This is a genomic window from Sphingobacterium sp. MYb388 (assembly GCF_037479535.1).
Lineage (GTDB): Bacteria > Bacteroidota > Bacteroidia > Sphingobacteriales > Sphingobacteriaceae > Sphingobacterium > Sphingobacterium anhuiense.
This window is the reverse complement of the sequence record NZ_JBBGYV010000001.1, coordinates 288,356-346,026: the sequence shown is the minus strand read 5'-3', so window position 1 is coordinate 346,026 and position 57,671 is coordinate 288,356. Positions and strand designations below refer to the sequence as shown.

Here is a 57,671-nt window from a genome sequence, read left to right as displayed (position 1 = left end):
TTAAATATTAATATTGCTGAAGCAAATATTGAAAAATCCAAAATAATTCCTGACCCAGAATTTACCGCTGGTGTATTTAATAACGACCAGCATAAAATGAAGATGGGGTACGGATACAATATCGGATTGGATTGGACCTTCGAACTTGGCGGAAAACGGAAAGCACGCGTTGATCTGGCAAAAAGTGAATCTGAACTTAGCAAATATATATTGCAGGATTACTTCAGGAATCTCAGAGCCGATGCTACTGTACAATATTTAACCGCAATCCATCATGAGCAACTGATGAAATTACAATTCAATTCCTATGAAACGATGGATGAACTTGCAAAATCGGACAGTTTACGCGCCAAATTAGGTACAATTACTGCTATTGATGCCAAACAAAGTAAACTTGAGGCTAAATCCATATGGAATGAAGCAATTCAGTCCATCGGAAATTGGAAAGGATCGTTGAGTAGCCTCAATTTACTGATGGGGAGTAAACATGCTGAACTTACACAAATGGCATTGGTAAATTTTTCTACATTTGACCGGTCTTTTTATCTCGATGACCTTATAGTCCATGCACTATCAAACCGTGCAGATCTACTGTATGCATTACAAAATAAAGATGTGTCAGAAAAAATGATCCGTCTTACAAAAGTAAATCGGGTATTAGATTTAGGAATAACGACAGGTGTTACGCGCAATGCAGAAGCCCGCAATGATTTAGCTCCCAGTCCAGCTTTCACATCAGCAAATTTTGGAATAAGTATTCCTTTGAAATTTTCAAATCATCGGAAAGGAGAACTTAAGGAGGCATTTTATACTGCCCAACAAGCTGGATTACAACATCAAGAGATTGAACTACAGGTGCAAACAGAAGTTAAGCAAGCATTTTATAACTATGAAGCGACTCAAAAGCAACTCCAGCAATTCAACAGTGGCATTCTTGACGATGCTAAAGCTATCTTAACGGGGAAACTCTACAGCTACAAACGAGGTGATTCTAGTTTACTTGAAGTACTCCATGCACAGAGAACCTATATTGAAGTTCAACAAAATTATTATGAAATACTGTTTAATAATGCCCATGCTCTCGTTATATTGGAACAATCCGCAGGTATTTGGGATATACTTTTTTAGAAAAAAAACAATTTTATGTGTGTTTAAAAAATATTAATATGGATAATCAGAAGCATATTTTAATGAAATATGCTCCCAGAAAGCAACAAAAATCCTAGATAAAAAAAATATTCTCCCTCAAAATAAAGGATTTAAGGAATATTCGCAAGATATACTTGGCATATCTCAGGGATTTTTCTACCTTTGCATCACTCCAAACAACGAAGGAAACTTCAAAAAAAGAGTAAGATTCCGTAGCTCAGCTGGTAGAGCAATACACTTTTAATGTATGGGTCCTGGGTTCGAATCCCAGCGGGATCACAAAAAGCTTCACAGAAATGTGAAGCTTTTTTTATTTCGGCTAGATTCGAAAGAAGCCTCGATCGGGTTCGATCTAGTGGAGGCTCAAGCTAGTGTGCGGGGTGGAACTGAGCCAACTTTCTATCTCAGGGTAGAGTTTGTGGTAGCAGAGTTAATAAAACCATCGATAAAGTAATTTTAATATATGACTGAATATCAAGTAATGGTTATAGAACAAAAATACAATCTAAGAAAGTGAACGTACGTTCACTTTCTTAGATTGTATTACCTTTTAATATTAATTATAATTTCGCTCCTATTTCAAGAAAACCTTCCGGATTGCTTTATTGTCCGGATCCAAGATATAAATATTACCATTCTTGTCTACCGCCATATCGGCCAAAGCTCCAAAGCGTGACTCTACTAAAGATCCATCTATATATCCACGGTTGTTCGCCTTGAAAATAGTGGATACCTTTCGAGTTGCTACATCAATTTCTCGTAATGCATAATTAAAGTTATCCGTAGCGTACATGGTATTACCTCCAAAAAGGACAATACTACTAATCCCCTGAAAGCGTGCAGCACTTCCAATACCATCCGCATAGCCTGCCTCTGAAAAACCGATCCATGCATTCATCGTTATACCATCAGCTCCCCTACGCATCAAACCATTCCCACTGATGGCATTTTGATCTGGGTAGTAGTAATTTCCTAAAGCATCCACCACGGTGCGGGTTGTCACCCAACCTGTGCCATTAAGTTTACTATAATTTCCTGTTGGATTGACCTTATTGACTCCTGCAGCAAATCCATTGATATTGACATACAGATTTCCAGCATCGTCAATACTCATATGCCCGGGTGCAAATCCCGAAGTGTGGACCGAACGTTGACCAGCTGATGTAATCTTGATCACCTGATTGGTTCCCTGATCACTCACATACATGGTATTCTGCTTATCGATGACGATGCCATAAGGTTTGACAAAAACCGCATCGGCTCCATTGACCTGCAAAATTGAAACAGCTCCCGAAGGCGTTATTTTTTTCACCTGTTTATTATTTGTATCGGTTACATAGATATTGCCCTGCTGGTCGGTAGCAATGGCAGACATATATCCTGCAAAAGTATTACTGTTAGGTCCACCCGCCAAAGTCATCACACCTGCTCGTTTAAACAATTGCGGAGCGAGGGCTTCCTGCCCGCCAACAACCACTTTCACATTTCCAGTGCTTAATCCTAGAGGTGCTTCAAGTACTAAACTATTCTCCGTCGCTGTTTTTACCAGCGCTGATACGCCATTGAAATACACTTTATTTTCAGATGCTGTTGTGCTAAAACCTGTGCCTCTAATCGTCACACTGGTACCAGTCAATCCGTTGTCTGGTGTCATCGCAGTAATCCCCAGATTTTGATCTTTAAACTGTGGACCATTACTCACCTGATCGTTCACCACAACACGGATAACGCCTGACCCAGTACCTCCTGGAACGGTTAGTTTCAGTTCCGTTTCATTAGCTGAGGTCAACGGTATCAATATATTGTTGATATATACTTGGTTTTCATCCAACTCTTTACTAAATAAAGATCCACTAATCGTCATTTGTGCCCCCTTTGGACCACTTAGCGGTGTTACAGTTTGAATAACAGGTTTATCCACAACGGTAAAAGATGGACCTATTGTTTTTTGGTTATTGATATTAACCGATAAAGGACCTGTTGTTACTCCATCTGGAACCTTTACGACCAAACGCTCTGGGGTAGATTCAACGACAAGAGCTTTCTTACCATTAAATTCAACAATATTATTGGTAGTCAGTTGCTCAAAACCTTCTCCTGAGATCACTACACGTGTATCTTTCCCTCCTGTCAAAGGTTTGATACCCTTTATTGCCTGATAAGTGAAGGTTTGCCCTTTTGCATTCATCCCATCCACCTTAACAACTACAGATCCAGAACCAGCCTCATTGGGCACTTCTGCTACGATCAGCGTATCACTAATGCTGACGACCAAAGCTTTTTTTTCATTAATAAAGACTTCCGCCGGATTACTGACACTTCCAAATCCAGTACCTCCAATGCGTATTTGAGAACCAGCAGGACCATTTGCAGGAAATACTTGCCGAACACTTAAATCTTGATAGGTATATGTACCTACATCCATGATCTGGTTATTATAGCTCAACACCAATTTACCTGTATTCCCACCTGTGGGCATACGAACCACTATAGCTGTTGCAGTCGCACTGATCACAGTGGCATCTTTACCATTTACTGTTGCTTTATACGCTTCAAGTGTTGTACCAAATCCCTCTCCTGCGATGGTGACAAGCGTCCCCTCTTTTCCTGAATTTGGATAATACTGCGTTATTTTCACTGCTGTCTCAGGAAGTATACCTTCCTTCTTTTCACAACCTGCAAAACCTGCAAGTATCAAAATAAAAAGGATGATACCGAGGCTATATTTTGTCCATATTTTCATGACTTTCATTTTTTATTTAATCATATGGAATATCCATATACTATCTTTTTTCATTATTATCCTCCTCACCGTTCAGGTCATTACCGTCATTAGGAGTTAAAATCCCATAAACTGCAAGAACCTAAAATGTATACCGAACCCCTAATTGAATCTGTGCTCTTGAATTGAAATAATCAATACTATAGGTTTGTCCAGGTTCATTGAACGTAAATACGGGCCAGTTTCCATTATTTTGCTGTGGTGGAAACAAGGTCGGTGTCAAACCCACGCTACTTGTCGAATTGAATGTATTAGGAGAAAAATACTGTACTCCCCACTTTTTGTACAGCAGGTTTGTCACATTGACCACATCGGCAGAAATCGTAATAAACTGTCCTTTTTTAGTGCTCACAGGCAAATCATGCGCAATGCGGAGATCCGCTTGCACATTCCAAGGTGTACGTCCCCTATTACGTTCCGTAAAATCTCCTCTTCTGCTGCTGAGATAAGCATTGCCATCGATGTACTTGTTAAATGCTTCAGCTTGTTGTACCGCCGTGTTTCCACTAGGAATATCTTTAAAATAACGGATTGCTTCCTCCGGATTTGGTACATAGACTAAACTCACCTGTTGTGGTAATCCTTGAATACTGTTGTTTACTATGCCATAAGTAAAGGGAGAGCCCGATTGTGCACTGATAAACAAGGTGATGTTTGTTTTTCCAGCCGTTCGCCAATAATGATCGTAACTGATACTGGAAACGATGCGGTGGCGGATATCAAAATTACTATAGGCTAACTTTGGATTGTTTGGTATAAGCGATTGGTTCAGTTGCCAATTTGATTCCATAGAATTACGCACCCCGTTGCTCAAATCCTTTGATTCTCCGTACGTATAACTCGCTGTTCCATTAAAATTCTTCATTCGCTTGCTGATTGTCCCCGTGATGTTATAACGGTAGCCCTGATCGGTATTGCTCAATACATAAATATTCGAGAAACGATCATCAACCGCACCCTGATACACCGGTTGCTGTTGATGAATATCATAACCATAATAAAGTGGATTATCATGGACATTCAACTGTTGAAAGAGCACATCGCTGATATTTTTGGTATACAAACCTTCGACTGTAAACTTCCAGTTGTTCGCTGTTTCATAGTCAATACCCAGACTACCACGCAGTACCTGAGGCATTGTAAAGCCATTATCAACCAGATCAACCTGCGTTTTACCACTCTTCGGATCATTTACTACAGCTCCATTTGCGGCAATAAAATCGGCCAATCCATTGCGGCTGGGTTTAATCGCATCACTTCCCGGAGCAAAAGGTTTCTGATCTGCACGCTGATCAAAAGCACCATAGCTGTCCCCTGTATTATAATAAGCATATGCCAACCATGCAAAGGGAATACGTCCTGTAAAAAGTCCTGCTCCACCGCGTAATACTAAACTTTGATCTTCCAGCACTTCCCAACGGAATCCCACACGGGGTGAAAGCTGTACGCGATTAAGAAAATCATTTGAAATCCGAGACAAAGGCGTATAATTATAAGTTGTACCAAAGTACGGATCGGACTGTATATTACGAACCTTATCACTAAGCACAGGCATATCGGGCAACTGCGTAAAATCGGCACGTAAACCCGGTGTAACACGAAAATGATCACTTACTCTGATCTCATCCTGTACATAAAGACTGTACATATTGATTCCAAAATCTGCGGCAGGATTACCTAGAATATAATCCCGCGTATTGTTCTTGTAGTTGTAACTACCACGTACGCGATAAGGATTATTATTTAAAAAATCGTCAATACTATTATAGTCTACACGTCCATTCCAAGCATTCACAAAACCATAGCGAATACGGTAAAGCTCGTTATGCGTACCAAAAAGGAGTTTATGCCGGCCAAGGTTCCAGTTCAGATTTGCCGTTAGTTCCCATGTCCGCTGTTGCATATCAAAAATACTGGCTTCACGGTCAGTTCCCAGGTAAATTGTCGTACCTGGAGTACGTCCCTGAATCTGAACCTGTGGAAGAGTAGGGTCGCTCAACGGATCCCGTCTATCGTTTACTACGGTAAACCCCAGTACTGCATTAGCAGAAAGATTATTGCTAAAGCGGCTTTTCAATTCAGCTACTGTACTGCTTTGATTATTCGTTTGCTTAAACGCCATACTCGAAAAGCGGAAATCCTGTTGATCCCGGTCCATGTGAGTGGCACTGCTAAAAATCGTGTTATTACGAATGGCTAATTGATGTCTATCATTGATATTCCAGTCGATACGGTTAAAAAACTTAGTGGATTTTGACCAGTTTGTGTACTTACCGGCTGTACCTGCATCAAATACATCTCCATAGCGGCTACCCACTGCTGTAGCAATCGATTTGACATCATCCTCACTCAGAATATGGGCTGTCTCGGTAGTACCTGCATACAGTTGTGTAGGATCTTGACGACGGGTGATCTCTTCATTACTAAAGAAGAAAAGTTTATCTTTTATAATTGGAAAACCAATTCTAAATCCGGACTGGTAGTCATAAAAATCATGATCCATTTTACCGAGACTTCCCACACGGTCTTTACCCGTTAAAGCAGCATTGCGTCCATATCCATAGACTGAGCCTTCGATTTTATTGGTACCGCTTCGAGTTACGGCATTGACCGAACCTCCCGTAAAATTTCCGATTTTAACATCGTAGGGTGCCAGATAGACCTGCATGTCCTGTATGGCATCCATGGAGATCGGGTTGGTACGCGTACTGCTTCCAGCCATTCCTGAAGTCCCCGTCTGTCCACCCAAAGAGGGTGAAAAACCGATCGCATCGTTATTGACGGCCCCATCTACAGTGACGTTATTATACCTGAAATTAGTTCCTCCGAAACTATTGTCTCGACTTCCTTGTGGTGTCAGGCGGGTCACATCTGTAATCGAACGACTCACCGTAGGCATATTGCGCACTTGCTCAGCACTGATATTGCGCCCTGCGCCATACGTATCCACACGTTGTCTCTGCGAACGTCCAGTTACAGCAACTTCGGCCAAAGCTTGACTACCTTCCCGCACTTGTAAATTGAGTTCCTGTGCCGCACCAAGACGGATTTGAATATCCGTACGTGTATCACTTTGCATACCGACCATACTCACGGTCACCGTATAGGGTCCACCAATACGCAGATTGTTTAAGGTATAGCGCCCATCTTTATCGGTAGCGAGCGAATAGCGTGTCCCCGATGGGGTATGTACAGCCAGAATTGAAGCGCCTGCAACAGCATGCCCATCGACATGTTGCACACGCCCTGTTAAAGCACCAGATGTTTCCTGTGCAAAACCAGAGGTGCTCATAAAAAAGACGAGACACCATAAGGCAACTTGTATGTGTATCCTCCAAAGCATATCTTTCCCTGAAAATAGACCTGATCTGGGCTTCCTATTGATATAAATATTCATTTTAATTTCTTTTAGCTAATCCTAGTTTGATTATTGGGTAATCCGTAAACCGCCATCGATCACATGTAATACCCCATTTCCACTTAACATATCTTGTTTCAGTAATTTAATCTCTGAAGTATTCCCTATTCCACGTAAGCTGATCCCTTGAAAAGAATTAGGAGCATTTGGATTTGATACCAGTGAGATGGTGATGCTATTACCGTCCATCATGCCCTGTTGCGCCTTATTTGAAGCACCCGTACTCAGAATATAGTCGTATACAAAACGTCTATCCTTCACAATATGGTAGAGCAAAAAACTTCGGAGTTTGACCGGATCTGCCAACAGAATCTGCTGTACCGTACTATACCCTAAAGCTTGCATCGCTGCATTATTAGGAGCAAATACGGTATATGGACCCGCATCACTTATGGTCTGTAGAACTCCCGAAGTCTTTAAGGCTTGTGCAAACAAGGTGATACTGGGGTCAGCAGCAATAGCATTTCCAATCAAATCGTGCACATAGGGCGTCAGCACCCGATCTAAGACCTGAATCAGTCCATTGGATGCGGCGATGTTTTGAGCCAGTACACGTGAGCCGTTGAGCGTCAATACCGTATCCCCTCCCTTTAACCAATGGGTCGCATACATTTTTCCTCCGCGCGTGCGTAATTCCTGATTAAACAAAAAAGGAAGTTTATTTAACTCATATTTACCATCCAACATATGATAATGAGCAATTCTGCTGATCACTTTCGTATTTCCCGCCAAAACTGATACCGCATCGCCATAACCTGCTGCTGAAAAAGCCGCATCGGAAGGTGCCAATAAGGTATAGGGCCCTTCTCCATCCTGTAAAACTTTATCCATGCCGCTTTTACGTAAAACAGCACTAAAACTAGACAGATTAAAGTTGTCGGCTATGACCAAATTGACCCTATTATTGTCATGACTATTCAGTACCTCGTCCTTTTTACATGAGGTAACCATGAAAGTTGCAAAAAGCAATATCCCCAATTGCTTATAATATCTTAGCTGTAGTTTCATCTATCGTTTATTAATCATGAGCTTACCAGCTCGTTTTGTTATTCAGCGTTCACCTGAAATCGTATCGATATCTTGTTATTTTTCAGTTTCCATACGATTTAAGCGTCTACTTTAATTTAAATCCCTTAGGCAACAGCAGATTGTCAGCAACATGTATCGGTCCATTGAGGGTATTGATATCTGTTTCGATGATCTGTACAGGTGTACCGCCACTTTCTTTTATGGTCATGGATAGCTTTCCATTGGATGCTGTAAAAGCGAAAGGATTTTTATAGGCATACTGCACCTGCGCATTTCCACCGATATTGACGTAATAATCCTGTAAGAAGTCTTCAGTCAGATCATTACTAAAAAATACCGTACTATTGGGATAGGCTAACCCATAACTAGGATCCTGGATCGCAAAAAAACGTCCCCAATCCCGATGATAGTTAACGATACTATCCAAAGGATAGCCACCAGTCGGTTGAAACGTTCCTTCATCAAAAAACACATGACCACGAGTCTCATTGAATTGAAGCATTTCTGCTACAGAATTAAATCCAGCATGCTTAAAGGCGGCATCTGTCGGAGCAAACCAAGTCGAAATGGTGATGTTGGGATCAGCATAATCGGGATTAGGTGTTGGTCCAATTAGCCATTTTTTTGTATAAGGCTCCCGCGCATCAGGAAAATTCTGCCAATATTCTTCAGGTGACATTTTATAGCCAAATAAAGGCTCCATTTGAGTCACCATCACTTCCACGAAAGCATCATCAGAAAGGCGTTGCAATTCGAGAAACATGGTAAAACGCCCATCCTGCTCCAAGGCTTCCAAAACAGTTTTTGTCGGTTTGGTAACGGTTTGCTCCAAAAAATAAAGTGCACCATTACGTGCCGGTTGATACTTCATTTTACCGGTTTTCTTTCCATTGATCAGCAATTGTTCATCGCGTATAGCCAGATAATGTTTGTAATAGTAGGGATCATATCGTTGGCCAAGACCTGATCCCACTCCACCTTCATAAAAAGGAACTCGTAAACCCGGATTCATCAGCATACTTTTTACAGGTAAACTATTATCTCGAAGTTCATCATGGGATATCATACCCAAAACCGTATAAAATAACAGGAGGCTGTCTACATCTGCCCGTGGCATTTGTGCAATCTTTGCTTCGGTCAGTCCCGATGCGATCATCGCCGCATTGTTGGGAACCAACAAGGTATAGGTTGTATTCCCTCCTTTTTCCTTGATTTTCTCCTCCATGCTGCTCTTTTTCCAAGCCGTATAAAATAATGTCGCATCCGGATTTTTACCTAATATTTCGGTAACACTCTCGGTCGCATCAGGTTTATACGGGACCTGCTCGCCTTCCGCTGCAGGCATAAACTCTGTTTTTTTACAGGCGGCAAATAACAGCGTCATGAGCAAGCCCATAAAGGCCAGCCTATATATTGTATTGATTTGTTGCATTTTCATCAGCATAATTTGTGATATTATTTAATAGCCTGTTCAGGTCTTACCAATCCTTGATTAAGATCATGTATCACACCATTACGACACAGATAGTCCATCTTTGCCCTGATTCCATACGATACTTGAGCAATTATGGGTGCTGTGACGGTACGGTCTGCACGTAATCTGAGGTAGTAACTTAATATAAAACTGGGGTACTCCTCTCCGGCAGCAAAACTCATCTCATGCAGATTGTTCTTTAACTGATAGGTATAGCCCCCAGTAGTCGCAATGATCCCCATGACTTTAGCATCGGATACAAAAAAGTGTTTGTCATAGATGAGGTAAGATCCAAACAGCACATCAGCACGATATTTTTCTGGGCTTAATGTCTGTAATGTTTCTTCGGTAATACCCACTTCTTCCAATGCTTCATTGGTCGGCGCAAAGATGGTGAAGGGCCCATTCGTTGCCAGTTGATCCCATAAACCAAATTTCTTCAACCCACTTACAAAAACACGGTAGGTAGGACGTGCTGCCAACCAAGCCTGAATAGAGGTATCAAATTGTGGTTTCATCATTTTATCCAAAACATACAAAACGCCATTGGCTAAAATCACATCTTTTCTAGACGCCTTTGCTCCACTGAAAAAAAGCTCATTTGTAGGCGTACCACCATTTGGTCCCACCGAACCTAGCGAAGCATATAACTCCGAACCGGCTAGCGTGGCATAGCGCACATCTACCCCATTTGATGGGATATCCCGCAAGAGCATACGGCGAGGAAGAATATGGTATTGGATCACTTTTTTTAAACTGTCCAGATTCATCTTATCAAAATCTGAAGGTCTAAATATGCCTAATTCATTAAATGCGGCATCTGTAGGCACCAAAACGGTATAAGGTCCCTTTTCATTTAATGTTGATGCCAATCCCACTTTTTCCAGCGCAGCACTGAATAAGGTCATTTCATAATTATTTTTGATAAAATCCGATGCTGGACGTAAGTTCTCGTTGGGTACGACCACCGTTAAATCGGGATGTTCACAAGAGAAAAGGAAAAACGAAAGCATAAATAATACGTACTGCCTTACTGGATACCATCTCTTATCGATTATCTTATAGTTCATATTTAAAATCTCCTAGCTAACTGTTAATAAACTGGTGGTGCATATTTGCGTTGAATGGTGGTCAGGTAAATCCGGCCATTGACCACTTCTAATGTGTTGACTGTTGCAAAAGTTTGTGGATTATGGGTGCCGGAATGCACATTGACCAAGAGGTTCGGCAACTGCGTTCCATTATCAGATCCTTCTAATGATACTTTGCCATTCTTCAGGCAGTTCACGGATGCCCAATTGCCTCCGGTAGCGATATCACCGGAGAAAAAAGGATTATTGGTAATATCCATACCTGGGATAAAGAAATCAAACCGTTGCCAGATATCAGTCTGGATACCGTTACTTTTACTACTTGCCCACAGCGGAAAACTCACATAAGGACTGACCGCAGCGTTGGTATTATTACGGGTCAATCGCGTTAAAAATTTACCTTTATAACCAGGTACTGTCTGTGCTTGAACAAAAGGTTTTTCTTGACTTTCATACAGCGAAAGAAAGATATTCATCTCGTCTTTGATCCCATTTTTAAAACTCCGCAATAAGTAATCATCATCTTTCAAAGTCAGATCGGCCTCTAAGAAGCCTGTTGCACTCATGTTGTAAAAATTGACATAGACCAAGGAATCAGAAAGTGGCAGTTTATGAAAATTCTCCTGACGCAAGAGCAATCCATGCGTTTTGGTCACAAAATCTTTTTGCAGCAGATGCAGGGTATACACCTCTTTACTTGCTAGATGGATCACCGTATCGATTAAAACATCTGTCTTCAGGTGACTTTCTAATTCCAAAAAAGGAATGCTGTTCTTTGGTCGATAGGCGAAAATAATGCGCAGGTCTCCCGACGGAACTTGAGCCCAGCTGCTTAAATCAAATCCGTTTAAGATAGGGCCTACCAGTACATTTTCTTTACCTGGATATTCTGGATTATCCACTGTGGTACTATTTCCGATATGTGAGGGATAAGGGGGTGCATAAGCTGCCCTTTTATCCAGAAAGTCACCTACAATCTCGGCTCCTGTTATTGCTCCTCCTGCACCAAAGGTAGGATTGATCAACATACAGAAATAGGGCACTTTATCATCTTTACTGCCTAAGGTCTGAACATAATTGAGGTTGTTGAACACCCGTAGATAGGCAGGTTCGGCGATGGCTGTATATTCCACCTTATTACAACTTGTAAATAGGGAAACACAGAGCAGCCATAGTGCTAAGTAAATCGTTAATCGTTGATTTTTCATATCAATATTTTTTTAAATCATGGTCAGACAAGAATACTTATGCCTTCCATTATCGGGTATGTTTAACTAAAATCATTCTTGCTTTATCGGTCGCAGTAGCATCTTTTGCACTCTTGCCAATAAGAGCAACCGTATATACGCCTGCTTCCTGTATGGGTTCGGGGCGTCCTGATTTCTCGTAAAGTTTTTTATTGGCGATAAAAGCTTCGTGTGTCAACACGCTGATATCGCTTGCCCAAATACCCGGAACGACATCAGGTGTAGAACGATAGACCATAAATTCAAAAGGATTATAGAGTGTTCGATATCCGATATATGGTCTTTCCATCTTCGGAATTCCAGGTTGTAGATTTTCTACCGCGTCCCGATTATCGAAAGACGTGGCAGGAGACTGTCCATTGCCCACGGTAAACGTCACATATGGATTTCCAATGGATAAGTTTAAAAAGCGTTTTGGGAAATAAAACTGATATTGTAAACGGGCAAAACTGGCATCATCCTGAGCTCCTGTATAGACCGAACCACTTAAGTCATTGGCTACTAATAGCAGTTGAGGTTTACCATCTTGTTGGGGATAAAGCCAAATGGTATAATTTTGTGCCGGTTGCATCGCCTGCTCCAAAGAAGCCAATACTTTGCCTGATGCATCCAATGCTTCTATCCTATGTGTTCCCTGAATCATATTGAGATAATTACTGGCCTGACCAAAAGCCAAAGCATCGGCTAGTGGTTTACCATCAACCCGAAAATTGACCGGTTGACCTGCTCGCGCATTAGCTGCTTGAATACGGGAATAGGTCCGGTTGGCAGGAGCTGCTACATCGGTCAATACCTGAAAAGCATTCTGATAATAGGAAGAGGTATTTCCGATTTCATCGACGTAGTAATTAAATTCTCCGGGAGCAACCAACAAGGTATACACGCCACCGGGTTGATAGGTCGTGACGGGAGCGTAATGCAAATTGCTATTGCTCGAATGATCGATAGCGATCGTGGATGTCGACGGATGAAGGACAGTGTATGCGTAAGTATCTGCTCCCAAAGCTGGAATCTGCCTTCCGTCTTGGAGCAATAACCTAAACTGATAGGTACCATAAGGCAGTTCAATATAATCAGAAGCTACTGCATTTGTCTGTATATTATTGGTTTGTGTACTGACCAATGTACCATCGGCATACGCTAGAGATACGGCCCCCGTAATATCTTCCTGCATACCCAAAAGGCCCATGGTCTGATGTTTGATAGGACCACCCAGATTGACGACTCGGATTTTAAAATGATCCGGTTTTGAAGGAGCGGAAACCGCACGTGGCACCGCTACTATATCCGGTTGTCCATCCATAAATAACGTAGGCATCAAGAAATAATCCATCGGTTTACGGTAATCGTTGGCAGCCTGAAAAGTAATGTCCCGATCTAAAGCCCCCTGATAATGACGTATCCCCAACGTAAGCTTTACTTGATCCTGTTGGTTAAAGAGATCCTGTGGAATTACCCAGCTTTTACCCAATCGTCCGTCTACAGGAAAATAGGATGTACCCGGATAGCGATCAGTATCTGGAGCGTCTGGACGACGTACGATAAAATTGGTTAAACTATCTTTACCTGAAATAACCTGATTAAATCCAGCCATATTTATAATCCGCACATTTGATCGTTCACGGTTTTCCGTTACCGCCCGATTGTCAACACCCATATCCATTTTTTCTTTCTGACAGGCCGTGAACACGAATGTGAAAAATAAAATGGCCACATACATGAGGTGGTTATCCACTAGGCGAAACCAATAAGCTTGTTGCGTATGATCGCGTTTGTACTGTTTAAAGTCTAATTTTTGATATCGCATGACTACAATAAATTATATGTAAAGCCTACCATGATTTCTGCACCGCGTTTATAACTACGGTTGATGTACTCGTTGCCGTACCATTTTCCTCCAGTTTGCGGATTAGCATACACCGTTTTAATCGCTGGATTCATGATATTTTTGGCAAATCCCTTAAATTGAATTCTTTTATTGATCCGTTGACTAAATACAAAGTCCAAATAAGGAACTGGCTGTGTATATAGATCTGGCTCACCCGTTAGATTGATCTGGACCAAGCGTTCGCCGACCATATTAAAGGTCATCGTTAGATCTGTTCCTGATTGATCATTATCATAATTTAACCAGGCGTTGATCGAATAGGGAGCTTGTTCAAACAGGGGGCTATTTTTTGGTGAATGTCGATCCAACGAGCGATTGGCTTCATAGCGCGCCGCTGATTTTTGGATCTCACTTTGAGCAAGCATGAGGTTGGAGCCTAAGAAGAAATTGCGTAAAGGATCGATCAAAGTTCCCAAGTTTTTAACCACTTCAAACTCTACTCCCCATACTTTACCTATATTAACATCATTCTGGAATTGTATGGTCGGAAATTCTGGGTAAGTAGCTGCCAATCCCTGAGTTTCCAGATTAAATACCTTGACCAACTGGTTTTCGATACGCTTACCAAAAGCCGAAACGGCAATAACCTCGCCTTTTGCCGGAAACCATTCCCATCTAAAATCTGCATTTTGTGTATATTGATTTTTTAGATTTGGATTTCCAACGACTAATCCCATTTGAAAAGCGTCAAATTCAAATACATTGGTAATTTCCCGAAGCTCCGGCCTTGCCAAAGTCGTATTCACAGCGCCCCTGAAATTCATATTATCGTTTAGGGTAAAGGTTGCATTCAACGAGTAAAAAGGCTTATAACCAGTTTTATAGACCGAGTTTGGATCAATCGGGTTAAGCGGTATTGGAGCTTCTCCATTGGCGCCTGTTGTCAATGAAGGATCCAAAAACACGCCAGCTGTATCGACTGTAGAGCCAATATTGGTCATTTCAAATCGAACACCCCCTGCCATACGGAAACGGTCGGTCAATTTTAGATCAAGCATACCGTATAGGGCATTGGTTTCAAAATAACCGGTATAATTGTTCGGTGATTTCTGACTGTTATATAAAAATCCGCCGATAGGCATCATTCCTTCACCCTGACCAGCTGCTGGTATTTTCACTCCAATGATTTCATTACTGACCAGACGATTCAGATTACCTTCAACGTCATAGAGCGGTAATGCTTTATTTCTGGTAAAATTCGATCCTGGTAAGAACAACTGGTTTTCTGTAAAATCCCGATCCCGAAACAAATAGTTTACCCCTGTTTTGAACTCTTGCTTCTGACCTAATAAACGGAACGGAATACTGATATCAGCTTTGTAATTGTAATTCTGTTCTGTCAGATTTCGCCATCTCCGGCCATTCGGCTCCGCCTGCATAATACCATAGGTGCCAAATCCATTGACATAACCTGAAGTCAGCGCGTACAAATGTTTACTATAAACCTCTTCTGTTGCACCATTATTTGCACCAACGACCGGTCTTCTATAATAGCCCCCATCGCGTGGTATATAATCAGCTAAACTTGCGAAACGAAAATCGGGATCATTCTGTTTAGATTTTGAGCTCGCCACATTGTAACTTAAACGAGGAGAGAGATCTCCTTTTAAGAACTTATGCTCGCCTTGTAAATTGAAGGTATTCAAGTTTCTGAAAGTCTGTTTTAGTGAATAAGTTGTACTTTTCACTTCTCCAGGTAAACCCGTATACTCATATCTGCCAGCAAGATGGGTTGATTTGGTTTCACCACCCCAACTTCCGAGATATTGCATACTAATTTCATGCTGTGGATTGAATCGGTAAGTTAACCCCGCCAGAGTTCCATAATTCAGAGTCTCAGTACCAGTATTCTCCTTATAAGACTGATATTTACCCATATACAAACTATTAGGTGTAATATAATTTGGGATATTACGAACACTGTACACGTCCGGATTACCGGTCACCACCCCTTGATAGATACTATATTGCGTCAAGTCACCCCCACTGATATCGGTTGTTCTTCTGTAATAATTACCACCTAATATAACTCCCAGCTTATGTCTCTTATTAAACAAATCATAACTGTTTCCAAATGTGGCCGAATACAGCTGGTTCAATGGCGCTTTTTTATAGCTACTGGTCATCACAGGATCAAAGCCCTGCATAATACCATTAATTCTTCCAACCTCCTGATAAGCATCGTTGCTATAATTACTGTTGGCGATCATATTATGGATCGATGATAAACCGGCAGGGTATTCTTTCGCTAGATTTAAGAAATCAGTCGACAGATTTTTATTATTGATCTTTGTGCCCAAAAATCCCATATCACTATTCCATAGACTATTGTACTTCCCTCCCATTCCAATATTTGAATTTAATCCGGTCTGTGCAATCACTTCAAAAGTCATCCGGTCAGGTACAGACTTTGTTTTCAGTTCTACAATCCCCGAAGCCGCATCTGCCGGTTTATCAGGTGTCACCGTTTTATAAATGGTGATATTATCCAATAAGGAAGCAGGTACCAAATCTAAAGGGATAGAACTACGGTCAGGATCCGATGATGCCAAACGTACCCCATTCAGCTGTCCAATAACCGATCGGTCACCAAGACCGCGTACCGCAACATATTTATCGTCTGTAACTGTTACTCCGGTCACCCGTTGCAAAGCTTGAGTAGTTGTAATACTTCCAGTACGCTGTATCAATTCAGCTGAAATAGCATCTTGCACAATGGACGCGCGTTTACGTTCTTCCAAAACAGCAACTTCGGTATTTGCTTTACGTCGCGCCTGTACCCTCACTTCAACTTCATCTAATGCTGTTGAGGCAGAACGCAGTTGGATCATGATATTACGTTCGGCGGCATTAATAGATACTTCTCGGGCTTGGTATCCCAATAAAGTGAATACAAACACCTGTACACTTTTCGGAACTACAATAGTAAAATTACCTGAAGCATCGGTGGTCGCTCCCAATGGCAGACCCTTGACCCGAATGGTTACACCTGCAAGAGCGGCTTTATTATGCACATCTTGCACCCGTCCGGTAATCGTAAATTGCTGTTGCTCCGGTTTGGATTTACTTCCCCCATCGTCAGGAGCGTCGGTCACAACCACTAACTTATTTTTAATCACATATCGAAAAGGTAGATCGGAAAAACAAGCCATTAATGCCTGTTCAATGGAAGCATCCTTCAGGTTAATATGGATCGGTTTGGTATTTTTAAATAATTCAGTATCATAAAAAAAGTCGTACTGACTTTGTTTTCTGAATTCCTGTAATATGGATGGTATGTTGCTATTTTGTTTATTCAGTGTAATGCGTTGTCCAAAAGTAGACGCACTGACCTGAACCAACAAGCAAGTCATTAACATCATGGTGATTTTCATAACACGCATGCATTGATAAAAATTCATATGTATTTATTGTCCTTTAACAAGACTATATAGCAGATTCATGACGGGTGTTTACCCAATGCAAATGAATATTTTATATATTTGTTGTCGTTAATATTAATTGATGATTTTGTTCGCACAACGTTATCGATCAGCTTAACATACATGCCAGAGGTGTTACGAGCACCTTTGGCCTTTTTTTGTTCAAGCCGATCAAGTATTATAATGGTATTAGTCGGTCACAATAATCCTCCTTTCTGTCAATTTCAATTTTGCTTTCCCTGTTATTTCAACCATATCCATAATGGCGGTTAAAGGTTGAGAACGGGATACAATTCCATCAAATTTGAGTTTTCCTAAATGTGGTGGACATACGATATCGACATCGTACCAACGCGAAACTTTACGCAGTATACTTGCTAGCGACTCACTTTTAAACACAAAATCTCCAGCTGTCCACGATACCTGTTGCTCGACATCTGCCGTACTTACGACTAGATGTTTATCTAAGAATGACTGCTGTCCAGGCCGCAATAGAATCGATTCACCATTTAAAGAAGAAGTTACGCGCACACTTCCCTCAAGCAGTGTGGTAACTATTCCAGGTTCATCGAGATATGAATTCACGTTAAAATGCGTACCCAAAACGTGTATCTCCTGGTGTGCTGTTTCAACATAAAAAGGGATGCGCTCTATTCGGCCATGCTGACGCTTTTCCATCTTGGCAATTTCAAAATACACCTCACCGGTCATTTTTACTCTCCGCTCATTATTTTCAAAATGTATTGGATAATGTAAAGACGATGAAGCATTCAACCATGCCTTAGAACCATCGGGCAATGTGAGCCGGTATTGCCCTCCTTTAGGAGTTGCAATCGTATTTGATGCACTCTTGTTATTGGATTCCGATTCGGAAACACTGTAAATAAGCTGACCACTTTTTGTTTTCTCTACACGGACTCCGCCTTCTAGGGCTAATGTTCCTACGGCAACTTCATCTAATGAAATCGTAGAACCATCTGCTAGAGTCAATAAAGCTTTATCTTCTCCCGGTATCACTAAACTTTGCGTATTGTTATCAGGTTTAGACAGGAAAGATTGACGAAAAACCAAGTAAGAGATGGAACAGATTAGCAGTAGTGAAGCTGCGATCTTTAGCCATGAGGAAATTCGAAAACCCGGATCCAGTTTCTTATTTTTTTTAGCGATCCGCTCCTTGAGTCGAAGATAATTATCTTCAGCAGTCGTAACGGTAGCATGATAAGCCAGCGCCTGTACGATACGCTTCTGTTCTTCAACTTCTTTACGATACTGCGGACGATCCTGAAGCCAATTCTCCCATTTGGCAACATCATGAGCAGGGTATCCTTTACAATAGTTAATGAAGCTCTCATCTGCTAATAATGCTTTCAGATTCAGTTCTTCCATGTTTTATTTTTCTTCATTTGATCAATAGAGCATGGAGTAAGCTTTTTTCACTACTGATTTTCTAAAAAAAATAAAAAAAATGTTGAAAGGGCGCCAATGGCTATTTTAAGGAAGGTTTCTTGTTCGGCAGTCAATAGATTTCGTAATTTATCGACAGACTTATAGATGGTGTTGTAGACTGTATTGATCGAAATACCATTTGCAACAGCAATCTCATGATAGGATAATCCAAGGTAAAATTTCTGATAAATCAACAAGCGTTGCTTTTCGCCAAGCTCATCTACTTTTTCTTTTACAAAGCGACCTACCTCATCTTCCGTATAACGCTGTATAAATCCTTCTTCAACAGAAGGTACCTCACAGTTTTCTAATAAAGTAGCCATGGTAGGTATCATTTCGTATTTTTTTGCGTCGCCACGGAATAGCTGGCGCAAAAATATGGTAATAATGTAATTATGCTGGTTCTTTATTGCACTGCTTTTTATCCTATTTTCCCATAAATAAAGAAACACATCGTTAATGGTATCTTGGATAACATCAATAGCAAAACCACGTTTGGTGCCGACATAGCTTAGGTAATGGTGATAGTATTCGTAAATCTGATAAAACGCTTCTTCACATTCTTCGATAACAAATTTATTCCAGTGTTCTTTCAGGTCGTGGCGTTTTATAAGAGGCATAAATTCAAAATAATACGGTTAACTATTCCTTACAAAGAAATAGAACGCATATTAACAGAGCATTAATTATAAATAACCAAATCATGTCATCTCTAAGAGCAGCATAAAGACAAGCTAGCAACAAACATCACATACCTTGCTGGTCTTGCCCCATCAACAATATTTGCTCCCCTTACTTAAAACAATAGATCATTTGAATTAAGATGCATTTTTTTAATAATATTGAGTTTGTACCAGATTTATTTCTTCAATTTTTATAATTACACTAAATGCAACTTAATTGCATTTAGTGTAATTATTTCCTATATTTGCTTTTGTATAACAATTCAGAAAACAGATTATATATGATACCTCAAACATTTGAACAATGGAAAACCTGTTTGGTAAATGATTGCAAGATCAGTCTTACGAAAGAATTTGCAACTAGGAGGCTTGCTGTTTACCATGATTTGGATAAGCCCGAAACGAAAAAATTCATCCGCTTATATGGTTTTCAACATTATCAAAATATCATTGGCTGGTTTACAAAAATAGTTGAAGGCTCGATTTAGGCTAAAATTAACAAGGCAATACAACTGAATACTTCTACTCATATTGATAGTGCTTAATATAAAACTCTAAAGAATTAACTACATGCAGACAGAAACATCTTTATCAAATCCTGCTTTGAGCATCGGCAAGAAACTTCCGGTCACCGTATTAAGCGGTTTCCTTGGTGCTGGAAAAACAACCTTACTTAACCATATTTTGCAGAACAAAGAGGGCTTAAAAGTTGCAGTAATTGTCAACGATATGAGCGAAGTGAATGTCGATGCACGATTGGTTGAAAATCAAAACACACTATCACGTACGGAAGAAAAATTAGTAGAAATGAGCAACGGTTGCATTTGCTGTACACTCCGTGAAGATCTCATGGTTGAAGTTGAAAAACTTGCGAATGAAGGACGATTTGATTATTTATTGATTGAAAGTACGGGTATCAGTGAACCTATTCCGGTAGCGCAAACTTTTTCCTATGTTGACGAAGAACATGGGATAGACTTGTCTCGCTTCAGTTACATTGATACCATGGTTACGGTAGTGGACTGCTTTAATTTTTTCAAGGACTTTGGAACAAATGAACTGCTACAGGATCGCAATCTAACGGATATGGAGGGGGACGACCGAACCATTGTCAACCTGCTTACCGATCAGATCGAATTTGCCAATGTCATCATCCTGAATAAAACAGATTTGGTGGATGCTGGAACAGTTGGTATTTTAAAGGCTGCGATACACAAATTAAATCCAGGAGCAAATATTATCAGTTCTGTTTTTGGAAAGGTAAGTCCAAAAGCAATATTAAACACCAACCTGTTTGATTTTGATGAAGCCCAGACTTCGGCGGGATGGCAAAAGGAGTTGGAGTCGGAGCATCATGTTCCTGAAACTGAAGAATACGGGATTAGTTCGTTCGTATTCAGAAATCAAAGACCTTTTCATCCTGAACGGTTTTGGCATTACTTAAACCATAACTATCCCGCAGGTATTATACGTGCCAAAGGTCTTTTTTGGCTAGCTTCTCGTCGGGATGAAGCTTTAAATTTTTCTCAGGCAGGCGGATCTTCACGCCTAGAAACAGCTGGCGTGTGGTGGAGCAGCATGTCTTACTTTGAACGCATACAGTTTGAAAGTTATGTAGCCAACAAAGACTATATTGAAAGTCGCTGGAGTAAACAATGGGGCGACAGGATAAATGAACTTGTCTTTATCGGACAAGACATAAACGAAAAAAAAGTAATGCTGGATCTGGAAAAATGCTTACTCCAAGAAGATGAGTTTTATCTGTTTGATAAAAACATCCTATTCGAAGATCCTTTTCCAACAAATATATAAAGTGGAGAAGATCAGTGAAAAAATAAAATAGCATGGTAGCATAAGTATGCTCCATGCAATTTTATTATCATCGGACTTCAACATGCAGATACCCCCTTCATCATAAAATTGACCTGATAGCAGGTTTTATTTTAAAAAGCTCACATCCTGAACGGATCAAAATAATGAAATAACCATTCAAGTATATCCATAAGCTTTAAATAAATTATCAAAAAAAATGGCACGATAACACAGCATATTGTCATTGATGATCCTGTTACGATCGAGTACCTTTGTCCTAATCAATATGCAAATTACGTTGAGACATGGATAAGAAAAATATTGCCATTTTGATATTACCAGATGTACAATTATTGGATGTAGCAGGACCTACTGATGTCTTTCATACGGCCAATGAGATTTTAAAAAAAGTAGGTTATGGCGCACCCTATCAGCTTCATTACCTGTCGGCATTAAAATCTGAAACTGTCACATCAAATTCAGGTATCAAGCTCCAATGCGATGCAAGTATTTTCAATATAACAACACCTATAGATACCTTGATCATTGCGGGCACGCACCCAAATTTATTTGAAAATCTTGATGAAACGGCCTATACATGGCTCAAGCAAATATACCCGCAGGTAAATCGCCTAGCTTCGATCTGCGTCGGCACATTTCTAATGGCCAAAAGCGGCCTGCTGAAAAATAAAACAGTGACCACACACTGGAAATATGCAGGTCTGCTTAAAAGTATGTATCCTGAAATTCATGTTGACGCCCGATCTATTTTTTTAAAGGATGGCAATATCTATAGCTCTGGCGGGATCACTTCTGGAATCAACTTGGCATTACATTTAGTTGAAGAAGATGTGGGGCGGGACATAACCATACAGGTGGCCAAACATCTGGTATTTGGAGCACATAGACTCTCGGATCAATCACTTTTTTCTGAAGAATTACCTGCTGTTGAAAATATGAGTGAACTTGTTCAAAAAGTTTATCACTATGCTAATGCACGTATTGAAGAAACATTAAATCTTGAACAACTAGCATCCGCAGTAAACATGAGTCCCCGTAATTTTTCACGGGTCTTTAAAAAAGAAACTTCTTTTCCGCCTGGACAATTTATCGAAAAAATACGTTTAGAAAAAGCAAAACAACTACTTGCTTACACTGCTGACACCTTAACGATTATCAGTGTTCAATGCGGCTATGATCAGGTCAGCTCCTTAAACAAGCTGTTTTATAAATACTATAAAATTAGTGCAATACAGTATCGAAAAACATTTCAACATTAATTCATAAATACCTTTTCAAAAATGGAGATCAACAAAGATAAAACTATCAAAAACATTGCATTTTTTGTTTTTGACCAAGTAGAAGTATTAGATCTAAACGGACCTTTAGATGTATTTGTAAAAGCAAATATAATAATACCAAACAGCTTTAATTGTTATACTGTTGCCTTGGATACTACGCCTATATTTGCAGAATCCAATACCATGCAAATTATTCCTAATTATACAATTGATAATTGTCCACAAGCAGATCTGATTATCGTACCTGGAGCATTTCCTGAAACAATTATCAAATTATTCAAAGACGAGCATTTTGAATCCCGATTCACAGCATGGGTTACAGCTCAGGCACAACGTGATACTGTAATTGCCAGTATTTGTACAGGTGCGCTATTACTTTCGAATACTAAGCTTTTAGATGGAAAATCTATTACCAGTCATTTTATGATGACAGATCTGTTACAAGAACTAAATCCGGACAGTCAAGTTGTAACAGGGCCTCGATATATTGATCAGGGTGACTTATTAACTACTGCAGGCATCACAGCGGGTATAGATGCAGCCTTATATATGGTGACAGATATCCTTGGTCAGGATGTGGCTCAACAGATTATTGAAATTTTTGAGTATAAAGCAGAATTGCAAATTCATTAAGCTCACCTACCTGGATAATCGTATCGTATAAGATTGAAAAACAGTCTTTACATGATCACTTCACCTATCCATTCTTTCTTACATCAAGTAAAATAACATCAATTAAAGGATTGCTCAATTCCTTTAAACGCATACCCTGTGGATTTTACTTTCAGTTTTTGAAGAGCTAGTTAGGTTATTTTAAAAATCACTTCATGTCGCATGAAGTGATTTTGCCCATTACTAACTTTTTTGATCGTGCTTTAAACCATTGATCAGCGTTGTATGCAATTCCTTTATCGATCAAAAAACACCTTCCATCGGCTGATTCCACCTTTTCATCGGTAGAAATTTCATCGAATGCTGCATTCACATATTTTTAAGAAAAATTAAAAGATATGTCACTATTCACACCGCTTATTTGGATCTCTTTGATGCTACCGTTAATGGCTATTGCTTTTGCCAAAACGAAAAAAGTAAATACAAAATTTTTAATCCTTTTTATCGTCTATTTTTTAACGGATTGTTATATCCAACATTTTAGCAGACAATATTTTAGCCTTGATTCGATCGGTCTTAAATTTTCATGGATCGGTAAAATATTGAGTTTATTGTTATCGCTGACCATCATTTTCTCGGTAAGCAAAACTCATCGTGAGCAGATCGGATTCACCTCGAAAAGTAATGCAAAGAAACAGGTGAAATTCGGTATATCCATATTCCTTGGATTCTTACTTTTTGATTTGATTTTCAAATTTATCTTATTCTCTAAAGGAGGTCATTTTGATCTTGAGACATTCGCTTTCCAGGCTACAATGCCAGGTTTAACCGAAGAATTAGTTTTTAGAGGCATTTGCTTTTGGCTTCTTGATCAAGCTTTTACTCCCCAATGGAATATCAAAGGCATCTCATTTGGCTGGGAATTTATTATCGTGACCCTGCTATTCAGTGTTGCACATGGTCTTGTGTTAACGGAAGATCATCAACTCAAATTTGATATCATAACCATCATCTACCTCACGCTGATATCTTCGTTAAGTCTTGGCTTGCTAAGGAAATTTACAGGTAATCTGATTTATCCCATAATAGGCCACAACATGGTCAATGTATTGAATGCACTGATACGAATATTATAGTGGAACATATGCTGAAATAGGGCAATAGGTGAATCATGAATCTGCTAATAAACGATCGTAAACACCATAAGCAATTCTCTTTTTATATGAAAAGTAATCCTATAACTCGTTCAAAAAACTATATTTGGTTGATCATTTAAACAAACATCATGTCACAGGATACGAGAATTTTATCTAGTTATTTAACAAGTAAAATAGCTGAATTTGATTTTGATAGTTTATACAGCAAAACCAGTCGAATTTTACTTCATGTCTGCATGTGGTTCACTTTTTCGATCTTATTGCTGTTGAGCTACATACTTGCATATAAACTCTCTTTTTTTAATGCTACCATCCTAACCATTAGGATGACAAGCGTTAATATGCTCGTTTTCTATCTGTTCTTTTATGTGTTACTTCCCAAGATTTTATCCGGTAGCAAGAATAAGATCATTTTACTTCTAGTCATTAGTTTGCCGATATTGCTATTTATCTGGATTGCTACTACCTATTTTTTCTCCCTAATCTACCATGCGCTGGGCTTTGAAATAGAAAATGGAGAACTAAAGAATGCTATTAAGATGAGTGCCGATCAGTCGTTCGTACAAGCCGTATCTGTAAAACGCATGATTTCACAAGCATTCATTGTCATTTCAATTCTATCGCCTTTCTTTTTTGTCAAAATTCTATTTGAAATTTCAAAATTATACAGTAAAACCTTAAAAATTCAAAACGAAAAAGCTTCATTAGAAATTGAGAATATCAATATTGAAAAGAATTTTTTAAAAGCACAGCTTAATCCACATTTTCTATTCAATACTTTAAATAATCTCTATGGTCTTGCAATTAAGAAAGATCCCACTACGCCAGAGGTGATTGTAAGTCTTTCGGACATTATGAGTTATACACTTTATGAGTCTAACACGGAAAAAGTATCCTTGCAGAAAGAATTGGAATTTATAAAAAACTATGGTGAACTCGAAAAAATGCGATACCCGGTAGATAAAAAGATCCAATTTGATCTTCCTGAAGAAAGTGCATTATTAGGTTTATACATCGCTCCTCTCTTAACATTTACATGTATTGAAAATGCTTTTAAGTACGGTCTCAAAAATAATAAAGAACAGCTTATATATTTGACGATAAAAGTTAAGGATCATCATTTTTACTTTCATCTTGAGAATGATGTTGAAGACTTTGTCCCGACAAAAAACTTTGGTGGTATCGGTCTATCTAATTTACAAAAGAGACTTCAATTGTTATATCCCAATAAACACGAACTCAAAATAGAGCATTTACAAAATAAATTTATCGTCAACTTAAAAATAGATTTAGCAAATTATGGATAAATTCACCTGTATCGTCACCGATGATGAACCACTTGGTAGAGAAATTATAGAATCATTTGTAAAAGAAATACCCTTCCTTACGCTTGTCGGCTCATTTGGAGATCCTGTAGAAGCATTGCTGTATTTACAAAGTAATGCTGTTGACATCATGTTTAGCGATATCCAGATGCCGAAAATTAATGGTATGGAGTTGGTAAATGCCTTGGTCAATCCACCTGTTATTATTTTTATTACCGCACATCGTGATTTCGCATTGGATAGTTTTGATGCTGGGGTAACAGATTACTTAGTTAAGCCCGTTCGATTCGATCGCTTTTTAAAAGCAGTAAATAGAGCCAAAGAAAGTGTATTGGCCGGTAAAACTCCAAAGATACAAGAAGCAAGACCTGATCGTATATTTATAAAATCAGAAGGAAGATTAGTGAAAATATTATTACACGAAATCCTGTACATTGAATCCCAAGGAGATTATCTAAAAATCGTTGTTTACGAAAAAACATATACCACACAAGCTACGCTCAAATCCATGGAAGAAATCCTTGATAAGCAACTATTTTTTCGTATTCAGCGGTCGTTTATCCTCAACATAGAAGCTGTAAAAACAGTTACCGGAAATATGATCGAATTAACCAATGGCAAATCAATAGCGATCGCTGTAAACAAAAAGGAGGAGTTTTTCACCTTATTGGGCATCAAATAAAAAAGATAATTTTAATATTTAAAAGAGATCCTTATGGTAGATATACAATTTAAGAAGAGCAATATTATGACAGGCATTTTCCTTTGTATTGCATTTATTGTACTATTACTTTTCATCTTTTATACCTCGTCCAATAGCTATGCCCCCATACTAATATTTTTAATATGCATAACTTTACATATTTTATATTTTCACAAGATAAAATTCTGGATCGATCATAAAAATGGCCGACCAGGATTAAGCATTGAGGAACAAGGTATATTAAATAACACCGCTGATACATCCATTTTTATTCCTTGGGAAGAAATTCAAAGTTTTGAATCTGGCTTTTTTCGTACCCAAAATCAAATCTTTATCAAAGTTAGGAACGAAAAAAAATATGACCAAGTTAAACGTACGACATACTTAACTGCTTTAAATAAAATAGGTCGCCTTTTTAGGTCAAAACCAGATTTACTTTGGATCGATGTTGATGTCTTAGCGATCTCAGAACAACAGCTTTTAACCTTACTGCGGTCGAGGTTGGGTAAAAATAACCGTCAAGGGTAAAACTTCCTTTAGATCAACTATTATTTAAAATTAAACACCACTTTTAAAACAGCCATCCTGCCTCGTAGTTCATACTGATTATGAGTCTGCATATTCGCCGATATGTAATAGGTTTCAAATTTCTTCACATTTGCCAAATTCGTCAAATTTAGTTCAAAATCCGTTTTCAACTTCTTGTGACGATAGCGTAAAAATGTATCAAAGAAAACATAATTAAAATCTTTCAATCCCGGTTGATGGGAATACGTATTTCTAGCACTTAAACGCAAATGAACGCTTGAAAATAGATTTACCGGTAAACTCATTTGATGTGAAGCATTAAATGTATTTCTATTTAATTCATCAGATCCACCCTTTTGTTTCGTACTTACCCAAGATAATTGTCCAGTATAAGAAAGGTTCAACTGCTTCCATATTTTAAATTCCATATTTGGCCTCAACGTATAACTTGTATTCTGAAATGGAAGTATCTCCTCATTAAATAACTGATTATAGTCCGACAAAGACCACGATGCAGCAATTTTCACCGTACTCGATAAAGCAAAAATGTATTTATCAATCCCAGCAGAAGCACTATAGGACTTCACTTCATTTTCTTGGGCGATCAGCTGTGTTTGAGTCGACTCCTCATTGATTACATTAGAAAACATTGTACTTGATATGGATTGGTTGTAGCCCAATCCAAAATTAAAAAATAGCAGTTTTATTGTTTTACCTAACTTATAGTTTAATCCAAAATTATTGCTCCTATTTTCATTGATCCCACCACTATTAGTCGATAAAGTCCGGTAATTTCTAATCAGTAAACCTCGATACACATTTTCGATAGTTCCAAAAGTATTGCCTCTCTGATAAGAAAAACTAAGTTCATCCTCTTGGTGTACTTGCAAACGAGCTGAAAATGAAGGATTAAATAAAAGATTATTCTGGCTATTATCGATACTAAAACCGTCATCAATATAACTGGTGTGTTGCCATGATAAAGGCAAACTCAACTTTGTGGCTAGTCTATTAATACTCCATTCATAGTCTGCATTGACAGAAAACGATGAACGATTCCAGTGCATATTATTCTCCGTAGAATCAACATCTGTAGCCTTTACAATTCCTTCTTTATTGAGATCAATACCCGATTTGAGTTTTTGGTCTTCCATCATTGCCCCCAGCGTATAGTATTGTTTGATCTTTCCTTTGGGAAGCCTATATCCGATACTACCATTCGTAAAAATTGTGGGAACTTCAACATGTTGCAGTGTTTGTTCATATGATATTCCTGAAGCAAAGATATCCGGAAAAAGACCAGGAGAAAAAGCTAAGGTCTGTGGTTTATTGGCGTAATTCATATACCAATTGATCTGCACAATATCTCCATTTTTAAGTTGAGGAACCCATTCCAATTGATTAGAAAAGCCTCTAATTTTATGGTTCAAATTCCCGAAAATAGTATTTCCATTACTCCCTATTGTGGCGCGCCGATCTTCTTTTTCATATTCGAACGAGAACGTATTATTGATATAACGCTTTTCCATGTTCTTGTTCAATGACAACCGAAATGCTGCTAGCCATTCCGCTGTTTCTGTATATTGGTTTTCATCAAATACAAAATCTCCTTCTTCCGAAAAATAGCTTGTTTTTCCTTGAAAAGTGGTATTATTCTTATCATACAAGAGCTGTACATTCGACTTCAGTTGCAAACCATTTTTTATATTCAATAGATTATTTGCATTTAAAGCCACTGTATTATTCATAAAATAATTTGATTTTGCTACAGGAGGACCACCAACAGTCCCTACAGCAAGCAAATTATTTATAGGTGAATACCCCATTTGTGCAAACACGGAACTTTGATTAAATCCAGTAAAATCACCAGTCAAGTCATTACCTATATTATTTCCCTGCAGCACATTCAATACCTTATATTTTTTATTGAACAAGATCGTATTGACTTCTGCATCATATTGCTTGGGCATTCCCGCTCCCAGTTTAGCCTGACCGGTTAACTTGAGCTTAGCATCGTCTTTAATAACCAGATTTATCGCCACATTATCTGTAAAACGCTTATTTTTCAACACTTTCATATGTTCGTGGTTGGTCAGTACCTGTATATCTTTCACCATCTTATGTGGTACCGTTTTTGTGCCAATCGCGTAACGATCGTCCAATAAATCATCACCATCAATATAGAACTTCGAAATCGCTTTTCCCTGATACTTAATACTTCCATTATCTCCTACCTCTATACCCGGCATCCGTTTTAATACCTCACCAATGCTACGATCCTCTTCCTTTGCAAACGTCGAAACATCATAAGACAATGTATCCCCGATTCGACGGATCTTCGGTCTACTTTTGACCTCAACATCATCCAATAAAACAGCTTTCTGTTCAAGTTCAATCGTTTTTTTAGTACGAAGATCTGTCAATGGAATTATTTTTTTATGATACCCTAAGTGGTTGATCTCGAGATATGCTCCATCCACACCTTTCAATGTAGTTAAAGAAAAAGCCCCATTCTCATTTGTTTCTTTAAAGGTTAACAATTTATGGTCACTTGACTTCAGTACCACATGGATATAATTTAACGGTTTTCCCGACGCCTTATCTACTAATACTCCTTCAATGGCAACCTGCTGCCCAAAAACCCATGCACTACAAAGTATATAGCAAATTACAGTAAGAGATCTTAATAACATATTATGGTTTTAATTCTAAAGGATTATTAGTGACCGAAGAAGGTTTATAATTATCATCATTTTTAATAGATATCGATTTAATTTTATTAGGGTCGATAGTTGAAAATGGCACGTCGCTCGTTACAAAAACTCCACTCTTTTTTACAGAGGAAGAACCACCCGATTTTGTTTGCATATACGCCTTTGGATTGGTTTTAAAAGCCTTGTACAATTTTTCTACCTCTTCAGGTGCTGATAAAATAACATCAACCGGAGCACCAATCGTAATCTGAACACTATCAGCAAGTTTATCAAAACCAGAATACTCGAACTCAACTTCACTTTTATCATCCCTGGCTTCCAAAATTAATCCTGGTAAGCCGTGTAATTTCCATGGTCCAAAAGAAAAAGGAAGATCTGTTGTAAACCAAGTTGTGTAATGTCGACCGCCAAAAGTCGTTGTCGCTTTTTGACAAGTATATCCGCCTATTACTTTAGTATCATCATGAATATCCCAGTCTTGTTTAGGATATACTGCATCCAACAAGAACTCATCGGATGCTACACGTTTCACTTCAATCATATTGGATTTAGAGGATTCTAAAAGATAAGATTCTCTTATTCCGCTAGTGGATTTCGAAACAATAACATGACCATCAAAATTTAGAGCATCCATCTGTTGCGCAGATTGTTCTTGTGTTCTAGTAGATGAATAACTTGTGTAATAGCTTGTTTGGGGACTTAAATAAGTTACGACTTCATCTCTCCGATATTTATCTCGTTGTGTTGTATCATTAACGTGTTTAAAGAGGTAGTGAACTTTCGCAATTGCCTTTTCTTGAGCCTTAACAGTGATCCCAGTTAATAACATCAATACGATGAATAGATTTCTTTTCATTTTTTTGGTCTAAAGCAGTTGAATTAAGAATAAGGCGTAACGAAGCCAAAGTATTATATTCCGATTCGAATAATTTTAGGGTTTTTAATACGATTTTAACTCGAGTGGATTATTGATCACAGAAGAGGGCTTATAATCATCATCATTCTTAATAGTCATCGATTTAATTTTTGAAGCATCCATAGCTGGAGCTGATGAACTCGCGCCACTAATGCTAACAAAAACACCAGCGCCTGTAGATCTGCGGCTAGATCTGGTTTGCATATAGGCACTGGGATTTGCCTTAAAAGCCTGCTCTAATTTCTCTACTTCATCTTTTTTAGACAAAATTGCATTTGCAGGAGTTCCAATTTTCACTTGTACATCATCAGTTAATTTATCAAAGCCAGAATATTCAAATTCCACCTCACTCTTGTCATCCCTTACCGCCAAGATCAGTCCTGGTAAGCCATGCAATTTCCAAGGTCCAAAAGAAAAAGGAATATCTGTTGTAAACCAAGCGGTGTAATGACGACCAGCAAAAGTTGTAGTTGCTTTTTGACAAGTATATCCACCAATTACTTTGGTTTCATCTTCTATATCCCAATCCTGCTTAGGATAAGTAGTCTCTAATAAAAACTCATCAGATGCAACACGTTTTACTTCTACCATCTTGGACTTCGAAGGTTCTAAAAGATAAGATTCCTTGATACCACTAGTCGATCTGGAAATCACTAAATTACCATCAAAATCCGGAGCTGATAGTATTTTTGAAGTCTGTTCTTGCATTCTAGTACTAGAATAACTGGTGTAATAACTAGCTTGTTTACCAAGGTAAGTAGCAACTTCATCACGTATATGTTTGTCTTTTTGTGTGGTATCATTAACATGCTTAAAGATGTAATGTATTTTAGCAATTGCCTTTTCTTGTGCATGAAGAGTGAGCAGGCTGAATGAAATGAATGTGGTTAATAAGATTTTCTTCATAATTTTACGATTTATTTGTAAACTTACGAAATATTCGTAATTAACAAATACTCATTAAGGAAAATCATAAAATAAATATATAAATAACTGATTCATTGATAAATAAAATCAAATCACATGTCTTCACATTTATAATTATCAATATTTAGTGATCTCCTTATAACAGTTTAATAATAATCTTTATAGCCATTTATATAGAATATATAGCGCTTAGCTCATCATCTTTGTCGTTGTACAATGAAGATCACGGACTAACCGTAGGCTTATATAACAGACATCAATGCAAAGTAAAAAATAGACTTGTCTTATTGTAGAACAGCAAGCATTATGATAACAGCTTTTTGATCGTATGATTTTATTTGCTAGTTTTATATGTCAAGATATCCTTGGCAAATGTGGAAATCAATGATAAGAGAAATTTAATAATTAAATACAGCCTGGAAAAACCTACTTAAAATCTAACAACAGACTACATTCAATAGTTAGTGAATATGGATCGTTGCTTTTTTTATTAGTATTAGGAATTCTTACAATAAAATTTAAATGATTGTAAATAACAAAATAGGAATTACGCTTTCCGGTGGTGGCTTTAGAGGAATCGCCCATTTGGGCATACTCCAATATCTTCAGGAACTGAACATACAGCTTCATGCTATTTCAGGAGCGAGTGCAGGAGCTTTGGTCGGTGCGTTTATAGCTGAAGGATACGCTCCGCTAGAGATATTGGAGTTGGTAAAACAGGAAAAATTCTTCACCTATTCCGACTTCTCCATTAGAACTGATGGCCTGTTCAGTGCAGATATTTTTGAAAAAATCATTAAAAAATATATTCCGCACGACAGCTTCGAAAGCTTGAAAATGCCCCTATATGTTGCTGTTACAGATTTAACCAATGCGGAGTCTCTTATCTTCAACCAAGGCTCACTATCTTTTGCTATTAAATCTTCATGCTGTTTTCCACTGGTATTTCAGCCGGTAGCTTATAAAAATAACCGTTACTTATGTGATGGCGGAATATTAAATAACTTTCCGGTGGAGCAGATTAAAGCAACATGCAATAAAAGTATCGGCATCAATGTGAATCCGGTCAACCGTTCCGAAGGACGACTGAACTACAAGCAGATTGTGGAACGTATTATCCGAATTACAACCTCAAACATTAAGGCTGAAGCTCCTGGCGATTGCGATATATTTATACAGCCTGAGGAAATCAATCAGTTTAAAACATTTGACACAAGTAGAGTGAATCAGATATATGAATTCGGATATAACTATGCGAAAAAATTTGAGAAAGAATTTTTAAATCTCCAGAAAGAACTCGGCTAATAGCTAGTTCTAATCATGATAAGAAAGCTCGCGCTTCCATAAAAACACTTTTTCTGTTGTCGTTTCTTGATCTTTATCAATAACAACCTCTTCTCTCATCACCCAGTTCTTGTTCTGATCATATGTATAAGAATAGGTAGTTGTACTACCATAATTAGGATCTGCGGTTTTGTAAATGGAAGAGACAACATCCCCCTGTTCATTATATTGATAGGTGTAAGAAGAGTTTTGATCTCCTGAAAAAATTTTGTTCCCTTTGGCATCGTATTTATAACGGGTAATTATAGATGGAGTTTTCTGTGGCCACTCTACTTTTTTACTTTCAATAAGCACTCCGCCATTACCAAGTGTTTTATAAATTGTTTCACTTAAGACAAATTCATTCATAGCATCCTCGACACGTTCATAATTTTCTTCAATCTGTCTATGATCCTCGTACTTATAGAGCGTCCGAAAGCCTCTGCCCTCCTCGATCACTTCATCACCGTTTTTATCTAAAGAAGTATAGTATACTTTCCAAAGTTCCCCTTCGTCATTATATTCCAGTTCTTCTTCAGCTTCTTTTTGACCTGTCTCCCACCAAAAATATAATTTTAGTTTTAATTGTGCTCCACTGTAAAAGTACTCTGTAGTGAGATAAGCACTATCTTGCTTAGTCTTCTCATCTTCAAAAATAACATAAAGATGAGTCAGATTGCCATTGCTATCATATACTTTACGTTCGTTCCATCCATCGCCATAATAACGAACCGTGTCCATTTTATTATTCTCTAAGACGTAGCAAAGTTCATTTACTGACTTCAGTATAGGTTTATTCATATTCGAAAATTTACCTGTACTATAGTTTTTCAATGCCGATCTTTTCTTTTTCAAATATGTCTGATAATCTTCATGTATCACCGTATCTATAGATGGCCAAAATTGAAAGGGTTTATCATAAGACTTTTTCTCACGGGCGGCTTTAGCATTGTCAGCGATATCATTTTCTAGATCATTATTTTTTATCGGAGATGCAATCATAGGAGGCACTTCTGCAAAAATAGAATCAGTTATTTTTCCCACCACAACCGGTGGTTCAATTTGTTTCTTAATCGGTTTAAGGATCTCCTTTTTTATTGTTTTTTTCGTTTTTTTGCTTTGCGCACTTCCACTTTGAGAAATGCATATCAATAGCACAGTAGCAATAAAATAATAGTGAAGTAATTTCATTGTATATTTTTTATAAAAGTTCAATAGAGTACGTGTTAATTTCAAGATATGCTGAAGCTATATTTTGGAGGCATCTTCATTTACCATCTAATAGACCCTCTTTATGATGAGCCTTTATCGAATCGATCTGCGAGTCTTTATTACATGATTTTAATTCATTGCTAGATTCAGTTGTGACCTTATTCATTCGGTGCACTGATGAGTATATATAGTTAAGTATCATTTTACAAACAATGGCTTTTTATAAAAATACATTAAAACACTGTGGCTATTCGACAACAGCGGTATCGACCTCTTCTACTGTTTCCTCATCACCTTCCATTTCGTGTTTTGAATTTTTAACATCCTCATCTGTATATTGATAATGTTCATCAAAGGTTTTCGTCTCACGATTATAAATCAGCACATATTTTGAGTTTTTGTTTTGCTTTATTATACCATCAGTTGGTGCAGGAACAAGCTTCATATCATTCAAATATATTAGTGCGCCTTTTGCAAATCGTTTGATGGTCGGCAACTCGGAACTTAATTCTTTCCAGTACAGGAGATTACCTTGATCAGTTATAATGAAAATGGCACTACTGGCAAAATCTTGTTTTTCAAGTAGAAAAGCCATTTCTTTATCCCCTTGACCAGTAAAATTGCCATATGCAATTACTTTAGGTGCTCGATCTTTAATTTTTGTGAAAAAATATTGATTGTTATCTTCATTTTGCATGAACTTATTGTCCATAAAAATCTTTACGATAGCCCTTTGAAATGGAACAGGAATATCGTTATATTCTGGTATTGTAAAAACCGCATTTTTCCAATATGCATAATCTTCTTGACTAGCCCATCCATTTACAAAAACACTATCAGCGGGATATGCGATCTCTTCTGTATAAACTTCCTGACGCTGTTTATAAACTCCAAATTGAAAAGCAATAAAACATACTATCGCGAGTAAGGCAATGATGAGAACTACCCAAAAAATAGTTTTTTTATTTGATTTAGGTTTCGGTTCCGGCAAATTATCCGAGCTCTGAAATTGACTTGAGTTAGAATTGGTTCGATCCATCTTATTTTCGGTTGTATTTCTAGTATTCAAATTACTATTTCACTGATAACAATTTATTGGCCAAAAATAAAAATCGACAAGACTAAAACACGAAGCATTTACAATTTGTAAACCATCACTTACAATTCGTGGCGTTTCCATTAAAATAAAAAAAAGTTATACTAAACAGACTGTAAGTACCCCATTTTTCCTACAGCTAGAATTGGACTTTTCTAATTTACGTTACTAATTGATTTATTTGTTGTTTGTGTCTAATATTTTTTGATAATTCCGTTGGTGTAAGATTGCCAAGTCCTTCGTGAGGCCTGTTGTTATTATATTCATGCATCCATATTTGGGTATGTTCTCGGACTTCTGCCAGGTTGAAAAATAAATAAGCATCCAAAATTTCTTTTCGATAACTTCGATTAAAACGTTCGATATAACCGTTTTGCATAGGTTTGCCGGGCTGAATAAATTGAATCGCGATGCCTTGACTTTTACACCAGAGATCAAAATGATGACTGGTGAATTCGGGGCCATTATCTACACGCAGACAGAGCGGCTTACCTCGCCAGTCTATGATTTGTTCCAGTGCCCGGGTGACCCGTACAGAAGAAATAGAGGTAGCTACTTCGATACACAATATTTCACGGGAACAGTCATCCATTACATTAAAAGTTCTAAATCTGTTTCCGCTTGCCAAGCTATCGCTCATAAAGTCCATGCTCCATTTTTGATTAATGCTGACCTGTTGTTCCAAAGGTTGTTTCTCCCGAACAGGAAGCCGACGTTTGACACGTCTCTTCTTATTCATATTGAGCAGCTTATATACCCTGTATACTTTCTTATGGTTCCAGGGCTTACCTTCTCTGCGCAAGTAGGCATATAGTTTTCGAAATCCATATACAGGATGTTTGGAGGACAGATCGTCTAATGCTGCCATCACGGCACTGTCGTCTTTCTTGCTAAAATAGTAATATTGTGAACGGCACATACCTGTCAATTTACAGGCTCCGGCGACACTCAAACCGTGATCTAGGACAATTTCCTGAGTTAACTGTTTTTGTTGCCGGAGCCCCAACCTTTTTTTGTGATGACTTCTTTTAGGATATCATGGTTCATACTCAGCTCGGCAAACATCTTTTTCAGGCGTGCATTTTCTTCTTCAAGTTCCTTCAGGCGCTTGACATCAGATGCTTCCATGCCACCGTAACGGCTTTTCCAGTTATAAAAGGTGGCTTTGCTAATCTCAAGCTCCCGGCAGATATCATCCGTCTTTCTACCTTCTTCTCCCTCTTTGAGAGCTCTTACAATCTGGGTTTCTGTAAAACGTGTCTTTTTCATCTTATTACTTAAATCTAAACATTTATGTCCAGTTTTAAGCTGTTTGATTTTTTGGGACACTTACAAGACATCTTGAAGAATATTAAACTGTCGACAAGAATTCTTAAAATGAACTTATAAGTGTCCCTTTCTATAAAAGCTTAATCAGATTAACTTGATCGATAAATATTCTTTATTCTAAAATCATCGCGTAAATTACATAGAATTATTGATCACTTAAGAAGAGGTGCAATCATCGTCGTTTTTTCAGAATTAAATAAGTATAGTACATTATATTTGTATCTATAATCAAAAAATTATGAAAGATACACCTACACAAAAACTCAAGCACGAACAGATCCAATATATTGAATTTTTATCACAAGATCTTCAACAGATCAAAAATTTTTATACAGCATGTTTCAGTTGGACTTTTACCGATTATGGACCTCACTACACTGCATTTGAAGGTGAATATATTGATGGTGGTTTTACTTTAGGAACTCCTGTAAAGGGAAGTATATTAATTATCCTTTACTCTAAAGCTCTTGAAACAACTCTTGAAAAAGTAATTAAAGCTGGTGGTATAATAACAAAAGAAATCTTCAGCTTCCCTGGTGGGAGACGATTTCAATTTATAGATCCAGATGGCAATGAGCTGGCCGTTTGGTCAGAATAAACTAAACATGCAGGCCTGTATTGATGAACCAAATAAACACAGGCCTGCATGAAAATAATAGCTTAACCTCTAATCTTTATGTGCTGATTCTTTTTGAAAAGCAATAAAATCTGCCTTAGAATAATCTGGGCATGCTCCCTCTCGAGCAGTAACAAATGCTCCCAGTGAAACAGCTTGATTCATAATTTCAATTGCTGAACTTCCTTTTTCAAACCTTTTTGATAAAAATCCCGCCAAAAAGGAGTCTCCACTACCAACAGTATCTTTTACTTCAATAGGGATCGTCGATATGGAATAAAAATCATGATGATCAGCATAGAGTGCTCCTTTACTTCCTTTGGATACAATAACTTCGTTCATCCTGAAAGTGTCCTGTAGGAAACTTACACAATCCTCTTCTGTCGTATAGGACTTACCCATAAAGTCAATCATCATACGTAACTCGGCTTTATTAAATTTTGCTAACTGTGTTTTATGCAACAGATCTTTTATCACATGTACATCATAGTGTGGCGCTCGCAGATTGATATCAAATACATTGTAAGAACTATTTTCAAGCAACTCAAATAATGTATTCTTAGACTGGGTATTACGAGTGGCCAGTGTACCAAAAACCAATGCATCCGATTCATTAACCATTGCTTGATTAATAGCATTCACTTCAATATAATCCCATGCAACCTCCCGGACAATATCATAATGTGCATCATTATGTTCATCGATAGTCGCAACAACTGTGCTCGTAGGATAAGCACTATTCACCTGTATGCCAGGAGAATGTATTTTCCAATCTTCGATTTTCTGCAGCAATTCACGACCTAATTCGTCATCTCCTACGCTGCTTATCATATTGACCTCAACCCCCATTTTAGACAAGTGATAAGCGACATTAAAGGGTGCTCCCCCAGCTCTTCTATCTCCTCCAGGGAATATGTCCCACAGTACTTCGCCGAAACAGGCTATTTTATTTTTTTTATCGATCATTCCAATTTCTTATTTCCAAAAAATGAGCTACCACTCATTCACATCCCCCGGTACTCTCAGTATACACTAATTTATCAAAATATTTCCTATTGTCTATTTTATTTTTCTTTTGATAATCATATGGATGCTCTTTTGTGCTGTGGTATCCTTCACAGAAGTATACATATCGTGGAGTTGAACTTTTCGTTCCAAATCCCTTATTACGGAGCTTCCGCCACGCAGATTTTTCCAACCATTTGAGAATCCTCTATTTACGCCAATGAATAAAGAAAGTCGATTCCGCTTTACTGTTAAACCGTACCTTACCGGTTGCTCGGCATTTTTGTCTCTCGACTACTTCATTAATTTCAATCCTGTAAATCACCGTGTCTAAAAACTGTTTAAAACTGCTTATCATGTTTTCTGCTTTCAATCATTGCGATCTTATTTTTCTCATCTTCAGGGCAAAAACTAAATATTCCTTTCTCCTCGTACAAAAGCACCCCAAAATCATTAATAGCACTATAAACCTCTTCTTTAGCGCTCTGATAATGTACGGCTACCTTGACTAACTAATTCTTGGGTACACAATCCCATCGCTTTATCGTAAACCCTTCCAAACGGCTCATTTCTTCTACAAAAGCTACTAAAGGAATATTTTTATAAATCCGTACTTTACGAGTCTATATTTTATCAATTTCAATATCCATATTAGGGCCGATAAAAAGTATATATACCTGAAAACAAAAACTATACAATCTTCCTACCAGCAACACCCCCATATCACCTGGTAAATTCAGCGCCTCACTCTTCTCAAGATTGTAAGAATATAGAACCAACTTCCCTGTCATTCTTTCTTTAGGTATTTTTGGCACCCGACAGACACCACTTCCACCTCTTCAAGCTGATCTTACAAATGGTTTAGTTGCACATGCAACAATATACCTTAATTATAATTCAGCTCTTGGGTTTTATAGCCGACAGAAGTCAACTTCACTTTACCATTGCGTTGGGATATGGTCATACTGAACGTGCCATCTTTATTGGTCGATGTCTTCATATTATCCGATTCAACACGCCCGCATAGACCTAGTAACGGCTTTTTATCTACAGCAGAAATAACCTTTCCCTGCAACACATAATTCTGCTTTCTCAGGAATTGTGTGGATACCGATCCGAAAGTCATCAACTACAATAAAAGCAACACTCCTGAAAATCTTTATTTTAGCAACCGCTTTCCAAAACGCTCATTCACAACATCTCTTACACCCCATGCATTTGATTTGAAAAGCTTTTTAAGCGATTAGACAGATTATTAACGCAAAACCAGCCTATAGGCCTGACTAAATGAAATCAATCGCTTAAAACTTCTTATTTTAAATAAAGCGCTTTCAATGTATGGATTAAGTATGGATGAAGCATAGATAAAGCGTTGATAGTGCGTTAGTAGTGCGTTAGTAGTGCGTAAACGGGTACCGTTTTACGCACTATCCATGCTTTACCACTACTTAGCATACGCATTACGGACGCTTGAGCTACACACCAAGCCCTCTTGAGCGAGATCTTACAAATAGATCGACCATGACGCGGAAAACGGCTGTTTTTGATCAGCATTTGTTTTAACCTTTTTTTAACCTCGTAGTAAGTTTCCCAGTAACTGCACAACACTTTCAAAGTAGCTGCACCGTCCTTTCCCTTGTGCATCGACGGCCGAAAGTAAAACAAGGTCCGAAACAGGTTGAAAGCAGGTATATAGCGTGTACCTCCCGGACAATGCGTTGATTTGCTGTTTGCCACATCCAGCAAACTTCTACTAACTTTTTTTTCCTTTTCTTCACCTCTTTTTCTACTTTCACTTGACTTTTGTTCGACCGTGCTTCGACTTTTCATGCACTGTAGCCGATGAAATCCCGATGCTGACTCGAAGCCCAGTCGAAGAAACTTAGAAGTTGGTGTGAAATTGGTTAAGAAAAAATCAGAATTTATTCTGCTTTGATCTCTTTGCGATGGTCTTTGTCTGCCTATTTATTGCCAATCCATTACCGTTTGTTTGGTATTTGATTACCGAATCGTTGCCATCTATAGGCCGTTTCTTTGATAATTCTAGGCTTCTGCATATGACCTGTGTTACACCTTGCTTGCTTATTCTCTGCTGTTTTATTGCTTATTTAGCAATAAATAGCCAGAGAAATGGTAATCCAGTCCTGAGTCAGCTATAACCTTATCCCCAACAATAAGCGAACCTTCACCGAAGGTACATTTACTACTAAAAATTACATTAGTTGCTTCTGCAATATTATTATTTACTACATTTTTAGTTACAGGATATTCAGGTAATTCCTCCTGCTTTCTACTCAACAGAAATCCTTTCCCATCAGATTTCAATAGCTTACGGAGATATCCCCAGAGCTTGATTATATCGTGTATAGTTTTGTTTATTATTTTGATTTTTTAGGCATTAAGCCGCCCCTTTTCATCCCGAGGTATTATTGACACGTTTAATGTGTCAATTATACCTCGGGGGCATCCGGAGTTCACAGGTAGAAATTCTATTTTAATATTTTTCTAAGATTAATGCTTAGTTTTCTTCAACGACAACTTTAGCTTTCATGATCATCATCCGCTGTTCGCTAAAAATCAAGTCGAAAGATTTACCTACTATGTTCAATACTTTGCGACTACCTTTTACGATTGTTTATCTTTCTAAGTTCTCTTCTATTCCGAAGTACTTGTTGAGATCGTTAAGTATCCGTTGTCTATATTCTTCCCATTCAAAAGCATGAAGATTACTATTAGCTCCAATAGCAACTTCTGTCCCAACATAAAAAAAGATAGCCACTACCCCTAAGGCAAAATGTCGAAATGACCGGATGCTCCTTTCTAATTTTTCACCAGATTCAGCTCGGGTATTGGCGATATCAGGTAAATGGATGCGCTTGGTAATAAGATGTCACTAAGACCAAACACAAAATCATAAACGGAAATAGCAATTGTTTGATGTCAACATTCACTAGAAGAACCTCTTCCAAAAGAAAGAAAAAAGATAGGTTTTAAGGTAAGTTCTTCAGATTGATCGGCATCACCTTATTCTACATAAAAAGATCTCCAAAAGCACGAAACTATTGGAGATCTTTTAGTTAAAAAGCTAATTGCCCTTAGACCTTCTCTTTGCGATAAGCCAGATAAAAAACAACTGGTAAAATAGTAAATGACAGTACAAGACAGATCAGCAGTCCACCTACAATCATAATGGCAAGTGGTTTCTGGATTTCAGAACCCATACCTGTTGATAAAGCTGCGGGCAATAAACCCATTGACCCCATTAAAGCAATCATGACAACAGGTCTGATCCGGCTTCGGACACCATGTATAATGGAATCTTTCAACTTCATTTTATGTCTGAGATTATCTCTGATAACACCAATAAGTACAATACCATCAATCGTAGCCACTCCAAATAAAATGATGAAACCGATACCTGCTGATATCCCAAAGATGGTGCCTGTGACCCATAGTGAAATAAACCCTCCAATAAAGGCAAAAGGTAATGTGAGAGAAGCAATGGCTGTGTCTTTTACATTTCCAAAATTGGCATACAGTAACAATAAAATCAGCACTAAAGAGATAGGAACTACTAAAGCTAACTGTTTAGCGGCACGCTCTTTACTTTCAAATTCTCCTGCCCACTCCATATGATTTTCTTTTGGTAGACTTACTTCTGCGGCTACTACCTGCTTCGCTTCTGCAATCGTACTTCCCAAGTCACGGCCATCGATACTAAATCCAACACCGATATATCGGCTATTGCCTTCACGATATATAAATGCAGGTCCCGTTTGATAATTGATACTCGCAATCTCCTGCAATGGGATATTCTGTCCGTTACTGGTCGGTATTAAAATTTGACCAATTTTAGTTGGGGTATCACGATAAGCTTCTTGAAAACGAAGGATGACATCAAACTGTCGATCACCTTCATAAAAAGTTGTCGCAGCCTGTCCTCCGATCGTCATTTCAATAACAGCCTGAACATCTCGAGTCTGAATCCCATATTTTGCCATCTTGGAATCGTGCAACTGTATTTTGAGTTCTGGCAGTCCGATATTCTTATACACATTGATATCGGCTATACCCTTAACTTTTGCAATAGATGTGGCTACTTTATTGGCATATTTCTCTAAATCATAGAGATCATCACCAAAAATTTTGATAACCAAAGAGCTCTTCACACCTGCGACATATTCCTCGACATTGTCTTGAATCGGTTGACTGAATCCAAATGTAATACCGGGATAATGATGCAATTTAGTACGCATTTCTTGAATAATATCTTCTTTAGATACTTTTCTTTTCCATTCGCTGGCATCTTTCAGTTGAACATTAAACTCAATATTGAAGAACCCCGTCGGATCTGTCCCATCATTTGGCCGACCTGTTTGCGTCAAAATAAAATCGATTTCTTCGCAATCTTTTTGCATTAAATCTTTCATTTCTGCGGTCAAACGGGTAGATTCTTTCAAATTGACACTATTGGGCAGTGTTGCACGGATGTAAATCGCTCCCTCATTGAGTTTGGGTAAAAATTCGGATCCATAATGCATAAATTTGAAAAGACATAAAGCTAAAATACCTAAAAATAGACCTATAGTTGTTCTTTTATAGCGGAATGCTACGGCATACATCCCGAAAATTGTTTTCTGAAAAAATCGGGTGATCACATTTTCTTTCTCGTCGATATTTTTGGTAAACAACAATTTACACATCGCTGGAACATAGGTCAAACTTAATATCAGAGAACCAAGTAAAGCATAACCCAACGTAAATGCTAAAGGAGTAAACATTTTTCCTTCCACTTTTTGAAAAGAAAAAATAGGCAGTAGTGCAACAATCAGAATAATCAATGCAAAGAAGATGTAAGAAGCTACACTACCAGCACTTTTCTTAATCACCCCTAGCTTACTCATTTTAGCAAAACGCTCGGGTCCTACTTTGTGTGATAACGTAGCCATGGCTACAAATACAGTCTCTACAATAACAAGAGTCCCTTCAAGCAATAAACCAAAATCTAAAGAACCCATAGATATCAAATTGGCCGGCAGCCCTTGTATTTTCAGCATGATAATAGCAAACAGAAATGCAAGCGGAATGACCGAAGCAACTATAAAAGTTGATTTCCAATTGTAAAGAAAGATAAATACAATCAGTGAAACCAACAAGATACCTTCAATCAGATTTTTAGATACTGTTTTCACCGTATTGTCCACCAATTTGGTTCTGTCGATAACGGTTTCAATCTTTACATTATCAGGTAATGTCCGCTCATTAAGTTCTGTAATTTTTGCTCTCAGATTTTCAATAACAGCTGACGGGTTTTCTCCACGCAACATAACCACAATTCCTTCAACCATATCATTGTTCTCATTATAACCGACCTGCCCCAGACGAGGTTTATGCGAAACAACGACTTCAGCAACATTTTTAATCAATATTGGCGTAGAACCGTTTAATTTGATTGTGATATTCCCAATATCTTCAATTTTATCCAATAGACCTACTCCACGTACTACATAAGCCTGACTTCCCTGTTCGATGACATCACCACCGACATTCACATTTGATTTCGATACAGCCTCATAGACATCTACTGGAGAAAGGTCGAAATTTTTGAGTTCTGTAGGATTAATTTTGATTTCATAACTCTTCTCTTCACCACCAAAACTCACAACATCGGCAACTCCAGGTACAGAAAGCAACTCACGTTCAATTACCCAGTCCTGAATAGCAGTTACTTCTTTCAATGGAAGATCACTTTTAATCACATACCTAAAAATCTCTCCTGTTGCACCCGAAGGAGGTTCAATCTCAGCACTTGCTCCTTCGGGTAAATTGACCCCGCTTAATTTGTTGGAAACATATTGCTGTGCATAAAAATCATCAACTCCGTCTTCAAATTGCACCGTAACAACTGATAATCCAAATAAAGATATTGAACGAATGTTGGATTTATGCGGGATACTATTCATCACCTTTGATATAGGCAAAGTAACCAGCTTTTCCATCTCCTCTGCACTTCTTCCAGGCCATTGTGTAATAATACGGCCACGAGTACTCGTTACGTCGGGAAATGCTTCAATAGCTGTATGTCGTAGCGCATAGACACCTCCAAACAGCAATGCTAAGGTTGCAAAAAGAATAAAGGTTGTATTTCGCAACGAGAAGGTCACGATATTTTGAACTAACTTTTGCATACCTTAGGGATTTAACTGTTCAAATAATAACAAAGCGTTTTTACTGATGATCTGTTCGCCTTCATCAAATTTTTCTTGAACAAATGTATACTGCTCATTGGAAGAAATTGTCGTGATACGTTTTATAGAAATAGCACAGTCATTTTTATAAATAACGACATATTCTTTATTGTTGTGAAAGACAATGGCGCCATTAGGAACAGCATAAGCTTGTGCACCTCCATTGGATTTATCAATAATGATATCGGCCGCTAAACCTGGCATCAATTGTAGATTTTGATTCTCCAGTACCACACGAGCTTTTAATACATGCTCATTGTCATCAAACACATGATATATTTTATCAATTTTTCCAGCATAAAAAATATCGGGCTGTGCGATGGTTTTTACCTTTACCGCATCACCTTCTTTGATGTATTTTAAATTGTTTGCATAAATATTAACCATCACCCAAACTTGCTTCAGATTAGAAATCGAAAAAAGCGGATCCTGGTCTGTTGAAATACTTTGTCCAACACTTACCGCTTTTTGAATAATATAACCATTCTTAGGCGCTACAATTTCAAATGATCCCTGTCCTTTTGCGCGATACATTTTTAATATCTGCTGAACTTTATCCAATTCAATTTTTAAACTGGCTAATTCATGTTCGCTGGTCAGAACCTCCGATCCTGCTACCATACCGTCCTGCAACAGTTCTTTTTTGGTCTGCAACTGCTTAGTCGCCATTACAATTTGATTTTGTAAATTACGCTGTTCCTGAAAGAGTTCCTGAACATGTGTCGATTTAATCGTCGCCAATATTTGTCCAGCTTTAACATAATCTCCCAATTCAAATCCAACACTTTCAACTGTACCTTCCAATAAACTTCTAAAGGCAACTAGATCATTTTCATTATAATCAATTTTACCAGAAAGCGATAATTGTTCCGTAATGGGTAATAAAGCGATCGGGCTTATGGTCGTTGTTTTTTTCATCTGTTCACTGAGACAGAATTTGGTGGTATCGGCTATACCTTCAGTTGTATTTGAAGTGGCATCGGCACTGCATCCCGATAGCAATTTCATAAAAATGACCATCGGTAAATATATAAGTTTGGTTTTCATCGTCATCTTTCTAAAATTTTTGTCCGGTTAAATATTGTAATTGCGCATGTGCCATTTGATAAGCTAAAGTCATATCAACAATACCCGTTTCGGTTTCCTGATAAGCTTCTATAAAATCAATAAACTCCAATAAAGTGATCTGTTTCTTCTGTAAATGTTTTTGGTAGTTAGCAATCATAGCTTTGCGTTCTTCCGAAGCAATATTTTTTGATTTTAATAAAGTAACTTCATATAGTGCAACTTGATACTGTAAATCTTTGAGCTGTCCTTTCAATTGACTGAGTAAAACATTTTGTTGCGATTCAGCATGTTTTGCCATACTTTCGGTGGCTTTTATATTTCCCTTATTTCGGTTCCAAATAGGTAAGTCCATGCTAACTCCAGCACCTACAAAATCACGCATAATATTTCCACCACGATCATAACTTAATTGAAATGTTAGATTGGGCGTTCTTTCAGCTTTTTCGATCAAAAGCTGTTGCTTTGCCTTATCACGTTCGTTGATTTGTTTTTGATAACCAATATTTTGATCTAATAACTGATGCTCAATATCAAGGGGTATTTTTTGAGATAAATTTAACGGCACCTCAGATTGTTCAATTTGCAGATTTTCAATCGTTTCATTCTGAGTCAAAACTTTAATCTTTGTCAACCAATTATTTTTGTCGGCATAAAGTTCCACACGATCTTTTTCAAAATTGATAAGCGCAGCTTGAATACGGAGGTAATCAGATTTAGGAATATTATTGAGGTCGGATTGACGTTTATATTGATTTTCCAAATTCTGATAGAGATTTACAATGGAATCCACGAGCGACTCTTTTCGGGAGACAGCCATATAGCTCCAATATGCTTCATCTAACTCAAATTGTAATTCACGAAGTAATTCTTCATAATCAAGTAAAGCATCTTTCCTTTCTAAGGATTTAAGACTGATTCTTTTTTTACGTTTTCCGGCAGTTTCAATCAGCTGTTCTAATTCTACCGCGACTTGCTGTTGTTGCCCGTATTTTCCAAACAGATAAGGTAAAGTCTCTGAGGTACCATTTTTCCAAAGATTGACTTCACTAATACTTAGAGTAGGATTAGACCATAATTTTTCCTGTACGACCAATGCATCTGAAGCAGCTATCTGATACTTTTGAGCAATAAGTTGTCCATTGTTCTGCAGAAGCATATCCTTCAATGCCTGTAACGAATACGTCTGTGCCCGCGATTGACCAACTGTCAATAGAAAAACACCTATAAACCAATATATCTTCACTATTTATTATTTTTAGCAAAGCTAGGCTTAGAAGATTAACATGAATTTCGAAGTAGATTAGAATTTGATTAGAAATACAACGAGACGATTGTCCCTTTTGTACTAGAACTGATATCCATACGAATGTGATGGAGTTTAAAAATAACATTCGCTAACGATAGACCAATCCCTTTACCCGTATAACCATGTGCATTTTCACCTCTATAAAAATTTTCGGTCACGCGAATAAGTTCCTCTGGCAGAATACCTATTCCTTGGTCGATGATTTCAACAAGCAATTTACCACTATGGGATTTGAGATGAACAACGATAGGTTGATTATTGGAATACTTGACAGCATTTAAAATTATATTTTGAACAGCAAGCTGTAACAGCTTATCATTCGCATCGATTTTTAATATATCGGTATCTGCAACCTGGATATCAACACTGATCTGGGCACCATGTACTAAGGTAAGTTGCTCAATAATTTCCCAAAGTACTTCATCAATACGTATGATCTTAGTCTCAAAATTAGTCTTTGCGCCCGATAGAATCATCATATGATCGATCGTATCACGGAGATCTTCGGTATAACGTTTCAGCTGTAAATTGACGAGCTCATGCTCTTCGACAGTTCTAGGCTTTTGTTTACTCACTTCCAATGTCCCTAAAATCGCGGCAAGGGGTGTTCGCAATTCATGCGATACGTAATCGATAAAGTTTTTTTGAATAGAAAAGGTCTGGCTTAATTTTTCAACAAAGTGATTGTAGGTATCAACTAATTCCTGTACCTCTTGATAGGATTTATTTAATACAATGGGTTCATTGAAATTTTGATTGTCTTTTTTCTTAATCTGACTGATCATCTTGAGGATTGGATCATAAGCAATATTTCCCAGAAACTGCGAGAAAATCAGGATCAAAATCAATCCGATTAATGAAACAGCCAGCAAGATATGTAGCAATAGTTTCATCTGATCTTGAAATTCGACTGTTGATGCCCGAGTTACAATAACAAAATCACCTTCATTATCATGATAAAAAAGTCCATTATAAAAAAAAGCATCTGTTTTAAGTTGTGCTTCATCCTGTTTACGTACCAAATCGAAAAAATCTGAAGAAACTGGAGCATCGTCCTCCATCAGTCCATCATAGCGTCTATTAAGGGAGTCCACAACCAGTATATTGCGTTTAGAAATATTCTTCTGAAGTTGATTTTTAATCGATTCATGTTCGATAAATGATACCTCGTCTTTCTCCAGATAAAATAGAGCAGATAAGAGGGTCTTACTCTCCAGATTCCGAAATTCCTGGCTTTCCATCTTAGTATAAAAAGACACATAGATGATCGTCGAGGCAATCAAAATAATCACTCCAAAGATGAAAGCTGCATATATAGAAAGTCGGTTCTTTAAATTCATTGTTCTAACTTAAATAGATACCCTACTCCTTTTACAGTAAAAATATATTTTTGATTTTTTTCTACCTTATTGCGAACATAAGAAATATAAACATCAACGACATTGGTCTGATTATCAAAATTGATTCCCCAAACCGCATTTAAAATCTGAATTCGGCTAACCGCTTTATTCTGATTTTCCACCAAGTACATCAAGAGTTTAAATTCTCGAGGTGATAATTCCACCTCCTGTCCCCCATCAAACACCTTATATTGATCTTTGTCGATCATGAGTGAACCGATCTGTATACATTGGCTTTTTTTAACGTCAAAGCCAATCTGACTACGACGGGTCAGTGCTTTAATCCGAGATAATAATTCATCAAAGTGAAATGGTTTGGTCAAGTAATCATCAGCCCCAATATCTAAAGAATCGACCTTATCTTGTACCGTGTTTAATGCACTCAACATTAAGACAGGTGCACGGCAATCTTTATAGCGCAAAGTACTGACCAGTTGTCTACCATCCATTCCCGGAAGCATAATATCAATAATCAAGAGATCCCATGCTATATTGAGGTAATTAGCAATGACTTCTTCTGCAGACCGACATAACGTAACCAAATAGCCGTTTTCTTCTAATCCTTTAATTAGAAAATCACTGATCCGTTTATCATCCTCCACAACTAATATCTGCATAGTAATTTACTTTAATTCACAAATTTAAAGAAAGGTTAGAGGAAATTAAACAGAAATATGAATATCTAATGAAATTCTAATCTAAAGAAGTAGCGGTGCAAATAGATTTATGATGCTAACAAGCAACCATCAGAAATCTATTTCATTATTTCAAGGGGCTTGTATCAATTTCCCAATTATCTGTTCTAAATGGCGCCATTGGAAGATTATTTTTAGTAAAAATATTTCCGATTCCAGTGTTACTAAACTGATAGCGTACCGCTACAGGAGCCTTCACTTGTTTATTGGAGACAAGGAGTTGATTTCCTTTTATTTTAACTGTTGCAGGATAGAATACTTTATCCGCTCCAGCAATAAAAAGCTCCTTTGGTTGATCTCCTTTTAAAACTAATCCTGATGTAGCATAATCAAAGTCGAGGATAGCTTCTTTATCCTTTATTGTTAATGATTTAAACATCGGGCTTTTGTGCGCATCTTTCTTAAGACCATAGGTTTCTACTAAAGCAAGGTTTGCTAATCTTAGACCTACATCTTTTTTATTTGTAGGGTGAATGTTCAACGTATCTGTGACTAAATCTGAAATCACCACCATTCCTGTATTTTTTGTAGTAAGGTTTTTAGCCTGCGCTTCTCTCAATAAAGCTCCGACACCATGTCTTTCATAACGAAATGGTGCAATCTGTACATAATAAAATGGAAATTCTTTATTCCATGCCTTACGCCATGATCCAACCATGGTATTGATCAATTCCGTATAAGTAGATGCTGTCTCTTTATTACTTTCACCCTGATACCAGATTGTACCTGCTATTTTATAATTGACAAGTGGAGCAATCATGGCATTGTAAGCATATCCTGGCGATACAGGCCACCACGCTGTAGGTTTATTGTTAGTTGCCCCTTCTTTGAGAACCGTATTATTATTCACCAGCTCTTCGGGAGTCCACACTTCAGCTGGTGTACCGCCCCAATTGCTACCGATCAATCCAATTGGAACATCTAAATCTTCGTTGAGGTGTTTACCAAAATAATAACCTACTGCGCTAAAATTCTTTATGGCGTTACTGTCACAAACTGACCAATTACCTTCATTATTATCCCGTGGTGTTTGAGAAGTTGTTTTAGGGATATTAAACAATCGAATATTACGTGTGTTTAGTTGGGAAAACTCATCCTTTATACTTGTGATACCTTGATTGTATGACCACTCCATATTAGATTGACCGCTACAGACCCACACCTCTCCGATCAATATATTTTCAAGGACTATTTTATTATTTCCTTGAAGCGTAATACTGTAAGGTCCGCCTGCTTGTGGCGTCTGGATATCGATCTGCCATTTTGCATTTCCGTCGGCAACGTTTTCGCTAACCTTATTATCCCAAGAAGTAGTGATTTTAATCTTTTCACCCGGCTCTGCCCATCCCCATAGCTTAGTCGTGGATTTTTGTTGTAGGACCATATTACTCCCTAAAATATTAGGAAGACGAATTTTTGCATACGATGTCGCTGTGAACAAGAAAAGGATACCAACTAGCAAGTATTGTTTCATTTTTTTATTATTTAGAATTTAGGTTGCATATCTTCTATTCTCAGTACATTAAAAAGTAGGTTTTATAGTAACAGAAATAGGGTAAGCAGTTGCAATAGCAAATGATTATAAAAGTAAATATAAATGATTTAAATCAAATAAAGTATAAAAAAAGAAGCTCCAATTCTAGAACATACTATCCACAAAGTAAGTCGTTCAGCATGTTTAAACTCTTTTTAAAGTGACAAATATCTCATTAGGGTACCCTTTTGATAAAAAATAAAGACTTGTGTGAAACAACAGGAGTAGGTTTTATAAAAGAAAAGGATCTGAAGAATTAACTTCAGATCCTTTTTCGGTACCCGGAGCCGATGCAATTAATTTATTAATTACCAATTGTTTAAATCAAAAGTGTACGTGTAGGTGTACGCAAATGATTGAATTTTGTTTATTTCACTGTCCTTTAGTTACTTATATCAAGCGTCTAATTTTGTGGTATGATAAATCAAGAAACTATTTCAACGCTGTTGAGCATAATCTTACTTTGTGTATTAGTTGTGCAACTATTTTTTCAGATTCGCAAAAGAAACAAATCCGAAATCCCACCTTATCGATCAAGTCAATCTCGTATTGAAGCTTTGGAGGTCCTAATCCGGTCAGCAACTTTAGCAGATACCTTGTCTTCAGATAAAGATAGGTCGATGTTTAAAGAGTGCATTGCAAGTGAGATTGATCTTATTAAAGCTGGACAGCAGATTAAAGAATAGGCTTAGGCCTATTCTTTATTTCGATCTACTTTCTATTCCTTTATATACCAATTGACTCACAACTGGAGTCTCCATGAAATCTAGAGGAGTATTACTGAGTTCAATATTAAAAAATAGATCATTTTTAAATACTCCAGCTTTTTCTACAAATCTACAATTGCTTTGATCTCCCTTAATTCCGATAACAACCATTCTTAGGTTATTTGCTTTGTGATAAACGATATCACCTGGTTTAAATTGGTTTTCTTCCATAATATTATAATGTTAATTTAAGTTTTGAAGGAATTCTAGTTCAGACATTACCTCGATCTCTAAACCCTTAGCTCTCATATCCTCAGCTTTCTTTTGCTTACTGCTTCGGCCTTCAGCTCCAACCACTGCCACTTCTTGTTGGCCAATAACCAAAATGTTAGTTTTAGCATTTAAGCCATCTGAAAACTTTCCGCCAATTTTTAGAATTATTTGTGCAGCTTCTGCCCTGGTCATTGAAGTCATCTTGCCGGTAAATACTACATTCTTCGAATAAAAAATAGAATCCCTGTCAAAATCTTCTTCATTAATTTCTAAATCTGTGAATGCAAATCTATCTTTAGACGATTGATAAGTTCTTTTATGGGTAAATCCTCTAAAACTATTTGCAGATAATTCACCAATATTGTAGTTTAAGTTGGTAGGAATATCTTCGATCTGGAGGACAGCATGTCGATTAAATAATTCAATTGCTATTTCTGCAGCCGCTTGACTATCTGCACTTGCACGATGATGATTTTTCAAATCACCTAAACCCAAAATATTATATACACTAGGTAAACTAAAACTGGGAAGAGAGGTCAACAATCTACGTGACAAAACGAGAGTACACAAATATTTTAATTCAGGCCATTCTATATTGTATTCGGACAATGTTTCCCTTAATACCAAAATATCAAAACTTGTATTATGAGATACGATTAGATTTCCCGTCAGTACATCTTTCAGTTTCTCATTATAGAGAACATCAAATGTTGGACTATCCTTTACCATATCCGGATTAATCCCATGTAACTGAACATTGAAAGAATCAAAGTTTGGATAGCATGGAGGTTTGATCAAATAGCTCTCCTGTTTAACAATTTTAAAATCTTTAACATAAGTTAAACCTATCTCACAAGGAGAATATTTGGTATAATCTGCTGTTTCAAAATCTATGGCTATAAATTCCATAATTCAAAGTATATTTTAGGTTAGTAATTATTATCCCAGTTCCTCCATACGACTTCCATCTTAACCGGCCTTAGAGCTTTTATCTCCAGTAAGGACTTCTTGCAGTTTGTTTTCCAGCAAAGCAGTATATTTCTTTTGTACTGCTATATATTCATTTTTCCAATATTCTGCGTCAGACTTTTCAGACGTTTCCTCAGTAGTTAATTTTTTATCAATCGATGTTGAAGTTTTTTCCGCTTTAAGCATCGAACCCTCTCCGGTAAAAAACCATTCAGCTCGAATATCATCACACTTTGTGAATAGAGTTTCGTAGTTAAACGTATTTCTACTATACCAATTCGCTAGTGAATTAGGCTTTATACCCAAAAACCGGGCAAATTCAGCATCATTTTTAAAGCCATAATGTAATTTTATCTCATTAAGTATTAATGACTTATCTTTAATCATTCCCATATTGTGTTCATTAATTTGGAATTGTTCCCAATTCGTGTATATATTTGTATTAACAAACGGTTTAACAAACAATAGTACGAAAACAATTTAAAAAACAGTAAGAAAATGGCTAATAACAAGAGAATAAAAGTAGCTGGAAATGAACTTCAGTTCTTCAGAGAAAATGCGCCAAATATGTTTGCAGCTCTCATTGTAGATCATTTGAAAGATCAAGGATATAAAGTTGACCGGACAAAAGTTAATCACGACTTATACACGATTCGACTTGATTATGATGAACGCATAATAACAGCAGCACGCACAGTGCTCAAAAACCTTAAAGGACTTGAATATTCCGAGTGAATCAATAATACCCGATAGAAACGTAAATATCCCCAGTTCTTTATACGGGGTCTTCATCGCTTAGGGATAGAGCGATGATAATTTGTAACACTGTAATCAAATTGAAATCATGAACGAAATAATAATTTATATAGCTGGGCCAGTCAGTGGCCAACCTGATTTGAATCGCTCAGCATTCTATCAGGCACAAGAGCAGCTCAATGCCCTGGGCTTTGAGATCCGGAATCCACACGATTTCTGTGCAGATATTAAAAGCGAAGATCCTGCGGATCCTAAATACTATCGCCGAGGTTTTCAGGTGCTTGCTGAATGCTCTGATCTGCTACTGCTCGACGGGTGGCAATACTCTGCAGGTGCTCAGGTGGAGCGCGAAGCTGCAGTACTATTCAAAATGGGAATCTTCGATTCAGTCGAAGATCTAGTTCGTAAATATTCAAATCTATAAAACTATGACAACATTAATTATAGCTTCCCTTACGCTTAATGTGTGCCTTTTAGCTACTGCAATAGTGCTATACAAAAAATTGATTAAAACCGTCAACACCCGTGAAAATCAGTTGATAGAAGTAAATAAACATATCAATCGGATGTTGACGTTCTATGAACCCCGTAAACGAACAATAGAGGGACGTATAGCTTTGGGAGTACAAGATATCGGGCCAAGATATTTAGCTGATTTACGCAAAAGTTCAGGACTGAGCACACCCCTTATCGAATATGTGATTAAACAAGTCACAAGGCAAATAGTACTAGGAATTGAAATGGAACTGAATTACAATCCTCAGTATATTAAGATAACTAGTAAAGTTGAAAATGATGACGTGTTGGTTGACTTCAGTTTTCCATTCATCCTATATCCTGGTCGCGAGAATATGATCGATCAATTTTCACAAGTAGTAAAAAATGCCCCGGATCATTTCACAAAGCCCCCAATCATCAATAAACACTTTTAATCATGACCAACCTAAAAATACAGCAGCTCTCTACGGAGATAATAGCAGAACAAGAAAAACAGATCCAACACTTACAGATGATCATCTTAATCACGATCATCATTTGTGGCCTGTTTGTACTAGCACTTTGCATTTTGATTTTGAAACGTATGGAAACTAAATCTGGGCAACAAAAGCGCATTCCTCCTCCTCCAAGAAGATCACACAATTGGGAGATAAGAATAAATGAAAATTAACAACACTATTAAAAACAAAACATGGCATTCGACATAGATCAAATATTTCAGGAGACAAATGGAGGACTTGATATCATACGTTGGTATGTAAAAGATATCGATGATTTTGTAGGGACGAATAAACATTTTCGGATGCGTGAAGCTGATAAGTCTGAATCGTGCGCAATTAAAAAAACACCTGAGCATCGATATATCGTTACGGATTTTGGAGGTGGAGGTAGTGCCAAACCACGTAATGCAATTGCACTTGTGCAGCATGAAGAAAATTGCACCTATGGCGAAGCATTGAAAATAATCGTAACAAGACATAACTTATCATTTGGGCAGGAAGTTCAATCTCTTTACACCGCAAAATTCCGTAAAGAAGATGCTAATCCGGATGAAAAAGAAGGTCTTTGGGAATTTGGACACTTAGAAGAGTGGCCAGACTCGTGGATCGATATTTTATTTTCCAGATATGCAATTGCTGATGTAGAATACAAGCACAAACATATCAAAGAAGAAGGCCGTAAAAAAGCGGTCTATGATTCATTGAAATTATTATTGACTAATCAAAATTGGCATCCTTTATCATCCTACAGCATAGTTAAAGAGCGTAAGAAGACAATTGTTGAGTCTCAGGATCATTATCCTATCGTTTCAATAGAAGAAGAATCGACAATTAATGGAAAGAAAACGAAGTGGAAAAAAATATATCAACCAAAAAATAAAGACAAGAAATTTCGCTTTATGTACTATAATGGAGGCGATCGATACTTCCTACATGGGCTTGTACAGTTGCGTGCTAAAGTCGAAAAACTTCGTGATCAAAAACAGAAAGAAGCTAAATCAAATGATGATACATCATTCCAACGGGAAAAGATTAAGTTAGAAAATGTTTTCTTCAGTACTGGTGGCTCCGATGCGATCAACAAAGCAGCCATCGGTTTCGAGTGTGTGTATGGTGCGTCTGAATATTTCAAATTGTCGTCGTCTGTATTGAAGGAATTACGTTCGTTAGCGCATAATATATGTACATGTCCTGATTTGGACTATACCGGACAACGCGAGAACCTTGCTTTATGTTTTACTTCTACTTCTACCAATTACTTAGACATAAAGACGGTCGACCTCCCCGTAGAATTGCAGTACAAGACCGATCAATACTTACGGAAGTGCAAAGATGTTAGAGATTATTTAAATTATTTCAATGCATCATCGTTTCGGAACTTGGTTAAGATGGCTAAACCTATGCGCTTTTGGGATTCTCATCAAGCGTTAGATCGTGACGGAAATGCACGATTCAAATTCGGACGTCCAGTATATGAATACAAGATAAGTATCGAGCGCATGTTGAATTTCCTAATAAAGAATGGTTTTGGACGCTATGAAACGATGCCAGACTTTATAGAATATATTCATGTTAAAGGCTCTGTAGTTAGCATCGTAAAGCCTGAGCAAATCAAATCATACGTTATCAACTTCCTGCGTCAATGGTATATGGAAGAAGGTTTAATTGATACAGTTCATAAATCACCGATTTTGAGTGATACACATTTTACTCAATTGCCCGAATTGGAATTAGATTTTCGTGACGCATGGTTTAACACCCAGCTGATGTATTTCCCTAAAAAAACAATAAAAATTGATGATAAGGGAATTACTGAAGTAAAGAATGAAGGTAGTGGATGTTACGTTTGGGAATCACAGATTATACAAAAGCCATTTAGCAGATTATTGGATCCAATGTTTAATGTTTTAGAACAAGATGGACGCTTCAAGTTAACTATGCTTAATAACGACTGTATATTCAATCGTTTCTTGATTCAAACATCCCGTGTTCATTGGAGAAAAGAGTTAGAGGATAATCTGGACGATCTCTCTTCAGAAGAAATCGAAAAATACAAATCGGAAAATCGATTCAATATCTCGGGACCGAATCTGACTGACGAAGAACGCTATGAACAAGAGTTACACCTGATGTCCAAGTATTACGCACTTGGATATTTAGTACATCGATATAAAGATCCAAGTCGATCATGGTCTGTTGTAGCAATGGATGATACGCCGAATGAAGATGGTTTACCTCAAGGTGGTACTGGTAAATCTATTTTCTTTGAAGCAATCAAACAGGTTCGTGAACAAGTGTTTTTAAATGGAAAAAAAGATAAGCTATTTGATGATTCACACGTGCTTGAGCAAATCACTCGAAAAACAGACAGCTTATACATTGATGATGCCGCTCAGGGTTTTGACTTCGAACAGCTGTTTTCTTTAGTCACTGGAGACATGACCGTCAATCCTAAAGGAAAAACACGCGTTTCGTTGGATAAATCTGAATCTCCAAAAATATCGATATCAACTAACTATACCCCCGGCAAAATGTCAGGTTCATTGTTGCGTAGAATTCTATTTCTTGGTATGTCAAATTATTTCCACAACAATAAACTGGGAGAATTTAGGGAAGAACGTACCCCTGTTTCTGATTTAGGTAAATCGCTTTTTTCGGCTTTTGATGATAACGATTGGAATAATTTTCTAAATCTTTTGATCCAATGCTCACATCTATATTTATCTACTTCGCAAATAGAAGCACCCATGAAAAATATCATGGAACGAAATATCCTAGCGGATATTGGATTAACATTTTTAGAATGGGCAGAAAATTATTTTAACAACGACATGGGTACAATTGATATTGTGATACCTGTCAAAATCGCATTAGAAGACTTCAAAAATTCTGCTAATATGAACAAGTATAGTGCACAATTATTCAATTCAAAATTAAGGTTATTCGCACAATTTAAAGGCTGGAGATACAATCCAAAAGACTTATTAGGAAAATCAAAAAGATTCTCGAGAAGATTTCCTGCCTATGAGCTTGATCACAAATTAAAAACGTGGAGCAAAAGTATTGACACAGTAGCACAGGACTATTTTTATTTCCAAACTGAAAAAGAAACAGGTGGATGGAATGAAGTCAATGGCGCTAAAGTCTACGATCCCACATTTAAAACAATCCCTGCAGATGGATTTCCGACACCGGTACCAGGAACAGAAAAACCAAATTTTACATAACTAAATCATGAAAAAACAAGAACAAGATTACATCGCATTATTGGTTAAAGCAGTAAAAACAAATCCGCCACGTAAGTATAAAGATGGATTTGAGATCAGATCGTCAGATCCCGATCGATTGCGAAATGAGGTGCAGCACCACATCAAAGTTAACCAATGGCCTATCGAAATATTTGATGTAAACGCTCAACTGAGATCTGTTTCAGTGAGGCTTAAGAAAGTAAATCATGAAGCCGACCTCGACATATAAACCGACTTGGTACCTAGGACTGATCTTCGTTGATT

Annotated in this window: 49 protein-coding genes and 1 tRNA gene (2 of these 50 running past the window's edge); 20 read left to right on the top strand and 30 right to left on the bottom strand. The window is 37.6% G+C overall.

Going from position 1 to position 57,671, the window contains the following annotated elements; translation table 11 throughout:
* Both WH188_RS01570 and WH188_RS01565 read left to right on the top strand, forming a co-directional pair.
* Window positions 1-1,128, top strand: the 3' portion of a protein-coding gene (locus WH188_RS01570; protein WP_339423151.1) for a TolC family protein. It extends 171 nt beyond the left edge of the window; 1,128 of the gene's 1,299 nt are visible here — the last part of the coding sequence; its start codon lies beyond the left edge, outside the window; its stop codon occupies window positions 1,126-1,128.
* Between the two features lie 227 nt (window positions 1,129-1,355).
* Window positions 1,356-1,428 (top strand) — tRNA-Lys (locus WH188_RS01565).
* Between the two features lie 295 nt (window positions 1,429-1,723).
* Here the strand turns inward: WH188_RS01565 and WH188_RS01560 are convergent.
* The 10 genes from WH188_RS01560 to WH188_RS01515 form a co-directional block, all read right to left on the bottom strand.
* Window positions 1,724-3,892 (bottom strand): IPT/TIG domain-containing protein, encoded by a 2,169-nt coding sequence (locus tag WH188_RS01560; protein ID WP_339423150.1) that lies wholly within the window; start codon window positions 3,890-3,892, stop codon window positions 1,724-1,726.
* A 121-nt stretch (window positions 3,893-4,013) separates the two neighbouring features.
* On the bottom strand, window positions 4,014-7,328 hold the full coding sequence (locus WH188_RS01555; protein WP_339423149.1) for a TonB-dependent receptor: 3,315 nt from the start codon (window positions 7,326-7,328) through the stop codon (window positions 4,014-4,016).
* A 30-nt stretch (window positions 7,329-7,358) separates the two neighbouring features.
* Window positions 7,359-8,357 carry a fasciclin domain-containing protein gene (locus WH188_RS01550; RefSeq protein WP_084825423.1) on the bottom strand — a complete coding sequence of 333 codons (999 nt, stop codon included), beginning with the start codon at window positions 8,355-8,357 and terminating at the stop codon, window positions 7,359-7,361.
* A 106-nt stretch (window positions 8,358-8,463) separates the two neighbouring features.
* Window positions 8,464-9,816: a fasciclin domain-containing protein gene (locus WH188_RS01545; protein ID WP_339423148.1), complete on the bottom strand. Its 1,353-nt coding sequence runs from the start codon at window positions 9,814-9,816 to the stop codon at window positions 8,464-8,466.
* Between the two features lie 17 nt (window positions 9,817-9,833).
* Complete coding sequence (locus tag WH188_RS01540) at window positions 9,834-10,922, bottom strand: fasciclin domain-containing protein (protein ID WP_132771846.1); 1,089 nt, start codon at window positions 10,920-10,922, stop codon at window positions 9,834-9,836.
* A gap of 23 nt (window positions 10,923-10,945) precedes the next feature.
* A complete protein-coding gene (locus WH188_RS01535; RefSeq protein ID WP_108157198.1) occupies window positions 10,946-12,151 on the bottom strand; it encodes a hypothetical protein in 1,206 nt (401 codons plus the stop codon).
* Window positions 12,152-12,200: 49 nt separating this feature from the next.
* Window positions 12,201-13,997 carry a DUF4397 domain-containing protein gene (locus tag WH188_RS01530; protein ID WP_339423147.1) on the bottom strand — a complete coding sequence of 599 codons (1,797 nt, stop codon included), beginning with the start codon at window positions 13,995-13,997 and terminating at the stop codon, window positions 12,201-12,203.
* Between the two features lie 2 nt (window positions 13,998-13,999).
* Window positions 14,000-17,452: a TonB-dependent receptor gene (locus WH188_RS01525; protein WP_339423146.1), complete on the bottom strand. Its 3,453-nt coding sequence runs from the start codon at window positions 17,450-17,452 to the stop codon at window positions 14,000-14,002.
* 237 nt (window positions 17,453-17,689) lie between these two features.
* Window positions 17,690-18,886, bottom strand: a complete 1,197-nt coding sequence (locus tag WH188_RS01520) for a FecR family protein (RefSeq protein ID WP_339423145.1) — start codon at window positions 18,884-18,886, stop codon at window positions 17,690-17,692.
* Between the two features lie 50 nt (window positions 18,887-18,936).
* Entirely contained in the window at window positions 18,937-19,566 is a 630-nt protein-coding gene (locus tag WH188_RS01515) for an RNA polymerase sigma factor (RefSeq protein WP_339423144.1), read from the bottom strand.
* A gap of 344 nt (window positions 19,567-19,910) precedes the next feature.
* On the opposite strand from WH188_RS01515, the gene WH188_RS01510 reads away from it, so the two are divergent.
* The 8 genes from WH188_RS01510 to WH188_RS01475 all read left to right on the top strand — a co-directional run bounded on the left by WH188_RS01510 (window position 19,911) and on the right by WH188_RS01475 (window position 27,067).
* Window positions 19,911-20,117: a hypothetical protein gene (locus tag WH188_RS01510; protein WP_021191561.1), complete on the top strand. Its 207-nt coding sequence runs from the start codon at window positions 19,911-19,913 to the stop codon at window positions 20,115-20,117.
* Between the two features lie 82 nt (window positions 20,118-20,199).
* Window positions 20,200-21,441 (top strand): GTP-binding protein, encoded by a 1,242-nt coding sequence (locus WH188_RS01505; RefSeq protein ID WP_168128165.1) that lies wholly within the window; start codon window positions 20,200-20,202, stop codon window positions 21,439-21,441.
* A 305-nt stretch (window positions 21,442-21,746) separates the two neighbouring features.
* Window positions 21,747-22,721 carry a GlxA family transcriptional regulator gene (locus WH188_RS01500; RefSeq protein ID WP_339423143.1) on the top strand — a complete coding sequence of 325 codons (975 nt, stop codon included), beginning with the start codon at window positions 21,747-21,749 and terminating at the stop codon, window positions 22,719-22,721.
* Window positions 22,722-22,742: 21 nt separating this feature from the next.
* Window positions 22,743-23,375 carry a DJ-1/PfpI family protein gene (locus tag WH188_RS01495; RefSeq protein ID WP_132771851.1) on the top strand — a complete coding sequence of 211 codons (633 nt, stop codon included), beginning with the start codon at window positions 22,743-22,745 and terminating at the stop codon, window positions 23,373-23,375.
* 377 nt (window positions 23,376-23,752) lie between these two features.
* Window positions 23,753-24,490 carry a CPBP family glutamic-type intramembrane protease gene (locus tag WH188_RS01490; protein WP_339423142.1) on the top strand — a complete coding sequence of 246 codons (738 nt, stop codon included), beginning with the start codon at window positions 23,753-23,755 and terminating at the stop codon, window positions 24,488-24,490.
* 149 nt (window positions 24,491-24,639) lie between these two features.
* Window positions 24,640-25,818 carry a sensor histidine kinase gene (locus WH188_RS01485; protein ID WP_339423141.1) on the top strand — a complete coding sequence of 393 codons (1,179 nt, stop codon included), beginning with the start codon at window positions 24,640-24,642 and terminating at the stop codon, window positions 25,816-25,818.
* Window positions 25,811-26,518 carry a LytR/AlgR family response regulator transcription factor gene (locus tag WH188_RS01480; protein ID WP_132843123.1) on the top strand — a complete coding sequence of 236 codons (708 nt, stop codon included), beginning with the start codon at window positions 25,811-25,813 and terminating at the stop codon, window positions 26,516-26,518. Before WH188_RS01485 ends, WH188_RS01480 begins: the two co-directional genes overlap by 8 nt.
* 33 nt (window positions 26,519-26,551) lie before the next feature.
* Window positions 26,552-27,067, top strand: coding sequence for an STM3941 family protein (locus WH188_RS01475; RefSeq protein WP_339423140.1), 516 nt, complete (start codon window positions 26,552-26,554; stop codon window positions 27,065-27,067).
* Between the two features lie 20 nt (window positions 27,068-27,087).
* Here the strand turns inward: WH188_RS01475 and WH188_RS01470 are convergent, their stop codons facing one another.
* The 3 genes from WH188_RS01470 to WH188_RS01460 form a co-directional block, all read right to left on the bottom strand.
* Complete coding sequence (locus WH188_RS01470) at window positions 27,088-29,760, bottom strand: hypothetical protein (RefSeq protein WP_339423139.1); 2,673 nt, start codon at window positions 29,758-29,760, stop codon at window positions 27,088-27,090.
* A gap of 1 nt (window position 29,761) precedes the next feature.
* Window positions 29,762-30,637: a GLPGLI family protein gene (locus WH188_RS01465; RefSeq protein ID WP_132843118.1), complete on the bottom strand. Its 876-nt coding sequence runs from the start codon at window positions 30,635-30,637 to the stop codon at window positions 29,762-29,764.
* Between the two features lie 84 nt (window positions 30,638-30,721).
* Window positions 30,722-31,603: a GLPGLI family protein gene (locus WH188_RS01460; protein ID WP_132843116.1), complete on the bottom strand. Its 882-nt coding sequence runs from the start codon at window positions 31,601-31,603 to the stop codon at window positions 30,722-30,724.
* A gap of 543 nt (window positions 31,604-32,146) precedes the next feature.
* Here WH188_RS01460 and WH188_RS01455 point away from each other — a divergent pair.
* Complete coding sequence (locus WH188_RS01455; RefSeq protein ID WP_021191549.1) at window positions 32,147-32,929, top strand: patatin-like phospholipase family protein; 783 nt, start codon at window positions 32,147-32,149, stop codon at window positions 32,927-32,929.
* Window positions 32,930-32,938: 9 nt separating this feature from the next.
* Here the strand turns inward: WH188_RS01455 and WH188_RS01450 are convergent, their stop codons facing one another.
* From WH188_RS01450 to WH188_RS01440, 3 genes are all read right to left on the bottom strand, one after another.
* Window positions 32,939-34,138, bottom strand: coding sequence for a hypothetical protein (locus WH188_RS01450; protein WP_339423138.1), 1,200 nt, complete (start codon window positions 34,136-34,138; stop codon window positions 32,939-32,941).
* Between the two features lie 268 nt (window positions 34,139-34,406).
* Complete coding sequence (locus WH188_RS01445) at window positions 34,407-35,198, bottom strand: hypothetical protein (protein WP_339423137.1); 792 nt, start codon at window positions 35,196-35,198, stop codon at window positions 34,407-34,409.
* Window positions 35,199-35,415: 217 nt separating this feature from the next.
* Window positions 35,416-36,524, bottom strand: a protein-coding gene (locus tag WH188_RS01440; protein ID WP_339423135.1) for an IS3 family transposase whose coding sequence is annotated in 2 segments (ribosomal slippage) — window positions 35,416-36,263 and window positions 36,263-36,524 — 1,110 coding nt in all. Because the reading frame shifts where the segments join, the coding sequence is not laid out codon by codon here.
* A gap of 298 nt (window positions 36,525-36,822) precedes the next feature.
* Here WH188_RS01440 and WH188_RS01435 point away from each other — a divergent pair.
* Window positions 36,823-37,182 (top strand): VOC family protein, encoded by a 360-nt coding sequence (locus WH188_RS01435; protein ID WP_021191545.1) that lies wholly within the window; start codon window positions 36,823-36,825, stop codon window positions 37,180-37,182.
* 69 nt (window positions 37,183-37,251) lie between these two features.
* On the opposite strand, the gene WH188_RS01430 is transcribed toward WH188_RS01435, so the two are convergent.
* The 11 genes from WH188_RS01430 to WH188_RS01380 form a co-directional block, all read right to left on the bottom strand.
* The gene (locus tag WH188_RS01430; protein WP_339423134.1) at window positions 37,252-38,166 is read right to left on the bottom strand and encodes a carbohydrate kinase family protein; all 915 of its coding nucleotides are present in this window, start codon (window positions 38,164-38,166) and stop codon (window positions 37,252-37,254) included.
* Between the two features lie 925 nt (window positions 38,167-39,091).
* Window positions 39,092-39,331, bottom strand: coding sequence for a carboxypeptidase-like regulatory domain-containing protein (locus tag WH188_RS01425; RefSeq protein ID WP_339423133.1), 240 nt, complete (start codon window positions 39,329-39,331; stop codon window positions 39,092-39,094).
* 257 nt (window positions 39,332-39,588) lie between these two features.
* Window positions 39,589-40,035 (bottom strand): hypothetical protein, encoded by a 447-nt coding sequence (locus WH188_RS01420; protein WP_339423132.1) that lies wholly within the window; start codon window positions 40,033-40,035, stop codon window positions 39,589-39,591.
* A 267-nt stretch (window positions 40,036-40,302) separates the two neighbouring features.
* Window positions 40,303-40,503, bottom strand: a complete 201-nt coding sequence (locus WH188_RS01415) for a hypothetical protein (protein ID WP_339423131.1) — start codon at window positions 40,501-40,503, stop codon at window positions 40,303-40,305.
* Window positions 40,504-40,840: 337 nt separating this feature from the next.
* The gene (locus WH188_RS01410; RefSeq protein WP_243656043.1) at window positions 40,841-40,984 is read right to left on the bottom strand and encodes a hypothetical protein; all 144 of its coding nucleotides are present in this window, start codon (window positions 40,982-40,984) and stop codon (window positions 40,841-40,843) included.
* A 316-nt stretch (window positions 40,985-41,300) separates the two neighbouring features.
* Entirely contained in the window at window positions 41,301-44,393 is a 3,093-nt protein-coding gene (locus WH188_RS01405) for an efflux RND transporter permease subunit (RefSeq protein WP_339423128.1), read from the bottom strand.
* A gap of 3 nt (window positions 44,394-44,396) precedes the next feature.
* Window positions 44,397-45,500: an efflux RND transporter periplasmic adaptor subunit gene (locus WH188_RS01400; protein WP_339423127.1), complete on the bottom strand. Its 1,104-nt coding sequence runs from the start codon at window positions 45,498-45,500 to the stop codon at window positions 44,397-44,399.
* Window positions 45,501-45,510: 10 nt separating this feature from the next.
* On the bottom strand, window positions 45,511-46,764 hold the full coding sequence (locus WH188_RS01395; RefSeq protein ID WP_339423126.1) for a TolC family protein: 1,254 nt from the start codon (window positions 46,762-46,764) through the stop codon (window positions 45,511-45,513).
* A 68-nt stretch (window positions 46,765-46,832) separates the two neighbouring features.
* The gene (locus tag WH188_RS01390; RefSeq protein WP_183915421.1) at window positions 46,833-48,167 is read right to left on the bottom strand and encodes a sensor histidine kinase; all 1,335 of its coding nucleotides are present in this window, start codon (window positions 48,165-48,167) and stop codon (window positions 46,833-46,835) included.
* A complete protein-coding gene (locus WH188_RS01385; RefSeq protein WP_021190960.1) occupies window positions 48,164-48,844 on the bottom strand; it encodes a response regulator transcription factor in 681 nt (226 codons plus the stop codon). Before WH188_RS01385 ends, WH188_RS01390 begins: the two co-directional genes overlap by 4 nt.
* A 145-nt stretch (window positions 48,845-48,989) precedes the next feature.
* Window positions 48,990-50,396 carry a sialate O-acetylesterase gene (locus WH188_RS01380; RefSeq protein WP_339423125.1) on the bottom strand — a complete coding sequence of 469 codons (1,407 nt, stop codon included), beginning with the start codon at window positions 50,394-50,396 and terminating at the stop codon, window positions 48,990-48,992.
* A 476-nt stretch (window positions 50,397-50,872) separates the two neighbouring features.
* Between WH188_RS01380 and WH188_RS01375 the strand changes: the two genes are divergently transcribed.
* Complete coding sequence (locus WH188_RS01375) at window positions 50,873-51,142, top strand: hypothetical protein (protein WP_339423124.1); 270 nt, start codon at window positions 50,873-50,875, stop codon at window positions 51,140-51,142.
* Between the two features lie 15 nt (window positions 51,143-51,157).
* Here WH188_RS01375 and WH188_RS01370 read toward each other — a convergent pair whose 3' ends face one another.
* From WH188_RS01370 to WH188_RS01360, 3 genes are read right to left on the bottom strand one after another with little or no spacing between them, the layout of a single operon-like run.
* The gene (locus WH188_RS01370; protein ID WP_339423123.1) at window positions 51,158-51,394 is read right to left on the bottom strand and encodes a hypothetical protein; all 237 of its coding nucleotides are present in this window, start codon (window positions 51,392-51,394) and stop codon (window positions 51,158-51,160) included.
* Between the two features lie 12 nt (window positions 51,395-51,406).
* On the bottom strand, window positions 51,407-52,345 hold the full coding sequence (locus tag WH188_RS01365; protein ID WP_339423121.1) for an exonuclease domain-containing protein: 939 nt from the start codon (window positions 52,343-52,345) through the stop codon (window positions 51,407-51,409).
* Between the two features lie 60 nt (window positions 52,346-52,405).
* Window positions 52,406-52,798, bottom strand: coding sequence for a helix-turn-helix domain-containing protein (locus WH188_RS01360; protein ID WP_339423120.1), 393 nt, complete (start codon window positions 52,796-52,798; stop codon window positions 52,406-52,408).
* Window positions 52,799-52,903: 105 nt separating this feature from the next.
* Here WH188_RS01360 and WH188_RS01355 point away from each other — a divergent pair, with 105 nt between their 5' ends.
* From WH188_RS01355 to WH188_RS01325, 7 genes are all read left to right on the top strand, one after another.
* Window positions 52,904-53,140, top strand: coding sequence for a hypothetical protein (locus WH188_RS01355; RefSeq protein ID WP_339423119.1), 237 nt, complete (start codon window positions 52,904-52,906; stop codon window positions 53,138-53,140).
* A 109-nt stretch (window positions 53,141-53,249) separates the two neighbouring features.
* Window positions 53,250-53,585, top strand: coding sequence for a DUF4406 domain-containing protein (locus tag WH188_RS01350; protein ID WP_339423118.1), 336 nt, complete (start codon window positions 53,250-53,252; stop codon window positions 53,583-53,585).
* Window positions 53,586-53,589: 4 nt separating this feature from the next.
* A complete protein-coding gene (locus WH188_RS01345; RefSeq protein ID WP_339423117.1) occupies window positions 53,590-54,093 on the top strand; it encodes a hypothetical protein in 504 nt (167 codons plus the stop codon).
* Between the two features lie 2 nt (window positions 54,094-54,095).
* Entirely contained in the window at window positions 54,096-54,329 is a 234-nt protein-coding gene (locus tag WH188_RS01340) for a hypothetical protein (protein ID WP_339423116.1), read from the top strand.
* Window positions 54,330-54,350: 21 nt separating this feature from the next.
* A complete protein-coding gene (locus tag WH188_RS01335; protein ID WP_339423115.1) occupies window positions 54,351-57,386 on the top strand; it encodes a hypothetical protein in 3,036 nt (1,011 codons plus the stop codon).
* Window positions 57,387-57,393: 7 nt separating this feature from the next.
* The gene (locus WH188_RS01330) at window positions 57,394-57,636 is read left to right on the top strand and encodes a hypothetical protein (RefSeq protein WP_339423114.1); all 243 of its coding nucleotides are present in this window, start codon (window positions 57,394-57,396) and stop codon (window positions 57,634-57,636) included.
* Window positions 57,614-57,671: the 5' portion of a hypothetical protein gene (locus tag WH188_RS01325; protein WP_339423113.1), read on the top strand. 230 nt of this gene lie beyond the right edge of the window; only the first 58 of its 288 coding nucleotides appear in the window; it begins with the start codon at window positions 57,614-57,616; the stop codon falls past the right edge of the window. Before WH188_RS01330 ends, WH188_RS01325 begins: the two co-directional genes overlap by 23 nt.

Excerpts from the sequence above, each read along its gene's own strand:
- WH188_RS01520 (WP_339423145.1), bottom strand. The coding sequence starts at position 18,886 with ATGGAAGAACTGAATCTGAAAGCATTATTAGCAGATGAGAGCTTCATT.
- WH188_RS01420 (WP_339423132.1), bottom strand. The coding sequence starts at position 40,035 with ATGAAAAGTCGAAGCACGGTCGAACAAAAGTCAAGTGAAAGTAGAAAA.
- WH188_RS01475 (WP_339423140.1), top strand. The coding sequence starts at position 26,552 with ATGGTAGATATACAATTTAAGAAGAGCAATATTATGACAGGCATTTTC.
- WH188_RS01455 (WP_021191549.1), top strand. The coding sequence starts at position 32,147 with ATGATTGTAAATAACAAAATAGGAATTACGCTTTCCGGTGGTGGCTTT.
- WH188_RS01335 (WP_339423115.1), top strand. The coding sequence starts at position 54,351 with ATGGCATTCGACATAGATCAAATATTTCAGGAGACAAATGGAGGACTT.
- WH188_RS01405 (WP_339423128.1), bottom strand. The coding sequence starts at position 44,393 with ATGCAAAAGTTAGTTCAAAATATCGTGACCTTCTCGTTGCGAAATACA.
- WH188_RS01530 (WP_339423147.1), bottom strand. The coding sequence starts at position 13,997 with ATGCGATATCAAAAATTAGACTTTAAACAGTACAAACGCGATCATACG.
- WH188_RS01400 (WP_339423127.1), bottom strand. The coding sequence starts at position 45,500 with ATGAAAACCAAACTTATATATTTACCGATGGTCATTTTTATGAAATTG.
- WH188_RS01385 (WP_021190960.1), bottom strand. The coding sequence starts at position 48,844 with ATGCAGATATTAGTTGTGGAGGATGATAAACGGATCAGTGATTTTCTA.
- WH188_RS01535 (WP_108157198.1), bottom strand. The coding sequence starts at position 12,151 with ATGAAAAATCAACGATTAACGATTTACTTAGCACTATGGCTGCTCTGT.
- WH188_RS01375 (WP_339423124.1), top strand. The coding sequence starts at position 50,873 with ATGATAAATCAAGAAACTATTTCAACGCTGTTGAGCATAATCTTACTT.
- WH188_RS01445 (WP_339423137.1), bottom strand. The coding sequence starts at position 35,198 with ATGGATCGAACCAATTCTAACTCAAGTCAATTTCAGAGCTCGGATAAT.
- WH188_RS01330 (WP_339423114.1), top strand. The coding sequence starts at position 57,394 with ATGAAAAAACAAGAACAAGATTACATCGCATTATTGGTTAAAGCAGTA.
- WH188_RS01550 (WP_084825423.1), bottom strand. The coding sequence starts at position 8,357 with ATGAAACTACAGCTAAGATATTATAAGCAATTGGGGATATTGCTTTTT.
- WH188_RS01545 (WP_339423148.1), bottom strand. The coding sequence starts at position 9,816 with ATGAAAATGCAACAAATCAATACAATATATAGGCTGGCCTTTATGGGC.
- WH188_RS01430 (WP_339423134.1), bottom strand. The coding sequence starts at position 38,166 with ATGATCGATAAAAAAAATAAAATAGCCTGTTTCGGCGAAGTACTGTGG.
- WH188_RS01360 (WP_339423120.1), bottom strand. The coding sequence starts at position 52,798 with ATGGGAATGATTAAAGATAAGTCATTAATACTTAATGAGATAAAATTA.
- WH188_RS01345 (WP_339423117.1), top strand. The coding sequence starts at position 53,590 with ATGACAACATTAATTATAGCTTCCCTTACGCTTAATGTGTGCCTTTTA.
- WH188_RS01485 (WP_339423141.1), top strand. The coding sequence starts at position 24,640 with ATGTCACAGGATACGAGAATTTTATCTAGTTATTTAACAAGTAAAATA.
- WH188_RS01490 (WP_339423142.1), top strand. The coding sequence starts at position 23,753 with ATGTCACTATTCACACCGCTTATTTGGATCTCTTTGATGCTACCGTTA.
- WH188_RS01340 (WP_339423116.1), top strand. The coding sequence starts at position 54,096 with ATGACCAACCTAAAAATACAGCAGCTCTCTACGGAGATAATAGCAGAA.
- WH188_RS01480 (WP_132843123.1), top strand. The coding sequence starts at position 25,811 with ATGGATAAATTCACCTGTATCGTCACCGATGATGAACCACTTGGTAGA.
- WH188_RS01380 (WP_339423125.1), bottom strand. The coding sequence starts at position 50,396 with ATGAAACAATACTTGCTAGTTGGTATCCTTTTCTTGTTCACAGCGACA.
- WH188_RS01495 (WP_132771851.1), top strand. The coding sequence starts at position 22,743 with ATGGAGATCAACAAAGATAAAACTATCAAAAACATTGCATTTTTTGTT.
- WH188_RS01460 (WP_132843116.1), bottom strand. The coding sequence starts at position 31,603 with ATGAAGAAAATCTTATTAACCACATTCATTTCATTCAGCCTGCTCACT.
- WH188_RS01525 (WP_339423146.1), bottom strand. The coding sequence starts at position 17,452 with ATGAAAATCACCATGATGTTAATGACTTGCTTGTTGGTTCAGGTCAGT.
- WH188_RS01370 (WP_339423123.1), bottom strand. The coding sequence starts at position 51,394 with ATGGAAGAAAACCAATTTAAACCAGGTGATATCGTTTATCACAAAGCA.
- WH188_RS01355 (WP_339423119.1), top strand. The coding sequence starts at position 52,904 with ATGGCTAATAACAAGAGAATAAAAGTAGCTGGAAATGAACTTCAGTTC.
- WH188_RS01390 (WP_183915421.1), bottom strand. The coding sequence starts at position 48,167 with ATGAATTTAAAGAACCGACTTTCTATATATGCAGCTTTCATCTTTGGA.
- WH188_RS01560 (WP_339423150.1), bottom strand. The coding sequence starts at position 3,892 with ATGAAAATATGGACAAAATATAGCCTCGGTATCATCCTTTTTATTTTG.
- WH188_RS01425 (WP_339423133.1), bottom strand. The coding sequence starts at position 39,331 with ATGACTTTCGGATCGGTATCCACACAATTCCTGAGAAAGCAGAATTAT.
- WH188_RS01350 (WP_339423118.1), top strand. The coding sequence starts at position 53,250 with ATGAACGAAATAATAATTTATATAGCTGGGCCAGTCAGTGGCCAACCT.
- WH188_RS01555 (WP_339423149.1), bottom strand. The coding sequence starts at position 7,328 with ATGAATATTTATATCAATAGGAAGCCCAGATCAGGTCTATTTTCAGGG.
- WH188_RS01465 (WP_132843118.1), bottom strand. The coding sequence starts at position 30,637 with ATGAAAAGAAATCTATTCATCGTATTGATGTTATTAACTGGGATCACT.
- WH188_RS01515 (WP_339423144.1), bottom strand. The coding sequence starts at position 19,566 with ATGCCTCTTATAAAACGCCACGACCTGAAAGAACACTGGAATAAATTT.
- WH188_RS01435 (WP_021191545.1), top strand. The coding sequence starts at position 36,823 with ATGAAAGATACACCTACACAAAAACTCAAGCACGAACAGATCCAATAT.
- WH188_RS01540 (WP_132771846.1), bottom strand. The coding sequence starts at position 10,922 with ATGAACTATAAGATAATCGATAAGAGATGGTATCCAGTAAGGCAGTAC.
- WH188_RS01500 (WP_339423143.1), top strand. The coding sequence starts at position 21,747 with ATGGATAAGAAAAATATTGCCATTTTGATATTACCAGATGTACAATTA.
- WH188_RS01505 (WP_168128165.1), top strand. The coding sequence starts at position 20,200 with ATGCAGACAGAAACATCTTTATCAAATCCTGCTTTGAGCATCGGCAAG.
- WH188_RS01470 (WP_339423139.1), bottom strand. The coding sequence starts at position 29,760 with ATGTTATTAAGATCTCTTACTGTAATTTGCTATATACTTTGTAGTGCA.
- WH188_RS01450 (WP_339423138.1), bottom strand. The coding sequence starts at position 34,138 with ATGAAATTACTTCACTATTATTTTATTGCTACTGTGCTATTGATATGC.
- WH188_RS01510 (WP_021191561.1), top strand. The coding sequence starts at position 19,911 with ATGATACCTCAAACATTTGAACAATGGAAAACCTGTTTGGTAAATGAT.
- WH188_RS01365 (WP_339423121.1), bottom strand. The coding sequence starts at position 52,345 with ATGGAATTTATAGCCATAGATTTTGAAACAGCAGATTATACCAAATAT.